Origin of the sequence: Bradyrhizobium sp. Arg237L (assembly GCF_029990105.1) — a bacterium.
In the GTDB taxonomy this organism is placed as follows: domain Bacteria; phylum Pseudomonadota; class Alphaproteobacteria; order Rhizobiales; family Xanthobacteraceae; genus Bradyrhizobium.
In genome coordinates, this window is sequence record NZ_JAQMIL010000001.1 from 57,672 (window position 1) to 114,093 (window position 56,422).

A 56,422-nucleotide genomic window follows, 5' to 3' on the forward strand; every position below is an offset into this window, starting at 1 on the left:
CGGGGAGGGTGGCGGCTTCCTCGAAATTCATGTTCGAGGGCGCGCGGAACAGCCGGCCGTGATCGGCAAGCGTGTATTCCGCAAAGGCGGCGCCGCCGGAGCCCATGATCTTGTCGCCGACCTTGACGCCTTTCGCGTCAGGTCCGAGTTCGGCGACCTCGCCGGCCCATTCCATGCCGAGCACGGTGCCGACGCCTCCTGCGCTGCCATGGGCATGGCCCTTGGTCATGCCGAGGTCGGCGCGGTTGAGGCCGCAGGCATGGACCTTGACCAGCACCTGCGTGCCCTTCGGCGTTGGCTTTGCGACGTCGGTAATCTCAGCGCCATTGGCGCCATAGACATAGGCTTTCATCGGCTCTTCTCTTTGGTTGGGCGCAAGGCCGCTTTATTCGGCAGCCTGGCGCTGCGCCCCCGAAATCATGCCCTCGAGGCGGCTGCGGATGATCGCCTCCGCATCGCGTACGATCCGCGATACCAGTTCGGCGCAGGTCGGGATGTCGTGGATCAGGCCCTGCACCTGGCCAGCCGACCAGATGCCTTCCTCGGCATCGCCGGTGGCATAGACCATCTTGCCGCGGGCGCCGGCGACGAGTTCGCGGACATCCTCGAATTTCGCGCCTTCCTTCTCCATCGCGACTACCTTGGTGGAGACCGCGTTCCTGGCGACACGCGAGGTGTTGCGCATGGTGCGGAAGATCAGCTCGGTCTCGCGCTCGTCATTGGCGACGATGCGTTCCTTGACGAGCTGATGGATCGGGCTCTCCTTGGTGCACATGAAGCGTGTGCCCATGTTGATGCCGTCGGCGCCGAGCGCCAGCGCAGCCGCCAAGCCGCGGCCGTCGCCAAAGCCGCCGGAGGCGATCATCGGGATCTTCACCTTGTCGGCGGCGCAGGGGATCAGGATCAGGCCGGGGGTATCGTCCTCGCCGGGATGGCCGGCGCATTCGAAGCCGTCGATCGAGATCGCGTCCACGCCCATGCGCTCCGCCGACAATGCGTGACGGACGCTGGTGCATTTATGCACGACCTTGACGCCGTGCTTCTTGAACTGGTCGACGTGTTCCTGGGGCTTGTTGCCCGCGGTCTCGACGATCTTGATGCCGCTCTCGATAATGACCTGGCGGTATTCGGCGTAAGGCGGCGGTTTGATCGCAGGCAGGATGGTCAGGTTCACGCCAAACGGCTTGTCCGTCATCTCGCGGCAGCGCGCGATTTCCTTGCGCAGATCATCCGGTGTCGGCTGCGTCAGCGCCGTGATCATGCCGAGCGCCCCGGCATTGGCGACGGCCGCGACGAGTTCCGCGCGTCCGACCCATTGCATGCCGCCCTGCACGATCGGGTGCTCGACGCCGAAAAGCTCGGTGAAGCGTGTCTTGATCATTACTGCCCTCTGTTTCCCCGGCGCGGACGGTCGCGCGTTGTTTATCGAGAATTCATTCGGGCAGCAGGATGCCGTCGCCCCCTGCAAAAGTCCACGGGGGCGGGTGATGGTCAGGGCAACGCCATCATGCAAAAGCGCCGCGTTGTTTCCGCAAGGCGGAACAAGTCGGATCGACCCAAAGTCCCCGAATTAAGGGGTTCACGCCACTGGCTTCAGGTGACGTCGCCTACTGCCTGAATTCGTTCGTGAGCTCGCCGATGCCGTCGATCGCCACCGTCACGGTGTTGACTGGCTCCTTCATGACGCCGATGCCGATCGATGTGCCGCAGGCGATGAGATCGCCGGGCAAGAGCGTCATGTCGTGCGAGATCTTGCTGACGAGCTCCTGCGCGCTGAAGATCATGTCTGATATCGGGTAGTTCTGACGCTCGGCGCCGTTGAGAATGGTGCGCACGACAAGGCTTCCCGGGTCGATCCCTGCGGTGATGACGGGGCCAAACGGGCCGTAGCCGTCAAAGCCCTTGGCGCGGGCCCATTGCGCAAACGTCTTGTCGCGGTTGAGGATGTCGTTGGCGGTGACGTCGTTGACACAGGTGTAGCCGAAGATGAAGTCGTCGGCTTCATCAGGAGAGACGTTGGTGCAGGGCTTTCCGATGACGATGCCGAGCTCGCCCTCATAGGTGGTCTTGCCGTCATAGGAGAGGGGGCGTTCGATCACGGCACCCGGCGCGGTGACGCTGGTGGTCGCTTTCAGCAGATAGAGCGGCTCGGCCGGCTCAGGCTGCTGCAGCTTGGCGGCGAGCGCGTGGAAATTATTCCAGAGCGCGACAATCTTGGTCGGCTCGGAGGGGGCGAGCACCTCGACGTCCTCCAGCACGAGTATTCGTCCGTTCGGCCTGGAGGTGCCGAACATCTCGCCGTCATGTACAGCGATGCCGGATGGCGTCAACACGCCGAAGCCGGTCTCACCCTGGCGGCGGAAGCGAAGCCAATGGGTCACGTTACGCTGCAGCATCACGTGACCGCCGCAACTTTCGCTTCCGGCGATGGAAGCACCGTTCCATCGTAGAGCCCAGCGATCCGGGCGCGCTGGGCAGCGAGCGCCAGCATCGCATCCAGCGACGGCGTCGGAATCCCGGTCAGGCGTCCCATTTCCTGCACCACGGTGACCAGCGGATCGATCTCCATCGGGCGGCTGCGCTCGAGGTCCTGCAACATCGAGGTCTTGTGGGCGCCGACCTTGCGCGCGCCTTCGATGCGGCGTTCGACGTCGACACGGAATTTGACGCCAAAGGTTTCGGCGATCGCCTGCGTCTCCAGCATGATCGCTTTCGACAGCGCGCGGGTCGGCGGATCGGAGCAGATTACGTCCAGGGTCGCATGGGTGAGGGCGCTGATCGGGTTGAAGCAGACATTGCCCCACAGCTTGAGCCAGATCTCGTCGCGGATGCGCTCGAGCACGGGGGCCTGCATGCCCGCCTTAGTGAAGACATCAGACAGACGCTGCACGTCCTCGGTGATCTCGCCGGAGGGCTCGCCGAGCGGAAAGCGGTCGCCATAGACGTGCCGGATGACACCAGGCGCCTCGATCTCGGTGGCGGGATAGACGATGCAGCCGATCGCGCGCTCGGGGCCAAGCTCACGCCACTGCCGGCCGCCGGGATCGATGGTCTCCAGCGTCGAACCCTGATGGGCGCCGCCGTGTTTGTGGAAATACCAATAGGGAATGCCGTTGACGGCGGTGACGATACGCGTGTGCGGGCCAAGCAGCGGCTGCATCCGTTCGAGCACGCCGGTGATCGAATGCGCCTTCAGGCAGATGATGACGAAATCCTGTGCGCCGAGTTCGGCCGGATCGTCGGTGCAGCGGGGATGCACGATGCGCTCTTCATCGCCGATCAAGAGCTTCAGCCCGTTCGCCTTCATGGCGGCGAGATGGGCGCCGCGTGCGACCAAGCTCACCTCCACGCCCGCGCGCGCAAGCTGCACGCCGAGATAGCCGCCGATCGCGCCGGCGCCGTAAATGCAAATCTTCATGGGATGTTTCGCAAAAGAGGCGGGGTTGATGTTTCAGCGCGGGGCCATGCGCCGGTGCCGAGCATGTCTCAGACCGGCGCGCTGACGCTGAGGTGCTTTCAGGCCGGAATGGCTTCCCGCGCGGCCATCACCTGCTCGTCGAATGCGGCTGCGATGTCGCGGATGCTGATGACGCCGATCAGGCTGTAATTGTCGATGACAGGCACGTGGCGAATGTGGTGCTTGTTCATGAGGTGGCGGACATGCTCGAGCGTGTCGCGCGAGCTGCAGGACACGAGTTGCTGCACCGAGATGAAATGCGACACGCGCATGTTGGCGCCCGCCGCGCCATGCTCGGCGATGGCGCGCACCACATCGTGCTCGGTGAACATGCCCACCGCGGTGTTGCCCTCGGTGCGGACGACATCCTTGACCACCAGCGCGCTGATATTTCTCGAACGCATCAGTTGCGCGGCGATCGCCACCGTCTCGTTCATGCGAACCGTTGCAACACGGGCGGCTTTCTTGTGCAGAATATCTCCGACTTGCATGGCAACCTCCTTGGGTTCGTTTACGATTGCAAGTCTGGTATACAAAATGCCAATTGTCAACGCAGCAGAAGCGGATACATGGAGAAAAATGCAGTAAAAACAGTAAGTAGCGCTGACGCTTTCGATCCTGCGGGCGATGGCGTCTGATCGATCTATCTCGTTGTATTTTGTATTCCTTTCATTCCGGGCAAAAAGAAAAGGCGCACCGAAGTGCGCCTTCGCCCGTCACAACGTCTGCGCTCATGCTGTGGTGACGCTCCGCGCGGTTGCCTGTGCCGCCGCTGTCTCGTTGCCCAAGATGAAGGCGCGTCGCATCGGCTTGATCACGAACAGCGCCATCAGCGCCGCCGTCGCGTTGAGAGCTACTCCGATCACGAACACGGCGTGCCAGCCAAAATTCTTGGCGAGGATGCTGGCGAGCGGCACCAGCAGCGAGGCGGTGCCCTTCGCCGTGTACAGCATGCCGTTGTTGGTGGCGGCGTACTTCACACCGAAGGTGTCGCCGCTGGTGGCTGGAAACAGGCTGTAGATCTCGCCGAACACCCCGAAATAGACCGCGGTCGCGAGCACGAACACGACCGGATGGGCGCCGTAGGTCGAGAGCGTCAGCAGCATCAGCGCCGCCGTGCCGAAAGCGATGAACATCGTGTACTCGCGGCCGATATTGTCGGAGATCCAGCCGAACATCGGCCGGCCGAATCCGTCGAAGATGCGATCGAGCGAGATCGCAAATGTCAGCGCCGCCATCTGGATGCCGGCGAGCGAGACCGGCGTCTTGGCGATCTGGAAGTCATCGGCGATCGGCGCGATCTGCGCCGCCGTCATCAGGCCGCCGGCGGCGACCATCACGAACACCAGATACATCACCCAGAAGATCGGGCTGCGCAGCACCTGCGGCGGGGTGAAATCAATCTTGGTCTGCGGCAAGTTGAGCTGCTTCTTCTTCGGAGGCACCGCGACAGACGGCGGGCGGATGAAGAAGGCGAGCACGAACACGATCAAGCCTTGCCCGATGCCAAACTCGAAGAAGGCTGTCTGGTAGCCGCTTGCGGCGATCATGCTTGCGATCGGCACCACGGTGAGCGCGGCCCCCGCGCCGAAGCCGGCGGCGGTCGCGCCCGCAGCAAGTCCTCGGCGGTCCGGAAACCATTTCAGCGCATTGCCGACGCAGGTGCCGTAGACCGCGCCGGCGCCCATGCCGCCGATCACGGCGGCGGTATAAAGCAGCGCCAGCGAATCCGCATAGGAATTGAGGACCCAGGACAGCGCGATCATCACGCCGCCGAACATGATCACCATGCTCGGCCCGTATTTGTCGACGAACCAGGCTTCGACGGGGACGAGCCAGGTCTCGGTCACCACGAAGATCGTGAAGGCGAGCTGGATGCCCGCACGGCCCCAATGATGCTTCGCGTCGATCGGATCGACGAACAGCGTCCAGCCGTATTGCAGGTTGGCGATCATCGCCATGCAGACGATGCCGATGACGAGCTGAAACCAGCGGAAGCCGTTGGACGAAGGTGTTGAGGGTGCGGTGGCGGCGTTGCTTAAAACCATCAAGTCCTCCCGAGCGCGTGCTTGCGGTTGCGGCCTTCTGTCGCGAGTTTGTGACTTATCGTCGCAAGCACCGGGCGGATGTTGGTATACTATATCCCACAATGCAAGCCGAACTTGTGCTGCGGTGCGGTATAGGCCGTGCCGCAGGTCGGCGGTCACGGCGATTTCGGAAAATCGGAAGCGCAGCAAAAAAGCGCCCGGCTGTGGGCCGGGCGCTTCATGCCAACTGCGTTGCGCGATCTACGACGCGCCCGATTTTTCCACCACGACCTTGCGCCACGGTTTCAGCGCCAGGATGGCGAGCAGCGATGCCAGGATGTTGGCGCCCGCGGCGATGAGAAAGACATTGTCCCAATTGCCTGCGGTCTGCTGCATGTAGTTCGCAATCGGCACCAGCAGCGCGGCCGTGCCCTTGGCGGTGTAGAGCAGGCCGGCATTGGTGGTCGCGAATTTCGGGCCGAAGGTGTCGGTGCAGGTGGAGGGGAACAGCGAGTAGATCTCACCCCAGGCGAAGAACACGAAGCCCGACAGGATCACGAACCAGATCGGATCGTGGCCGAACATGTAGAGCGCCCAGATGCCGATGCCCTCCATGCCAAAGGCGATGAACATCGTGTTCTCGCGGCCGATATTGTCGGAGATCCAGCCGAAGAACGGACGCGTCAGGCCGTTGAGGACACGGTCGATGGTGGCGGCGAAGGTCACGGCGGTCATCGTCACGCCGATCAGGGTCACCGGGACACTGTCGATCTTCCAGTCCACAGCGATCGGCTTCAGGTTCGCTGTCACCATCAGGCCGCCGGCGCCGACGATCACGAACATGAAGTACATCAGCCAGAAGATCGGTTGCCGCAGCACTTCCGTCGGCTGATAGTTGCGCCGGCTCTGAACCAGATTGGCGTTCTGCGCGACCATCGGAACCTGTCCGGACTTCGGCGCGAGCAGGAAGAAGGAGAGCAGCACGATGATGATGCCCTGGCCGAGACCGAAATAGAGGAAGGTGGTCTGGAAGCCGGAGTCCTTGATCATCGCCTGGATCGGCGCGACCGTCAGCGCCGAGCCTGCGCCGAAGCCGGCCGCGGTGATGCCGGCCGCCAGACCGCGCTTGTCGGGAAACCATTTCAGCGCGTTGCCGACGCAGGTGCCGTACACGCCGCCGGCGCCGATGCCCGCGATGATCATGCCGAGATAGTAGCCGTTGAGCGAGGTCGCCTGGGCATTGATGGCCCAGCCGATGGCGCAGAGGATGCCGCCGATGAGGACCACGATGCGCGGGCCGTATTTGTCGACGAACCAGCCTTCAATCGGCACCAGCCATGTCTCAAACAAAACGAAAAGGGTGAAGGCCCACTGGATAGAGGCGCGATCCCAACCGAATTTTTTTTGAATGTCGGGGACGAAGAATGTCCAACCGTATTGATAGTTGGCGATCATCACCATCGCCGCGACGCCGATCGCAAGTTGTGTCCAGCGAAAGGTATCGCTGACACGGGCCGCTGGCGGAGCCGTAGCCTGCACCATCTCTGTCATAGGTCCTCCCAAGGCGCGCCCCTGTTATCTTATGTCCCGGACGCGCGGCGGCCATCTTGGTATCTAATATGCCAACATTCAAGCGTCGGTACGAACCGCGCGCAAATGTCGCAGGCGGGCATCGGTACTCGGAATCAACAACTTGGTTCAACCGAACGGGTTCACTTCGAACCCAAGATGATGGTCCACAGCGCGATTTCTATCGATGCTCTGAAGCGACTGGATTCACGCAAGAATCATCGCGGGTGATCTGAAGGTCAGCTTTGGAAAGCGAGCTCGGCGCGCCCGCTTTGGACTGACGGATTCAGGAGGTATGTGAGCGGGTAGGTCGGACGCAAGAAGTGCGATAACACCGATCGCCCAGCCGTTTTGAGCTTTGGTATTTTATATCCCAGCTTCGAAGAAAGCTCCGCCTCAGGCGGCCGCTGTTCGCAGCCGGCTGTAGCCTTCCTGAATCGCGGACCAAAAAAGGGCAACGAGCCCCAGGACCATGATCGTGCTGACCAGCCCATTTGAGAAAAACACCGCGAGCGAACCTTGCGACCCGAGCAGCGATTGCCGGAATGCCTCCTCCGCCTTGTCGCCGAGCACAATGGCCAGCACCAAAGGGGCGAGAGGATAGTTGCACTTCTTGAGCAGATAGCCGAGCACGCCGAAGACCAGCATCAGCATCACGTCGAATGTGCTGTTGTGAACCGAGTAGGCGCCGATCGCGCAGAGCACCAGAATGAGGGGCGCGATGATGCTGAACGGCACGCGAAGTATAGCGGCGAATATGGGTACGCAGGTGAGCACGACGAGCAGGCCCGCGAGATTGCCGAGATACATCGAGGCGATCAGGCCCCAGACGAATTCCTTTTGCTCGACGAACAGCATCGGGCCGGGCTGCAGGCCCCAGATCAAGAGGCCACCGAGAAGAACGGCCGCCGTCGGAGATCCCGGCACTCCGAGCGACAGCATCGGCAGCAGTGCCGAGGTCCCGGCGGCGTGAGCTGCCGTCTCCGGCGCGATCACGCCCTCGATTTCTCCCTTGCCGAAATTCTTGCCGTTCTTCGCGAGCCGCTTGGCGATGCCGTAACTCATGAAGGATGCCGGCGTTGCTCCGGCCGGCGTGACACCCATCCAGCACCCGATCAGGCAAGAGCGCAATGACGTCACCCAGTACGCGGGCAGCTCTTTCCAGGTTTGCAGCACCACGCGCAGATTGATTTTCGCGTTGCCGCCGCGGAAGCTCAATCCTTCCTCCATTGTCAGGAGGATCTCGCCGATGCCGAAAAGACCGATGACGGCGATCAGAAAATCGAACCCGTTGAGCAATTCGGTGATCCCGAACGTCAATCGCAACTGCCCGGTGATTGAATCGAGTCCGACGGCTGCAAGCGCGAAGCCAATCATCATCGCGGCGATGGTCTTGAAGGGCGGCTCCTTGCTCAGGCCGACGAAGCTGCAAAACGCGAGGAAGTACACCGCGAATTTTTCCGCAGGACCAAATCGCAACGCGAAGCTTGCGACCAGCGGGGCCACCAGCGTGATCATGGCGACGGCGAACAGCGCGCCCACGAACGAGGAGGTGAAGGCTGCCGTCAACGCTTCGCCAGGCTTGCCCTGTTGCGCCATCGGATAGCCATCGAACGTCGTTGCCACCGACCAGGGTTCACCCGGTATGTTGAACAGGATCGAGGTGATCGCCCCGCCGAACAACGCGCCCCAGTAGATGCAGGACAGCATGATGATCGCCGATGTCGGCGGCATGCTGAAGGTCAGCGGCAACAGGATCGCAACGCCGTTTGCGCCGCCGAGCCCGGGAAGCACGCCAATGATCACCCCGAGCATGATGCCCACGACCATCAGCATCATGTTGTAGGGCTGCAGGGCTACGGCGAAGCCGTGAAAAAGATTGGCGAGTTCTTCCATTTCGATACGTCCTGCAACAGCGAACCGACCACAATGCGGCTTCTATAGGCCGAGCCATTCCTCGATAGGACCTTTGGGAAGGGGAACGAGGAACCAGCGTTCGAAGACAAGATAGGTGACGATGGGCATGCCGAACGCCACGGCAACGGTCGGGAGCCATCGGTAGCCGCCAAGCCAACGCATGAACCAGCCGATGAAAATGATCGAGGCGACATAGAGCCCGACAAAGGGCATCGAACCGACATAGATCGCGGTGGGCACAACCACGCTCATCACCTGGCGAAGCTGTCCCCACTCCGCGAACAATCGGTCGTCATTGTCGCGCAGCGCGCTCCAGAGATTGATGGCGCTCGCTGCGACGATGGAGATTCCAATGTAGAAGGGAAAGAAGCCCGCACGCGGGCCCTCCGCGCCCCAGGTGATGCCGGCCTTCGAACTGCCGATGATCACGATAATGCCGAAGGCTGCGATCAGCAGTGCCATGCCGGTTTCCACTGCCTTGTGTGCCGGGCCGGCAGCGTCTGATCTACGCGCAGTCATAGGGCCTCCAGGCTGAATCGTGAGCTCGGGACTCGCAATCGAGGGGACACGCTCGTGCGTGCTTGGTTGATATCGCCGGATCAATTCGCCGAGGCGAGGAAACCAGCTTCTTTCATCAATACCTCGTGGCGCTTTTGCTCCGCCTCGACCCACTTGGCGTAGTCGGCCCCGGTCAGGAAAGTGGTGTTGAATGCGCCGCTCTTCATGAAATCCTGCCATTCAGGCGTGGCGCGCACCTTCCTGAACAGTTCGACGTAATATTCGATCTGATCCTTGGTGGCTTTCGGCGGCATGAAGATGCCACGCAACATCAGATACTCCATCTCGAGGCCCTGCGATTTGCAGGTTGGAATATCCTTCCAGCTCTTGCCGTCGGCGATCGGCTCGTCATAGGCCATTGGCTGGGCGTCGAAGACGCAGAGCGGACGGAGCTTGCCCCCGCGCCATTGCGCTACGGCTTCGATCGGATTGTTGACGGTCGAATCGACGTGGTTGCCGACGAGCTGAACGGCGACTTCGCCGCCGCCCTTGTAGGGGATGTAGGTGAACTTGGTGCCGATCGCCTTCTCGACGGCGACCGTGATGATCTGGTCCTCCTGCTTCGAGCCGGTGCCTCCCATTTTGAACGTGCCGGCCGGCGCCTTTTTTACGGCGTCAACATATTCGCCGACCTTGTTGTAGGATTTCTCGGCATTCACCCAGAGCACGAATTCATCGAGCGCCAGCATTGCGACCGGGGTCATATCCTTCCAGTTGAAGGGAATCCCCGTTGCCAGTGGCGTCGTGAAAAGATTCGAGAGTGTAATGATGATCTTGTGGGGATTGCCCGATGACCCCTTCACATCGAGAAAACCTTCACCTCCGGCGCCACCAGCCTTGTTGATGACGACCATCGGCTGCTTCATCAGATTGTGCTTGGTCACGATGCCCTGGATCGTGCGCGCCATCTGATCCGCACCGCCGCCTGTGCCGGCGGGTACGATGAACTCGACCGGACGAACCGGCTCCCAGGCGGCAGAGACTCCGGTACCGCTCGCGCACAACGCTGCGACGGCCGCCAATGCAAGATGCAGAATGGAATGCTTCATCTGGTGTCCTCCCTGTCGAACTTTGAACGCACCGCTCTTTGTCGGCTTGCGATCAGCCCATCCCGATCACGTGCTGCGGGTCATACGGCACCTTTCCGGTGATCGATCACCCGCTGCGATCGTGCGGCCGATTGGAACTGTATGAGGGCTGTTCAGGCGCGGCATCCGCTTCTTTCGAATAATGCTCGGTGGCTGTCGGCTAGCGCTCACGTAAGGTATGCGACATACCAGCTTGCAAACAATCCGCGTGGTGGACCACTTTCCGAGCTACTTTGTCGCAGTTGGGCTGTTACCGGTCATTCGGGAAGAAAAAAGAAAGGCCCCGGAGCAGGGGCCATTCGTTCAAACAAAATGTGAGTCTCGTCGGCGCCACCTCGACGGCATTTGCCGCCGGAATTCGTGTCGCTAAGAGGCCTTAGAGGCCGAAGCGCGGCAGGTCGCCGTTGCGGATGGAGATCTCGGCGCTCTTCATCAGCAGCCGATCGATCGTGGCCATCAAACGTCCCCACAGCGAAGTCGGGGCCGAAATTGCGATGGAAGCAGTTTTGGACATGATGTCCCCTTCTCTGAAGTTGCAGCGGAATGTCCGCTTCGTGATCTGGGGACTATTTATGTATACCAGATGCCAGCGACAACGCATTTGTTTGCATGGCAGCATCCGTTTTTTGCAGTGCAGCATAGATCGGCTATTTGGCACTCCAGAATCAAAAAGGCCGCCGGGAACCGGCGGCCTTTTTTCCAAATTAATGGCCCTGTTACTCAGCCGCCTGCTTCTGCGGCGGAGCGAGCGCGCCGGAGTCGTGGATCTCGGCGACCTGGTGATCGGTGAAGCCGAGCACCTGGCGCAGCACCTCGTCGGTGTGCTCGCCAAGCAGCGGCGAGCGAAGCACTTCGCTCGGGCTGTCCGACAGCTTGATCGGGTTGCCGACCGACAGATACTTGCCGCGGGTGGGGTGATCGACCTCGACCACGGTGCCGGTCGCGCGCAGCGACTGGTCCTCGGCGAGTTCCTTCATCGACAGGATCGGGCCGCAGGGGATGTCGTATTGGTTGAGGATCTCCATCGCCTCGAACTTGGTCTTGGTCGTGGTCCACTGCTCGATGCGCGCGAAGATCTCGTTCAGCCGCGGCAAGCGTGCCGCCGGCTTGGCGTAGTCCGGATGCGTCTTCCAGGTGGGCTCGCCGATCACGTCGCAGATCTTCTCCCAGACCGGCGCCTGCGTGATGAAGTAGATGTAGGCGTTGGGATCGGTCTCCCAGCCCTTGCACTTCAGGATGCGCCCGGGCTGGCCGCCGCCGGAATCATTGCCCGCGCGCGGCACGGCGTCGCCGAACGGAATGCCTTCGCCGAACTGGCTGTATTCCTTGAGCGGGCCATGGGCGAGACGCTGCTGGTCGCGCAGCTTGACGCGGCAGAGGTTGAGCACGCCGTCCTGCATCGCCGCGGTGACTCGCTGGCCCTTGCCGCTCTTGGTGCGGTGGAACAGCGCGGTGACGATGCCGAGGGCAAGATGCAGTCCCGTGCCGCTGTCGCCGATCTGTGCGCCGGTGACGAGCGGCACGTCGTCGCGGAAGCCGGTGGTCGAGGCCGCGCCGCCCGTGCACTGCGCGACGTTCTCATAGACCTTGCAGTCTTCATACGGCCCCGGGCCAAAGCCCTTGATCGAGGCCACGATCATCTGCGGGTTGATCTGTTGGATCTTCTCCCAGGGAAAGCCCATGCGGTCGAGCACGCCGGGGCCGAAATTCTCCACCAGCACGTCGCACTTCTTGATCAGCGCGGTCAGGACTTCCTTGCCCTTCGGGTTCTTGGTGTCGAGCGTGATCGAGCGCTTGTTGTGGTTGAGCATGGTGAAATACAGGCTGTCCACGTTCGGGACGTCCTGCAACTGGCCACGCGTGATGTCACCGACGCCCGGGCGCTCGACCTTGATCACGTCGGCGCCGAACCAGGCCAGGAGCTGGGTGCAGGTCGGCCCCGACTGGACATGGGTGAAATCGAGAATGCGAACGCCCGTAAGCGCCTTAGTCATCTGTCCTCTCCTTGTTACTACCTGTTGCTGTCATGCCCACGAAGGCGGGCATCCAGTAATCACCGTCGATTCAGTCGGGCTCAGTGTTCGCCTCACGATAGCTCGGCGGCTACTGGATCCCCCGCCGGAGCCTGTCATCGGGCGGCCATTCGGCCGACCCGTTGGCGGGGAATGACGCCGTTCAGTTGATCCGTTACTTCTTCTTCAGAACGCTCTGCGGATTGAGATTGCCGATGCGGCCGCTCTCCGAGCCGGCCGCCGGATCGATCACCGCGTTGATCAGGGTCGGCTTGCCGGAGTCCATCGCCGCATTGACGGCACGCTTCAATTCATCCGGCGAGGTCGCGTTGACGCCGACGCCGCCGAACGCCTCGATCATCTTGTCGTAGCGTGCGCCCTTCACGAACACCGTGGTTGCGGGATCGGCGCCGGCCGAGTTGGTGTCGGTGCCGCGATAGATGCCGTCATTGTTGAAGACGACGACGCAGACCGGCAGGTCGTAACGGCAGATGGTCTCGATCTCCATGCCCGAAAAACCAAAGGCGCTGTCGCCTTCGACCGCGAGCACCGGCTTGCCGGTCTCGACGGCGGCTGCGATGGCATAGCCCATGCCGATGCCCATCACGCCCCAGGTGCCGACATCGAGCCGCTTGCGCGGCTGATACATGTCGATGACGCCGCGGGCGAGGTCGAGGGTGTTGGCGCCTTCGTTGACGAAGATGGCGTCCGGCCGCTCCTTGATGATGGTGCGGAGCACGCCGAGCGCGCCGTGATAATCCATCGGCGAGGCATTGCTCATCAGCTTCGGCGCCATCTTGGCGACGTTCTCGTCGCGCTTGGCGTTGACCTTGGTGGTCCAGTCGGCAGGCGGCGCCGGCCAGTTGCCGCCCATGCCCTCGAGCAGCGCGATGACACAGGAGCCGATATCGCCGACCAGGGGAGCCGCGATCTCGACGTTGGAATCCATCTCCTTCGGCTCGATATCGACCTGGATGAATTTCTTCGGTGCATCGCCCCAGGTCTTGCCCTTGCCATGCGAGAGCAGCCAGTTGAGGCGGGCGCCGATCAGCATCACCACGTCGGCGTCCTTCAGAACGGTCGAGCGGGCAGCACCGGCGGATTGCGGATGCGTGTCGGGCAGGAGACCCTTTGCCATGCTCATCTGCAGGAACGGCACGCCGCTCTTTTCGACGAAGCTGCGGATGGCGTCATCGGCCTGCGCATAGGCCGCGCCCTTGCCGAGAATGATGAGGGGACGCTTGGCACCCTTGAGCACGTCGAGTGCGCGCTTCACCGCCGACGGGGCAGGGATCTGCGCCGGCGCCGCATCGATCACCTTCACCAGCGACCTCTGGCCGGCTTCGGCATTCATCACCTGCGAGAACAGTTTTGCCGGCAGATCGAGATAGACGCCGCCGGGACGGCCGGACACGGCGGCGCGGATCGCGCGCGCAAAGCCGATGCCGATATCCTGCGCGTGCAACACGCGGAACGCCGCCTTGCAGAGCGGCTTGGCGATCGCGAGTTGGTCCATCTCCTCATAGTCGCCCTGCTGCAGGTCGACGATCTCGCGCTCCGAGGAACCCGAGACCAGGATCATCGGAAAGCAGTTGGTGGTGGCGTGCGCCAGCGCGGTAAGCCCGTTGAGGAAGCCTGGCGCCGACACCGTCAGGCAGACGCCGGGCTTCTTGGTGAGGAAGCCCGCGATCGCCGCCGCGTAGCCCGCGTTCTGCTCATGCCGGAACGACAACACGCGAATGCCTGCCGCCTGGGCCATGCGGCCGAGATCCGTGATCGGAATGCCCGGCACGCCGTAGACGGTGTCGATACCGTTCAGCTTCAGCGCATCGATGACGAGGTGAAAGCCGTCCGTAAGCTCTTGTTCCGTGCCCGGTGCTTCGGTCTTGGTGGCGGTATTTAGCATGGGCATGGTCTCCCTCTGGCTTTTCTGGTTCGGACGAGTTCGTCGTCTTCTGAGTGACGCTCTAAGTGAAAAGTTCCTGGCCGTGCGCTTCGACGTAAGCGGCAAGGCCAAGCGTGTGGTCGCGCGCGCGCTTTTCCGCAAGCTCGGTGTCGCGCGCCTCCAGCGCCTCGATGATGCCGAGATGCTCGGGTAGCGATGTCGCGGTGCGATCCTTCCGCCCGATCGTGAGCTGCCGGTAGCCGCGGACATGCAAGAGGATGTCGTTGGTCATATCGACCAGGACCTGATTCTCGGACAGCGAGATCAGCGCCTGATGGAAGGCGATGTTGGCCTTGGAATATTCCTCGATGTGATCTTCCGGCCGGCGGTCGCTGCTGAAATCCTTGAAGAAGTCGCGCAGCGCCGTGATGTCTTTCTTGCGCGCGGTGGTCGTGATCAACCGCGCGGCCATGCTCTCGAGTGCGGCCCAGGCGCGGATCATGTCGACGATCTCGGTCTTGGTGCGGCGGACCACGACGATGCCGCGGCGCGGCACGGTTTTGACAAAACCGTCCTGTTCGAGCATGGCGATCGCTTCGCGGATCGGGGTGCGGCTGACGCCGAGGCGCTCGGACAACGCACGCTCATCGAGCATCACCGGCTCGGGCGTCGTATAGATGTCCATCTTGAGAATAGCTTCCTTCAAGGCTTCATAAGCCTTGTTCTTGAAGCTCGTCTCTGGCGCGATCCGGACGATCGCAATATCTGCCTCAGCCATAATAGGCGATGCCTTGGTTTCCTTCGGTGTTGGCACGACTCGTCTCCTCCGTTTGGAAGACGCCTTCTTAGCAGAAGAAATGCCGTCAGGTTTTTGGCATGCCAAATACCAGAATGTCAAGTTGCCATTGTTTTCTGCATCCGGCGAGCGAAGACCGGCTTGACTTTTTGGCTTCTGGCATACCAAATGCCATCAAATTTGTCCTGGGAGGAAGCCGATGTCAAATTCAAAAGAAGCAGTCCGCAAAGTTCTCGATGCGGTCAAAGCGGACAAGCGCACGAGCCTGACGGCGCCGGAGGGCAAATTGGTCTGCGATGCCTACGGGATACCGGTCCCGAAGGAGGACGTCGCCAAGTCGGCGGCCGAGGCGGCGCGGATCGCGTCCGGCATGGGCTTCCCGGTGGTCATGAAGATCGTCTCGCCGGACATTCTCCACAAGACCGAGGCCGGCGGCGTCGTGGTCGGCGTCAAGACCGCCGCTGACGCCGAGAAGACCTACGAGACGATTCTCGCCAACGCCAGGAAGTACAAGGCGGACGCCAAGATCGAGGGCGTGCAGGTCCAGCAGATGCTGGGCGGCGGCACCGAGGTGATCATCGGCTCGATCACCGACGGCTCGTTCGGCAAGCTGGTCGCCTTCGGCCTTGGCGGCGTGCTGGTCGAAGTGCTCAAGGACATCACCTTCCGCCTCGCGCCCGCGACCAAGGAAGACGCCCTGTCGATGCTCGACGGCATCCAGGCGCATGAGATGCTCAAGGGCGTGCGCGGCGGCGATCCCGTCAACCGCGAGGCGCTCGCCGACGTCATCGTCAAGGTCTCGCGGCTGGTCAGCGATTTCCCTGAAATCGTCGAGCTCGACCTCAATCCGGTCTTCGCCACCAAGAAGGACGCGATCGCGGCCGACGTGCGCATCGTCGTCGATTTCGACTACAAGCCGCGCCCGGCGCCGCGCCCGACCGAGGAAATCGTCGCCGCGATGAACCGCATCATGCAGCCGAAGGCGGTCGCCGTGATCGGCGCTTCCGCCGAGGACGGCAAGATCGGCAACTCCGTGATGAAGAACCTCATCAACGGCGGCTACAAGGGCGAGATCTATCCGATCCACCCCAAAGCGCCCGAGATCCTCGGCTACAAGGCCTACAAGAGCGTCAAGGACGTGCCTGGCGTGATCGACGTCGCGGTGTTCGCGATCCCCGCGAAATTCGTCGCCGGTGCGCTCGCCGAATGCGGTGAGAAGAAGATTCCCGGCGCCGTGCTGATCCCGTCCGGCTTCGCCGAAGCCGGCGCGCCGGAACTGCAGGCCGAGATCGTCGAAGTGGGCAAGAAGTACGACATCCGCCTGATGGGGCCGAACATCTACGGCTTCTATTACACGCCGGCCAATCTGTGCGCGACCTTCTGCACCGCCTACGACGTCAAGGGCCATGCGGCATTGTCATCGCAGTCCGGCGGCATCGGCATGGCGATCATCGGCTTCTCGCGTTCGGCGAAGATGGGCGTCTCCGCGATCGTCGGCCTCGGCAACAAGTCCGATATCGACGAGGACGATCTGCTCGCTTTCTTCGAGCAGGACCCGAACACGAATTTGATCGCGCAGCACTGCGAGGACCTAAAGGACGGCCGCGCCTTCGCGGAAGCCGCCAAGCGGGTCTCGAAGAAGAAACCGGTGATCGTGCTGAAGGCCGGACGCACCTCGGCGGGTGCGAAGGCAGCAAGCTCGCACACCGGCGCGCTCGCCGGCAACGACAAGATCTATGAGGACGTGTTCAAGCAGTCCGGCGTGATCCGCGCCCGCAGCTTGAGGCAATTGCTCGAATTCGCCCGCGGCGTGCCGGTGCTGCCGACGCCGAAGGGCGAGAACGTGCTGATCATTACCGGCGCCGGCGGCTCCGGCGTGCTGCTCTCCGACTCCGTCGTCGACAACGGCCTGTCGCTGATGCAGATGCCACCGGACCTGGATGCGGCGTTCCGCAAGTTCATCCCGCCATTCGGCGCTGCCGGCAATCCCGTCGACATCACCGGTGGCGAGCCGCCGATCACCTACGTCAACACGGTGAAGCTCGGCCTGTCCGATGATCGCATCCACGCGCTGATCCTCGGCTACTGGCACACCATCGTGACGCCGCCGATGGTGTTCGCGCGCAACATGGTCGAGGTGAAGAAGGAGATGGAGGCCAAGGGCTTCGTGAAGCCGATGGTGGCCTCGCTCGCCGGCGACGTCCAGGTCGAGGAGGCCGCCGAGTATCTCTATCAGCACGGCATCCCGGCCTATGCCTATTCGACCGAACTGCCGGTCGAGGTGCTGGGGGCCAAGTACAAATGGGCGCGCGGCGCGGGTCTGCTCTAACGAGAAGATCAATGCCGCTTCGACGTCAGTCGGAGCGGCATTTTGATTGAACGCTTCGGGTGAGGGGACTCTCCACAAACTCGGTCTGTGTCTGGGAATGCAGGTCGCGATGAAGAGAGACGTGATCCGGCGCAAGTCCGTCGAGAAGGCCAACGCGGATCCTGAGGCCGATTCGCGCGAGGGCGGCGTGCAGTCGGTCGACCGTGCGCTCTCGATCATCGAGACGCTCGCCGAAGACGACGAAGGCTACCGCTTGAGCGATCTCGCCATCCGCACGGGGCTGTCGACCTCGACCGTGCACCGTCTGCTGGCAACGCTCGAAAGCCGCCGCTTCGTGCAATTCGACCGTACCGAATCGAAATGGCATGTCGGCGCTCGCAGCTTCACGGTCGGCGCCACCTTTGCCAGGCGCCGCAACTTCACCGCACAGGCAGTTCCTTACCTGCGCAAGCTGCGCGACCTCACGCGCGAGACCGCCAACCTCGCCGTGGTCGACGATGAGTTCATCGTCGTGCTGACCCGCATGGAGAGCCGCGAGATCATGCGTTCCCTGACCAAGGTCGGCGGCCGTGTGGCGATGGTGGCGTCCGGCGTCGGCAAGGCGGTGCTGGCGACCTACTCGGATGAGGACGTCAGCGCGATCATCCGCCACCACGGTATGCCGCGCCTGACCGAGAAGACCATCACGCGGCCGAGCGACCTGTTCAGAGAACTTGAACGGGTCCGCCGCCAAGGCTACGCCGTCGACGACGAGGAAGCCTGCATGGGGCTGCGCTGCATCGCCGCCGTCGTCTACAACGATTGCAGCGAGCCGCTGGCGGCGATCTCGGTCTCCGGCATGACCAGTCGCCTGACCGACGATCGCTTGGCCACGCTCGGCCAGACCGTCCGCGAAGTGGCGGCCGAGCTGACGCTTGCGCTCGGTGGCCTCGTGCCCGCTGCGACGGCTGGCTGAGAAGACAACGCCGTCATTGCGGGCGCATCCGCCTGTGTGGAGAGATGGATTGCGTCGCTGACTACAGCTCAGATCGCGGGCGTTATCAGACCAACCCTCATGTCTCTGGCAACGTAGACGCATGTGTCATCGGCGAGCACGCGGCCGTTCGCAACTCCGAGAACCAGTCTGCCGCGCCTCACCTGGCGCATATCAACCTCATAGCGAACGCGTCTGACTTCTGGGGTGATATGGCCTCTGAACTTCACCTCGCCAACACCGATGGCGCGGCCTTTGCCTGGTGAGCCCGACCAGCCGAGCCAGTAACCGATCATCTGCCACATCGCGTCCAAACCCAGACATCCCGGCATCACAGGGTCGTGAGGAAAGTGGCAATTAAAGAACCAGAGGCTCGGCGTAATGTCCAACTCGCCGACGATATGGCCCTTTCCAAATTCGCCGCCGTTCATGCTGATGTCTGTGATGCGGTCCATCATAAGCATGGGCGGTGCTGGCAACTGCGCATTGCCTGGGCCGAAATAGCCACCTTCACCTGACTTGAGCAGATCGTCTTTTGTGTAGGACGATTGCGGAGTGTGAAAGTCGTGTGGGTTGGGCAAGACAACAAGGCCTTTGGTGGTGAGCGGTCGGGGGTATACTCCGACGTCTGTACTCGCGGTCAGGATGTACTTGGATTGAGTTCAATTCAAGTGCGATCAGCGGCGAATGGTCGAAAGCTGTCGCCGCGAGGCCGCTCTCGATGGCAAGTCTGGGCTGGTTGCCGGTTCGCACAACGCCGAAGTCGGCTCCGGTCAAAGGTTGAACCGGTAGTAACGTCCTTTATTGGGCGCAAGGTGGACCATTGGCGAAAGGCCTGGATCGACTAAACTGACGCCTCACGAACCAGGGAACCGGTTGCTTCCCTGACCGCAAGAACAATGCCGGGGAGAAAGCATGGGTCGGAAGATAGCTATCGTCGGAGCTGGTGCGGTCGGCGGGTATGTCGGTGCCCATATGGTGCAGGCCGGCGAGGACGTCACGTTCATCGATCCCTGGCCCGAGCATATTGACCACATGAGGAAGCACGGACTGCGCGTCACCCACGCAAGGGACGTCGCGGAATTCTCGGTTTCCGTGCGCGCGCTGCACATCACGGACGCGCAGCAGCTCGCCAAGGAGAGACCGGTCGACATCGCCTTCGTCTGCATGAAATCTTACGACACCGCCTGGGCCACCATGCTGATCCAGCAGTATCTGGCGCCCGACGGCTATGTGGTGTCGCTGCAGAACTGCATGAACGAAGAGACGATTGCCGGCATCGTCGGCTGGGGCAAGACGCTCGGATGCATTGCCAGCAGCATCACCGTCAATCTGCCTGAACCCGGCCATATTCACCGCGGCGCCGGCAAGGGCGGGGCGGCGCACACCGTATTTCGCACCGGCGAAGTGCACGGTCGCGTCACGGCTCGGGCGGAAGAAATCTGCCGTCTGGTGGGCTACTCGGACAGCGCCAAAGTGACCGGCAATCTGTGGGGCGAGCGCTGGTCGAAACTGGTTGCCAACGTCATGGGCAATGGGCTCTCGGCCTGCACGGGTCTGTCGGGCGGAGACATGTTGCAAAGCGAGCCGATCCGCCGTTTCTCCACCCGGCTCGGCAGCGAAGCGATCCGCGTCGGCCAGGCGCTCGGCTATCAATTGGAGGAGATCCTGCACCTGTCGCCTGAGACGATCGCGCGCGCCGGAGAAGGCGACGAGACGGCGATGCGCGTCTGCGACGAGCAGCGCTTCAAGGACGGCAAACGCACCTCCTCCGAGCAGCGTCCCTCGATGGGCCAGGATGTGCAGAAGGGCCGGCGCACCGAGATCGAATTCCTCAACGGTTTAGTGGTGCGCGAGGGCGAGAAGATCGGCCTGTCCTGCGCAGCCAATGCCGTGCTGACCGACCTCGTCAAGCGCGTGGAGCGGAATGAGCTGAGCCCGGATCCGCGGCACATTACTGAGTTGCGGCTGAACTGAGCCGCGTTGCTCGCCTTGATGCGCAGAACGGGTTGACGTCTGAACTACCGGGTGGGCAGACAAACTCCGTCCACTTGAATCGGACAGGTACGGGCCAACAACGGACTGGCTGCAAGGCAATGTCGCCAAGCGAAAGGTCTCTTATAGAGACACCTAACATTGCGGGCGCTTGTCGAGAGCCGCCACGATGCGCTCTAGATTGGCATTTATCCGCTGCGTTTCGGTGAGCTGCTGCTCACACAGTTGGATTGCCGAAACCCCCGATTTTGTGCGGTTGGTAAAACGCGAAACCACGATCCATGCACCAATGAGCAGCACGAACGGCCACCATGAGAGCAGTGCCGACAGCCAATCACCATTCATATACAGGTTTCCATCCTCTTCGTCAGGATGCCGTTCATCCATTAACAAGTAACCCTCGCTCGTTGATAAATGTAGGAAATCAATGCACGCGGCGCTTGTTGGGGGCACTCAGAACCGGAAGATCACTTTTGGGATTGCCGAGACAACTATAGCTCGGAAGAACTCGCGGTATCGCCATTGCTAACTGGATGTCTGTCAACAGCGGCCGGCATCCGAAACCCTTCACAAAAGCGGCGTCGAGGCACGCGCACAGCGATGTCCGCCCTGGTTCAGACGACCGACATGGTGAAAGCGGGAGCGCGATTCAGCTCGGGGTCTTTTCGGACCTCAGCGCGGTCTTGAAATATCTCCAGTTTACCCCAACGACCGGACATCACTAAGCGCAGGGTGGCTTAGCGAACGCGTAATCCACCCTTGCATCGCGCGACTGTCCGGAGTCCTTTGAGGTGCCGGCTCGTCGTGCTTGGGGCGTCGTAACGGACGCGCGCCGCTTCGTCCTAGAGCGTGATGACTTTTCTTCGAATCGTCATCCCGCTCTAGCTCTTTGTTTGAGCATGATCTTTTTCGGAAAACCGGTCTCCACTTTTCCGGATCATGCTCTAAGCTACCGGACGCGCTCAAAAGTTATGCGGATCCGTGTTCCTTCCGGCCTCTGGAAGTTTTCTGTCATTCGATCGCCGTCCACGATGAGCGTAAGCTCTTTGCGAGTACGTTCACTTCCAATCCAATTTGGAAAGGTCGAAACCTCCACCTTGTTGCCACTGAATTCTCCGTTTTCATCGACCGTGTATGTACCTGCGAACCCGATAGCTCCGGCCATGGCTGCTCGATTTTCTTGATCCGTCCCGTTGCCGCGCGCACTCGACGCGAAGCGCGGAACCGTTGAGTCGCTCAGAACCTCGACGAAATGCATATCCTCGGTAAAGACGAGCATGCCGTTCGGTTTTGGCCCGTACGCCGGGAGGTTCCCTCCATCCGGATCGATCTGCGCGGCGACCATCCGCCATGTGCCCACCACCTTGTTCAGTGGTCGTGCATTCGCCGACACCCCAGCTAGGGCGAAAAGCGCAGCGACGGATACAATCGCAATGGTAGATAGCTTCATGCTCATCTCAATTCTCCTGGCATCATGTTTACAAGCAATCGACCGTCAGCACGGAGCCATCGGTCCGGTTTCTCGAAGATAATCTGTTGTGCTCAGATACAAGCTGATGAGAAATCTTCCCCAATGTGCTCAACAGCAGTTGTCGATGCGCCGCACGTCCGCGGTATGTCGCCCGTTTCTCGATGAGCCTAATCAAGGTGTATGTCGCCCTCGCGGGCGACCCTGCTGAATAGCTCAATGTCGTCTTTCGTGCGCTGCGTGACCTCCTCTGGGCTGCGATATTGTGGAACAAGGCCGATCTCGCTCGTCTGACTGGCTATGCCGGCGTCACGTGAGATTTCCCTTACCGCTTCTTCGAGTCTTTGAACGATCGGTGCTGGCGTTCCGGAGGGCGCATAAAGCGCGTGCCACCAAGTCGTCTCGGCGTCTGGCAATCCCGCCTGTGCCACGGTAGGAAGGTCCGGAAAGCGTGGATCACGATCCTTACCGGTGGTGACAAAAGCGCGGATTTGGCCAGCTTCCACGAAGGACTTCACTTCAGTCTGGGACGTGCAACTCACGAAATTCGCGACGACCGCCTGGATGCCGGGCGCATTACCTCGAAAGGGAATGTGCTGAACCTTGATGCCCGCCGCCTTGGCGAACAACTCGCTACTGAAGTGATTGCCGCCACCTATCCCTGAATTGGCGAATGAGAGCTTCTCGGGATTTCCTCTTGCGAACTCGATCAGTCCCTTTAGTTCGGTGAACGGCATTTGCGAATTGCAAACGATCATCGTGGCGAACCAGAAGATCTGCCCGAGAGGCACAAAATCCCTGAAAGGGTCGTATGGGAGCGATTTGATGAGTGCGGGATAGAGAGCATGAGTGATGGAAGTGCCATACAACAGCGTGTATCCGTCCGGAGCGGCTCGCGCTGCGTCTGCCGCTCCGATGCGCCCTCCAGCGCCCACTTTGTTCTCGATAACCAACGATTGACCGAGCATCGTGGAGAGCTTCTTGGCGAACACGCGCGCGCCCAAGTCTGCGCTGCTCCCGGCGGAGGCCGGTACCACAAGCCGGATAGGCCTCGAAGGATATTCCGCTGCCGCGAGCGGGCTGAGACCGCAAGCGAAAGTTAGGGCAATTACCCCGGCGAGGATTCTATAGCTCGACATTCTTGATCTCCAGTTGTTACGCACATGCTCACCGCCTGGCGGCAGTACGCGACGCTGAGCGCGAGTCGGCTTCGTGCTTCAGTCCGATACGGCGGAGATGACGAGGTCGGAAAGTCGCTGCGAACGCCTTCGTGATTTGTAGAGCTGCGGATACCCGACCACGAGATGGACGAATGTCAGTTGTCTTTCCGGGTCCACCCAAAACAGTTGCCCGCCAAAGCCGGATCCGCCGAAAGTGCTCGGTGAACTCAACGTACCCATGCTGGCAAGGAATACGCCTTCGCCTCGCACGTAAAACGACAGACCGATGTTCGCGGGAAATGGCTCGGTAAAATTGTTCTCGGCGGATGCCTTGTAGAGGCCACTCAGCTTTGTCCCTGTCTGGATCGTCGTCGCCGCCTTTATGATCGCCGGAGAAAGCACGCGCACGCCGTTCAGGGTTCCGCCCAGTCTGAACATCTCCGCGAAGCGATATTGATCGTAAGCCGTAGACACGGCGCCTCCAGCGGGAAATTCAACCGTGGCGCAGATTTCCGCGATGCGCTCGATATCTCGCTGAGGGATCGTCTCTTTGGAGTCGTCGCACATTGTGATAGGTGCGGATCGGTCGGCCAGATCATTCCGGCCGATCAACGTCAGCGCGGTGTCGGTCATGCCGGTCGGGACCAGGATTTCGTCGGCCATGATCTGCGTCAATGATCGATTCCGATCATCGAGCCGTCGCACGACTTCCCCCAGGATCGCATGGGCCGCACCGGCATGATAGTTTACGACACCGTCCGGTGCCAATTCGGGCGGCATCGCGCATATCTTGGCCACGTATGCTTCGTTCCCTTGGCTCCAATCCTCGACGGGATGTTGCATCGGGAGTCCAGCCTGATGGCTCAGGGTATCACGGATCGTCACTCGCTCTTTGCCGTTGCAGGCGAATTCCGGAATCACCTCGGCGATGCGTGTGGTGAGCGTCACCTGTCCGCGATCGATAAAGCGGAAGACGGTGGCGGCCGTGAGCTGTTTGGTTAGCGACATGACGGGGAGTACGTCGTCTGTCTTGATCTTCCGGCCGGCTTTTCGATCCGCAAAACCAATCGCTTCATGCATCACGATTTTTCCGCGGCGTGCGATGAGGATGACCGATCCATCGGACAGGCCGCTTTCGATGTCCGTCTCGATATCTTCCCGGAGGAGCGTCAGCTTTTCCTCGTCCATCCCGACATCCGCGGGCGATGTGTCGATTCTGATCATGGAAGTCCTCGAATTTCGATCTCTGGAGTAGGGCGCCTCAACGTCGATTGGGGAGGGCGGCTGCTCAGCAAGCGAAGGCCCTTGCGGCCGGAGCAAAATAGATTTAGATTCTAATTCTAGATTGGTCAAGGCCGAACTGCCTGCGGTATATTGCTTCATCAAACTGGATCGAACCGGACGGGACGCTGAGTGGCCAAACCAAGAAACGCATCACCAATCGGAGCTGAACAGCCTCAGGGTCTGGCGGCAATTTCGAAGCTCGCGCGCGTCAACGCCCCAAAGCAGGCGCGCAGCGAACAGAGATTGGCCGACATCGTACAGGCGCTGAACGTCCTCTTGGACGGCCGATCGTTCGACGACATTACCATCCCGGAAATCGCAGCGCGGGCCGGGTGCGTGCCAGCCTCGATCTATGCGAGATTCAAGGACAAGCGCAGTATCCTCGTGGCTCTGCACGAATCTTTCCGGAACCAGCAAGTTGCGCAAATCGAAGAGAGCTTGAGTACGGATGCTCACAAGGATTTGTCGCTCGACGACTCGATACGGCTGATCCTGCGAAACCTCACCAGGCACTATTCCCGCAGGCAGCACATGTTGCGATCAACGCTCCTTCTCGACGATCAAGAAATCTACGAAGGGGCTGGAGCACTGATTGCGTTGGTTTCGACCCGCGTATCAGCCATCCTGCGTCAGAAACTGCCGAAACGTCGGATAATGTCCGAAGAGCGGGTCGACTTGGCTGTCCGCTCGGTCGTCGCACTCTTGCAGCAGCGGCTGATCTTTCGTCCGGCCTCGGTTGGCAGGTTCGCTCCATCCGACGATTGTCAAATCGCTTCAGAAATTACCATCGTCTTTCGCAGCATCCTGCAGATCGGCGATTGATCGGACTGTCTATCCTCGCGTGGTTGTTGGACGGGCGTAATTCGAGACCGAGGTGCAAGCTGAGGTCCCCACTCAAATCGACATTTCGCCCCATTGGCGGTTCTTCGCAAAGCGCGCCTTAGACGAACTGATCCCAAATCAAGGTATGGAAACGTGGACAGACAAGTGACGCTCATCACCGGTGCATCTCGGGGTATTGGCAGGCAGGTTGCCGTTGATTGCGCTCGAGAGGGCCACCCTGTGGTAATTAACTTCGCCAGGTCTCATGACGCCGCGGAGGAGGTCGTCGCGTCGATCGTCAACGCAGGGGGGCAGGCTATAGCAGTGCAAGGTGATGTAAGCGTTGAGGCGGACGCTCGCCGACTTATATCAGCGGCCGTCGATCAATTTGGAAGGCTCGACTGTGTCATCAACAACGCCGGGGTTGGCGAGAAGATTCCCCTTGAAAGCCTGACGTCCGATGCATTCGACCAAGTGTTGAAGCTCAATCTACTCTCTGCATTTATGGTCTCGCAGGCGGCCATACCTCACATGATGAAAAATGGTGGCCGGCTGATTTTCATGTCTTCAGGGGCCGCGAGGACGGGGGGAATCATCTCGGCAGCCTACGCAGCATCCAAGGCCGGAATGGAGGGGTTGATGCACTACTACGCGACGTATCTTCGCGAACATAGAATTACGGCAAATGCCATCGCTCCGTCGCTCATTGCCACCGACATGATCAATCGTGCTGCGCATCAGTCGGACAAGAGCCTCCCGCTCGGCCGTTTTGGACGTCCCGACGAAATCTGGCCTGCGGTTAGAATGATCATGGAAACCGAGTATCTTACCGGGCAGACGATCCATATTGACGCCGGGCGATATATGACGTGAGGTAGATAAAATGTCGCATTCGTAGGCACAGTTGTTCAGATGCAGGTCGTTATCGCAAATCTAAGCGGAACTGAGGGCTGCTATTGTGAAGGGCTTCGACCGCCGATCGCGCGGCGCCGTCTTCAAGCGGCCAGCATCCGAAACCCTTCACAAAAGCGGCGTCGAGGCAAGCGCACAGCATCGGCCGCCTGAGACGATCGCGCGCGCCGGGGAAGGCGACGAGACGGCGATGCGCGTCTGCGACGAGCAGCGCTTCAAGGACGGCAATCGCACCTCTTCAGAGCAGCGTCCCTCGATGGGCCAGGATGTGCAGAAGGGCCGCCGCACCGAGATCGAATTCCTCAACGGTTTCGTGGTGCGCGAAGGCGAGAAGATCGGCCTCGCCTGTGCGGCCAATGCCGTGCCGACGGACCTCGTCAAGCGCGTGGAACGGAATGAGCTGAGCCCGGATCCGCGGCACATTACTGAGTTGCGGCTGAACTGAGGTGCGCTCGCAAGAGCGGAGCAGGCCGGCACTGGCGTTGACATTCCCGCCGGTCGCATCCGAATTCGAGGGCTTATCTAGCTGAAAAATAGCGTGAATTAGACGGCGGCAGCAAATTAGTCCGGAGGGGCTTGACCGATAAGAGCATATACCCCTATCGTTACGAGCATATGCCCTCAACGGAAGGATGCTTGTCATGAGTGAAGCTGAGGTTCTTGTGAGCGGTGCTACCGGACGCACCGGCGGTGCTGCCATCGACGAACTGCTCAAGATGGGCAGGCGCGTGCGGGCCTATGTGCGCTCGAACGGTGAACGCGCCGCTGCTCTGCGGGCTCGCGGTGTCGATATCGCGGTCGGTGATTTCACCGACATCGACCGCATCCGTGCGGCCATGGAAGGCGTCCGATCGGCCTATTTCCTTCATCCGATAGCGCCGGGAATCGTCGGCGCTTCAGCCTATTTCGCGCAGGCCGCGAAGGAGGCGGGCGTTACTGCAATCGTCAACATGTCGCAGATCTCGGCGCGCCGAGAGGCGAGAAGCCATGCTGCGCAGGACCACTGGGTGGCCGAGCGGATCTTCGATTGGTCAGGTGTCGCGACGACCCATCTCCGTCCCACCTTCTTCGCCGACTGGCTTGTCTACCCGCATCTCGGCAAGGATATCTGGGCCAGGAAGAAGATCGAATTCCCATTCGGGAACGGCCGTCACGCGCCCATCGCCAGCGACGACCAGGGGCGAGTCATCGCCCACATCCTGGCCAATCCAAAAGGCCACGAGGGCAAGACCTACACGCTTCATGGCCCGGTCGAGATGAACCATGCTGAGATCGCCGCCGCCATGAGCAAGGTCCTTGGCGCCAAGATCGAGTATGCGCCGACATCGATCGAGGAGTTCAAGCAGAACATGGAGCAAGTGCTCAAGTTTCCCCCGTTCCTGGTGCAGCACCTCGTCGAAGTCGCGCAGAACTATCGGGATGGCATCTTCGCGGGCACGAACGACAACGTCGAAAAGATCACCGGGACGCCCGCGCTTTCGGTGCCGGCTTTCATCGAAAAATACCGCCATGTCTTCGTTTGACAAGGCGCTGAAGATTCGGACCATCAACGGAGATCGCGAGGGGGAAAGATGCTGCTGGCCAACCAACCGCTCAGGGTCGACGAGTGCAACTGCAACGCCATGAGGAAGGCGAGCCGGCAGATCACCCGCTTTTACGATGCTCATCTTGAGCCGACTGGCCTGCGCATCACGCAATTTCTAACCCTGGCGGTCCTCAGTCAGGTGGGGAGTGCAGCGATCAATGCCCTTGCCGAGCGCCTCGACATCGAACGGACGGCGATGGGGAAAATGGCCGGCTTTTTGGAGCGCGATGGCCTGATCAAAATCCGGCCGTCACCCACCGACGGTCGAAGCCGACTCATCGAACTCACCGAAAAGGGACGTCGTCTTCACGCTGAAGCGTCCCCTCTCTGGCGCGAAGCCCAGCGGCAATTCGAGCAACTGAACGGTGCGAAAAATGTAACAGAGCTGCGGCGGGGATTGAGAAAGATCGTCGTCGGCAGCCTGGCGACAAGTTCATCCGAAGACTGAATTTCCCACCGCTTCAGACATGCCGGCGTCGCCGGCTGGGGCAAGACGCTCGCTCCAAGGTTCGCCTTCACGCCCTCGCAATAGCAGAACAAATTGATGTTACCGGGGGCGGAGCGGACAAACTTCGTCCCCGTGAATCGGGCTGGCTGCAAAAAGGCAGCACGTGCTCGAATCAAAGGCAGCAAGAAGCCCATCCGGCCGGAACGCACGCTCAACAGCGCAATTTCTTACGCACTTATGCCGTCGAGTTTGGCACGGTGGTTGCTTGAAGTGCATGGTGGACAGGAGACACCATGTCATCGCCCAAAGTGCAACTTCGTTTGAACGGCATCCGTAAGAGCTTTCCCGGAAAGGAAGCTGCGACGCAGGTTCTCGACGGCTTAACCTTCGATATCCATGAGCGTGATTTCGTCAGCATCATTGGCCCGAGTGGCTGTGGCAAGACGACGGTGTTCAATATTATCGCCGGCCTGGTGGATCCCGATGATGGCGTCATGCTCTATCGCGGCCAGGAAGTGGAAAGCTTACGCGGTCGCGTGGGCTATATGATGCAAAAGGATCTGCTTTTCCCTTGGCGCACGGTGCTGGACAACGTTCTGCTCGGCCTTGAGACCAAGGGCGTCGATCCAAAACGGACTCTGGATACCGCGAGGGAATATCTCAGCACGTTCGGTCTTTCCGGCTTTGAGAACTCATATCCCAAGATGCTGTCCGGCGGTATGCGTCAGCGCGTGGCCTTGATCCGCACTCTCGTGCTCGATCCCGACATCCTGCTCCTCGATGAGCCGTTCTCGGCGCTCGATTATCAGACGCGGCTGTATCTCGAGGGCATCCTGATGGAGGCGGTGGAAACCTTTCACAAGACCGTGATCCTCGTGACCCACGACATCGATGAGGCAGTGGCGCTTTCCAAACGTGTGGTCGTGCTCAGTCAACGTCCGGCGCGAGTCAAGGCCGTTCACGACATCGCGCTGAACGAACATTCTCCGATCGCAGCGCGAAGCGATCCACGCTTCTCCGGTTATTTCCACACGCTCTGTGCGGAGCTCGATATCCAGACCAGGAAGAGTGCATGACGGAAACGGCTCAAGTTGTAAAAACCGCGGCGCCCGCTCGCCCACGCGAGAAAAAGCGCCGTAATGTGTTCGATTCCCTTATCGGGCGAAGCGCTCTTCAGATACTCGCTGTTGTCGGTTTCTTCCTGCTTTGGGAAGCGGCGGTGCGATGGGGATGGTTGTCGGGCTTCCTTGTTGGTCAGCCGAGCGGTGTTCTGCGCAACCTCATCGGTTCCATCGCGAACGGCTCCCTTTTTGCTGATACCGGCTACACAATATTCGAGGCGATCCTGGGATTTACCTTCGGTACCGTGATCGGTTCGGTCATCGGCCTTGCGCTGTGGTATTCGGTGTTCGTGGCGCGGCTGGTGGAACCGTTCATCGCGGCCATCAATTCGGTGCCGAAAATCGCGCTGGCGCCAATCATCATCCTGTGGTTCGGCACCGGCTTGCTATCGAAGGTCGCGCTCGCGATCTCGCTCACCTCCATCGTCGCTCTCATCACCGCCTACCAGGCGGCAAAGGACGCGGACAAAGATCTCCAGGCGCTGCTTTTCTCCATGGGCGCATCCAAGCAGCAGATCTTCAAGCGGGTGATCGCGCCCTCGACCTTGCCCGCGATCATCGCCACCTTCCGCATCAATATCGGATTCGCCCTGGTGGGCGCGGTCGTGGGGGAATTCATCTCCTCCCAGCATGGTCTAGGCCACGTCATCTACGTGGCCTCGAGTCTTTACGATCTCAATACGGTGTGGGCCGGCCTGTTCACGCTGATGCTCGTTGGCTTTCTTTTCTACCACTTGGTCGAGGTCATCGAGAACTGGCTGCTTCCGTGGAAGCAACAGCAGGGCGGCACGCAGATCAACGTTTGATCCTCTTTCAGGAGACTTCCAAAAATGAGACGGCGACTTCCGAAACTGAGCACTCTTTCCGTTGCCCTCGCTCTTGCTCTCGGCATAACCGCAGCAGGGCCGGCTTCCGCCGAGATGAAGAAGGCGACCATCTCTCAAGCGTTTCAATCCCTGCTATACTTGCCACTCTATGTCGGCATGAACGAGGGCTTTTTCGAAAAGCAGGGGCTTGATCTCAACAAGGAAAGCGCCGGCTCCGGAAGCGTTGCTCTCTCGGCCGTGATCTCCAAGAGCGCGCAATTCTCGCTTCATGGACCCGAATGGACGGCCATCGCTGCGTCCAAGGGCGCACCGGTGAACACGATCGCCAACGTCGTGAATGGCGCCGCCGTATGGATCGCCGCCACGCCCGACTTCAAGTTCGACAGTGTGAAAGATCTCAAAGGCCAGAAGATCGTAACTGGGCTGATGCCGACCACCAGCACCTCACTGTTCATCAAGCTGTTGAAGGAAAACGGCATGGATGCCAGCAAGGACGTCGAGATGATTCAGGTTCCGCTCGGCACCGAGCCCGGTCCCTTCGTCGCCGGCCAGGCCAAAGTGGCGGTCATGTACGAGCCTGGCCTCGACCAGGTGGTGGCCAAGGGCATGAAGGTGGTGGTCGGCTTCCCGAAACTGTACGGCGCCTATGCCTTCTCTACCATCACCGCGCGCAACGATGTCGATCCGGACCTTGCCCAGCGGCTGACCAATGGCCTCGAAATGGCGGTGCGTTTCATGCACAAGAACGAGGCGCGCACGGTGGCAATCGCGCAGAAGGAATTCCCGAATCTTGAGCCTGCCGTGGTGGAAGCGGCGGTAAAGCGCATGCTTGCCGACAACGTTTACCCCACCAGTGTCGATATCACGCCCGACGCGCTGAAGCTTGCGCTCGAGACGCAGATCGCGCTCGGCAATCTCGCCGCCCAGCCTGACTACAAGACCTTCGTTCCGAGAACCTATATCGAAAAGGCGATATCCACGAACTGACCTTCGCCGATCTTCGTCGCAACGGCTTCGGGCTGACCCCGGAGCCGTTTGCCTTTTGACCTTCCTCACCTTGGTTATGGGCCCTTCCGAACATGAACTTCGCGCAAGACCATTCTGGCCTCCTCGAAATCATCAGCATGATCGCTGGGGGCGCGGCACAAGCGCAGAACCTGATTGCGGCCAGTCACGCGCGCGCCGCGGCTGTCGAACCTGATCTTCGCGCCTTCGCTTATTTGCCGTCCGAACCGCCCATCGCTTCAGCGGGAAATGGGCCACTCGCAGGTGTCGCGGTCGGTGTGAAAGATCTCATAGACACGGCCGATATGCCGACCACCTACGGTTCGCCGGTGTATGCAGATCACCAGCCGAATGAGGATGCCTGGGCCGTCAGCCGCCTGAAAGATCTCTCGGCGACGGTTCTCGGCAAGACCGTCACCACCGAATTCGCATGGCGCGAACCCGGCCCGACCCGCAACCCTTGGAATCCAAGGCACACGCCCGGCGGTTCTTCCTCCGGCTCTGCAGCGGCCGTTGCAAGCGGATCGGTGCAAGCGGCGCTGGGCACGCAGACTCTGGGTTCGATCCTGCGACCTGCCGCCTATTGTGGTGTGGTGGGATTAAAACCCAGCTTCGGCACCATCAGTCTGAAGGGCGTCCAACCGCTCTCGCAATCCCTGGACCATCTCGGCCTGTTCGCCCGCAGCGTGGATGACGCCGCGTATCTGCTGGCGCTGCTGGCGGGTGGCCCCGGTGCTTCTCGGCAGGCGCCGCTTCAGATTTCTCCTGAAGGCGTTGATCCTTTTCCCGGACCGCGGATCGCGTGGCTTCGTCCGGCGGCAACGCCGGCCTTGGACGAAAGCCAAAGCGCGCTGCTCGCGCAAGTCGCCGCTCTCTTCAGAGATGCCGGAGCGATCGTCGAGCCGTTTACGTTGCCTGCGGAGTTCGAGCAACTGCCGGCGCTTTCCGCTACGCTCTGCGGCGCGGAAGGGGCGGCGAATTTCGGTGCTCTCGTCACACGTTTCCCGGACAAGACCAGCGCCCGACTTAAGGCCCTCGTCGAACGCGGCGCGTCGATTTCCGCGACCGAGTATATTTCCGCCGGCGCGAGGCAGCTTGCGCTCCGCGCCGATTTCACCCGCGCGCTCGCAGGCTTCGACGGTGTTCTTACGACCGCAGCAACAGGTGAAGCGCCGGAAGGATTGTCCGATACCGGCGACCCTGGCCTGTGCGTGCCCTGGACAACTCTCGGGGTTCCGGCGATCGCATTGCCTGCCGGCATCGGGCCGCGCGGCCTGCCCATCGGAATCCAGCTTGTCGCGCCATTCGGCGAAGACCTGAAGCTGCTGCGGATCGCCAAATGGTGCGAAACCTCGCTCGCTATCAAGACCGGGCGCCAGCAGAGCGAATAGATGCCGTGGGGGAAAGCGCGATATCTTCCCGCCTGCGCTGATCGCGACCGATTATGTCGCGCCTTGGTTCTGATGGTCACGGATAGAAGCATCACTGAACAGGCTCCAGCCATTGCAGACTATCAGTCGCATCGCCCGAGACGATCGCGCATGCCGGGGAGGGCGACGCGACGGCGCTGCGCGTGTGCGACGAGCAGCGCTTCAAGGACGGCAAGCGCACCTCTTCAGAGCCGCATCCCTCGATGGGCCAAGACGTACAGAAGGGCCGGCGCACCGAGATCGAATTCCTCAATGGTTTCGTGGTGCGCGAGGGCGAAAAGATCGGTCTGCCGCGCACGGCCAATGCTGTGCTGACGGATCTCGTCAAGCGCGTGGAGCGTAATGAGCTGAGCCCGGATCCGCGGCACATCACGGAACTGCGGTTGAACTGAGTCGGTTTGTCCGCCTTGATGCGCTCGCAATAGCAGAGCCGGTTGACGTCTGAACGACCGGGGCGGAGCAGACAAACTCCGTCCGCTTAAATCGGACAGCTACGGGGCCAGAAGCCGACATCGCGGCGTTCCTGTAGCGGTCAATACGGACACCCCCGGGCCCGACGGGCGATTGGAGACGGTCGCGAGATGGCACCTGCAACGAAAAATGCGACGTCGATCCGTCCAATTGCCGAAAATGCATAGTCCGCCGCTGGGGAGCAGCGCTAACGTTTAGGTTCACTCAGGTTGTTGGCGCAGCATCGCTCGGGCTAGGTCGGTGCCATAAATTTCCAGACACTTATTCGTCCGAGGCCCGAGGCAAATCAAAGGAGGACGCAATGAGTAAGCTCTTTTCGGCAGCACTGATCGCTGTGGCCATGTTCGCTAGTCCGGCCATGGCGGCGTGGTACGACAAAAACGGCGCAGTCATCCATCCCTCCCGCGTCGTTCACTGCATCCGGGCTCCAGACACTGGCCAGTTTGCCGGAGGTCCGTGGAATAATCCTCCCTGCGAACCGGCAACCCGGGGCTCAGGCACCAGGGCGGCGTGGCGCGACAGAAACGGTGCTGTCATCCATCCCTCCCGCGTCGTTCACTGCATCCGGGCTCCAGACGTTGGCCAGTTTGCCGGAGGTGCGTGGAGTAATCCTCCCTGCGAACCGGCAACCTGGCGCTGAGGCGTCAGGTAGCACTACGGTACGGCCAGTTACACTCCTGCCACTGCACGCGGCAGGAGTTCATTGGTACGCGGCGATGACCCAGGTGTTCGCAAGCCCGAGCCGTAAAACCATCGTGCAGGGAAAGCCGGAGTGAATCCGGTTGAACCTGTGGTCCTACCCCGTGCTTTCTTTGCACGGGACCCATGGGTGCAATCGGCACCCGGCTTTCCCTGCGCCCTCTGCTCATTGAGAGGGTGAAACGAACGCAAACCTCGGGCACCACATGCCGCGAGAATGCGGACTCGTATCCATCCCTCACTCCACCGTCATGCCCCGCGCAGGCGGGGCATCCAGTACCCGGCGGCCCAGCGGTTCAAGCACCGCCGCCTCTGGAATACTGGATCGTCCGCCGGAGCCTGTCATCGGGCGGCGCTTTTGCGCCGACCCGGTGGCGGACGATGACAGCGGAAGGCTGTTTGACATTTGAATCAGGAACTCTCGGCCGTCATTGCTCCGACTGAAACGATCTGTCTACGCGCGGCTGTCGTATGCTTTCATTCCGTCGGCGATCCAACCGTCTGACCCGGCGCGGTTTTTCACCGTTCATTCCGTATCGTGGGAAACAAAATCAGCGTCGTTGAGATCGTCGGTCGCTCCCGTGATCATCAGGCCGATGCAACATCAGCGAGGCGCGACATGGCGAAGATGCGGGCGGTCGATGCGGCGGTGCGTATTCTGGAGAAGGAAGGGGTAGATTGCGCGTTCGGTGTTCCCGGCGCGGCGATCAATCCGCTCTATTCGGCGCTGAAGAAGCGTGGCTCGATCCGGCATATCCTCGCGCGTCATGTCGAGGGCGCCTCCCACATGGCGGAGGGGTACACCCGCGCCAAGTGCGGCAACATCGGTGTCTGCATCGGCACGTCGGGTCCGGCGGGTACCGATATGATCACCGGGCTCTATTCGGCGATCGCCGATTCCATTCCGATCCTCTGCATCACCGGGCAGGCGCCGCGGGCGCGGCTCTACAAGGAGGATTTCCAGGCCATCGATATCGAGTCGATCGCAAAGCCGGTGACGAAATGGGCGGTCACGGTGCGCGAGCCTGGCCTCGTGCCGCGCGTATTCAGCCAGGCGTTCCACCTGATGCGCTCGGGGCGTCCGGGTCCCGTGCTGATCGACCTGCCGCTCGACGTGCAGCTCGCCGAGATCGAATTCGATGACGAGACCTATGCGCCGCTGCCGGTCTACAAACCAACCGCGACGCGGGCGCAGATCGAGCGCGCGCTCGAAATGCTGAATATGGCCGAGCGGCCGCTGATCGTGGCCGGTGGTGGCGTCATCAACGCCGATGCGTCAGAGCTGCTGGTAAGTTTCGCCGAAACCGTCAACGTGCCCGTGGTACCGACGCTGATGGGCTGGGGCGCGATCCCCGACGACCACGTGCTGATGGCCGGGATGGTCGGGCTGCAGACCAGCCACCGCTACGGCAATGCCACCATGCTGCAATCGGATTTCGTGCTCGGCATCGGCAACCGCTGGGCCAACCGGCACACCGGCTCGATCGAGACCTACACCAAGGGCCGCACTTTCGTGCATGTCGACATCGAGCCGACGCAGATCGGCCGCGTGTTCAATCCGGACCTCGGCATCGTGTCCGACGCCAAGGCGGCGCTTGAACTGTTCGTCAGTGTCGCGAAGGAATGGCGGAAATCCGGAAAGCTCCGCGAGCGACAGGCGTGGCCGGTCTCATGCCAGGATCGCAAGCGCACGATGCTGCGCAGGAGCCATTTCGACGACATGCCGATCAAGCCGCAGCGCGTCTATCAGGAGATGAACCGCGCTTTCGGCCGCGACACTTGCTACGTCACCGTGATCGGACTGTCGCAGATCGCCGGCGCGCAATTCCTGCGCGTCTATCATCCGCGCAATTGGATCAATGCCGGGCAGGCGGGACCCCTGGGTTGGACGCTCCCCGCCGCGCTCGGCGTGCGCGCCGCCGATCCGGATCGCGAAATCGTCGCGCTCTCGGGCGACTATGATTTCCAGTTCCTGATTGAGGAGCTCGCAGTCGGGGCGCAGTTCAAATTGCCGTACATCCATATCGTCGTGAACAATTCCTATCTCGGCCTGATCCGCCAGGCGCAGCGCGGTTTCGACATGGACTACCAGGTGCAATTGTCGTTCGAGAACATCAACGCGCCCGAGATCGGCTCTTACGGCGTCGACCACGTCGCGGTCGCCGAAGGCCTCGGCTGCAAGGCGATCCGCGTCACCGACCCGAACGATGCGCAGGCGGCATTCGCGACCGCGCGCGAATGGATGGCGAAGTATCGGGTACCGGTCGTGGTCGAGTTCATCCTCGAGCGCGTGACCAATATCGCGATGGGTACCGAGATCGACAACGTCGTGGAGTTCGAGGAACTGCTCGACTTGCCGCTGGACGAGGTGCCGCCGCGCGTTGATGCGCGCCAGCCCGGCAAATTGCTGCCCGCCGAGTAAGGAGTTGGATTGTGCCGAAATTTGCTGCCAATCTCACGATGCTGTTCGGGGAATTGCCGTTCCTGGAGCGCTTCGCCGCCGCCAAGGCCGCCGGCTTCAATGGCGTCGAATATCTGTTCCCCTATGACTTCGATAGAGCCGAGCTGCGTGAGCAGCTTGATAGTCACGGCTTGATCCAGGTCCTGCACAATCTCCCCGCCGGCGATTGGGCGGGAGGCGAGCGCGGCATTGCGATCTTTTCCGATCGGGTCGATGAATTCCGGGACGGTGTCTTTCGCGCCATTGATTACGCCAAGGCGCTCGACTGTCGGCAGTTGAATTGCCTGGTCGGTATCGCACCGCGCGACGCAGATCCGCTCGAATTGAACGAGGTGCTGGTCAACAATCTGCGCTTTGCCGCCAACGCGCTCGCCAAGGAGCAAGTCAAGCTCCTGGTCGAGCCGATCAACACGCTCGATATCCCCGGCTTCTTCCTGAACCATACCGAGCAGGCGGCGCAGCTCATCGCCGACGTGGGCTCGAGCAATCTCTTCATCCAATATGACATCTACCACATGCAGGTGATGGAGGGTGACATCGCCCGCACCGTGCAAAAATACCTGGCGCGCATCGAGCATATTCAGCTCGCCGACAATCCCGGCCGCAACGAGCCGGGCACCGGTGAGATCAACTACCCCTTCCTGTTCCGTCATCTCGACGCGATTGGTTATCGCGGCTGGGTCGGATGCGAATACAAGCCGCGGACGACGACCGTTGACGGTCTCGGTTGGCACGCGGCGCTCACGCTCGTCACTTGATTTGCAGGGGAATATCGCAATGGCAAAGATTGGATTCATCGGCCTCGGCACCATGGGACGCCCGATGGCGGGTCACCTTCAAGCGGCTGGTCATCGCCTGTTTCTGCATGACGTCGGGCCGATCCCGCCGGAGCTGGTCTCGGGCGGCGGTGTCGTCTGCAAATCGGGCAGGGAGGTCGCGCAGGAAGCGGAAGCCGTCATCGTCATGGTGCCGGACACGCCGCATGTGGAGGCGGTGTTGTTCGGCCCCGGCGGCGTCGCCGAAGGACTGTCGAAAGGCAAAATCGTCGTCGACATGAGCTCGATCTCGCCGCTTGCGACGAAGGAATTCGCGAAGAAGATCGAGGCGCTTGGCGCAGACTATCTCGATGCGCCGGTGTCCGGTGGCGAGGTCGGCGCCAAGGCGGCGAGCCTGACCATCATGGTGGGCGGGCCAGAGCGTGCGTTCAACACGATGAAGCCGGTGTTCGAGAAGATGGGCAAGAACATCACGCGTGTTGGCGGCAACGGTGACGGACAGACCACCAAGGTCGCCAACCAGATCATCGTTGCGCTGACGATCGAGGCGGTCGGTGAAGCCTTGCTATTTGCTTCGAAAGCCGGTGCCGACCCCGCGCTGGTGCGGCAAGCGCTGATGGGCGGCTTCGCGTCGTCGCGGATTCTGGAAGTGCATGGCGAACGCATGGTGAAGCGCAATTTCGATCCGGGCTTCCGTATCGAATTGCATCAGAAGGATCTCAACCTCGCGCTCGAAGGCGCCCGCGCGCTCGGACTTTCACTGCCGAGCACGGCGATTGCGCAGCAATTGTTCAATTCCTGCGCGGCTCACGGCGGCAAGGCGTGGGACCATTCCGCGATGGTGCGCGCGCTCGAGATGATGGGAAATCACGAGATCGGCGCGGCTTGATACGCAGCGCGGGAACCGCCGAAATCCATATCGATTCTCCGCGTTCACCATCATGGAACCGGAACAACTGTCGAGGAGGATGGTTGAAGGCGCATCGTCAATTTCAATTGGAGAGAATGATGACCAAGCGTCTTGCCATCTCTGTCATTGCCGCGTCGCTGCTCGCGTCGAGCGCAGCCTTCGCGCAGTCCACCACGGTGGAGGGCGCAGAGAATGGGGCCCGCGCGGGCGGACAGGTCCTGGGCCCCGTGGGCGAGATCGTCGGCGGCACCGTCGGTGCGGCGGTCGGCGCTGGGTTGGAAATCCCGAACGCCGTGATCGGCTCGATCCCGCGCGACGAGCCGTCGGTCGTGGTACACGAGCGTGTCGTGGTCGGGGAACCACTGCCGTCCACAGTCGAATTGCGCACCGTGCCGAGCCACACGGAATATCGCTATGCCATCGTCAATGAGCGCCGGGTGATCGTCGAGCCGCGCACCCGCAGGGTGATCAAGATCATCGACTAACGAAGACCTGCGTACGCGTCGATCCTCGCGGGCACGTCGCCTGCGGGATCGTTCTGTGCGTTACAACGGCTGCCGCACGCCGAGGCCAAGCATGAAGCGTTCCCTGATCTGCACGGGATCGCGACGGGTCGCGCCGGTGCCGGGCTTGTCGTCGATGCGCACGCCGATCAATGTCGGGCCCTCAGAGGCGAGCGACTGATCGATCAGGCGCTCGAAATCATCCTCATCGGCGGCCCAGGAGCTGTTGGGAAGACCGCTCGCCACCGCGATGGCGACGAGATCGGAGGCCGCCGCTGCCGGCGTCGGCTGCGCGCCGGTGATCTGGTAGATGCCGTTGTCCATCACGACCATGGTGAGGTTCTTCGGCGCCAGCGTTGCGATCGTCGAGAGCGAGCCGAGCTGCATCAGCAGCGAGCCGTCGCCCTCCAGCGCGAACACGCGCCGTTTGGGCTGCGCCAGCGCCACGCCGAGCGCGATCGGAAACGCTAGTCCCATGCTTCCCAGCATGTAAAAGTTCTGCGGGCGATGGCCGGCGGCCCAGAGGTCGAAATTGGTGTTGCCGATGCCGCCGACCACCGCCTCCTCGTTCTTCAATCTTGCGACGAGACGCGAGGTGAGGTCGAACCGGTTCATCACCTTGGTGTTGCGGGCGGGGGTTTTGCTTGCCGTGTTCATGGGACCGGTCACTTGTCAAAGACCTTGCCGCCCGTAAGGAGCGGCGAGAGGATCAGCGCCACCGGCGCCTGCGTGGCGACGGCCTGCTTGATCGAGCGATCGACGATGAATTCGAACTCGTCGAGCCGGGTCGCCGTGTGATGCTCCATCGCCAGCGAGTCGAGCACGGGCCGCATGGTGCGGCAGACCAGCGCCTGACCGTAATTGAATTCGCCGAGCGTACCGCGCTCGGAGACGAACATGATCACCGGGATCTGGTAGGGGATCGCGAGCGAGGCCAGGACATTCGCAAGCGTCGCGAAGCCGGAGGTCTGCATTAGCACCGCGCCACGCACCCCGCCCATCCAGGCGCCGGAGACGATGCCGACCGCTTCCTCCTCGCGCGCGGTGGGAAAGGTCGTGAAGAAGGGATCGGCGTGCAGGTTCTTGATCAGCGGCGTCAGCACGCGGTCCGGCACATAGGGCACGAGGCTGACCTCGTTGCGCTTGAGCGTCTGCAGCACGATGCCGTGCCAGCTCTTCTCCGCTGCGGTCTTGAGCGAGCTTTCATCCTCCGCGAGCGCCATGTCTGCTCTCCCTAACATCCCGCGACGCTGCGGCCGCTTTCTCGCGGCAAAACTTCACCCGACCGGCGCGATTGTCAACATGTCGCAGTCGCAACGTGACCTGCGGTTTCCGCTGATGCGGATGGCGGTCCGCTATGCGATACAGGCGGCAACGACAATAAGACGAGAGCGGTGGGAGGAATGTCATGGCCAGTTGGTTCTGGCGAGCCGCCATTGCAGCGGTCATGTCCCTTGCGGTCGGCTCGGCATTCGCACAGCCGTTTCCCGCCAAGCCTGTTCATATCCTGGTCCCCTATCCGCCCGGCGGGGGCGTCGACGTGCTCACCCGCACGCTCGCCGACGTGGTGTCGAAACAATGGGGACAATCGATCGTCGTCGAGAACCGGCCCGGCGCGGGCGGCGTGATCGCGTCGCAGGCGATCGCCACCTCGGCGCCGGACGGCTATGAGCTGATTGTGGTGGCGAGCGGCCACGCCACCAATCCCTTTCTCTATCCCAAGCTGCCCTACGACACGTTCAAGGATTTCTCGCCGATTTCCCTGCTGGCGTCGTCGCCCAATGTGCTGCTGGTGCGCGCGGATTCCCCGTTCAAGTCGGCTGCCGAAATCATCGCGGCTGCGAAGGCCAAGCCGGGCAGCCTGTCCTACGGCCATGCCGGCAATGGCACATCGACCCATCTGGCGGGCGAACTCCTGAAGAACCTGGCGAAGATCGACCTTAACGCAATCCCCTACAAAGGCGGCATGCCGGCGATCAACGACCTCCTGGGCGGGCAGATCCCGATGTCGTTCAACAATGGTCCGGAGTCGGTCGGCCAATTGCAGGCCGGCACGGTCCGGGCGCTGGCCGTCACCACGGCGGCGCGGGCGCCGTTCCTGCCTGACGTCCCCAGCCTGTCCGAGGCCGTGCCGGGCTACGACACCGAGGTGTGGTGGGGGCTGCTCGGGCCGGGCGGCATGGTCCCCGATCTCGTGACAAAGCTTTCGCACGACTTCGTGGCCGCACTGAACACGGAGGTGGTAAAGGAACGGCTGACCAAGCTCGGCGCGGTGCCGATCGGGAGCGCGCCGGAAAAGTTCGATGCCAAGATCCATGCCGACTATGAGAAATGGGGGCCAATCATCAAGGCCGCCGGCATGACGGCGGAATAGCGCGATGACCGCTTCAGCCATTCCCGCCTGCCTGCCGCCGCGCGAGGTCAGCCGTCCGAAGGTGCCGGTGCCGCCGGGCGCTTGCGATACCCATGCCCACGTGTTCGGTCCGTCCGATCGCTTTCCCTATGCGGAGGATCGCAGTTACACGCCGCCCGATGCGCCGCTGGAAAAATACCTTGCTATGCTCGATATCATCGGGTTTGCGCGCGGCGTGCTGGTCCAGGGCAGTGCGCATGGCAGCGACAATTCCGCGATGCTGGATGCGCTCCGGCGCATGCCGGATCGCCTGCGCGGCGTCGCGGTAGCCGATGCGCGCGTCGCGCCGGCCACGCTGCGCGAATGGAACGCGCTCGGCGTGCGTGGCTTGCGCTTCAACCATTTCTTCCGCGGCGGCCAGTTGCACTATCGCGGTGGTGTTCCGCTGACGGAAGCCGAGAGACTAGCGCCTGTAATGGCTGAGCTCGGCTGGCATCTTCAACTCTGGATCGACGTCAAGGATTTGCCGCAGGCGATCCCGCTGCTGAAATCGTTCCGCCTGCCTGTTGTGATCGACCATATGGGCCGTACCGATGCCCGCGCCGGCACCGGCACCGAGGGGTTCCAGAGCCTGCTCCGCGCGGTCGCCGACGGCTGGTGCTGGGCTAAACTCTCCGGCGCGCATCGCCTGAGCCAGCAGGCGCCTGACTATCCCGATGCGCGGCCGTTCCACGAGGCCCTGGTAAAGGCGAATCCCGAGCGCCTGGTCTGGGGCGGCGACTGGCCGCATCCGCGGGTCGAGGGCGAGATGCCCGATGCCGGCCACCTGCTCGAATTGTTCCAGCAATGGACACCGGATGAGGCGACGCAGCAGCGCATCCTCATCGCCAATCCCGCAAGACTCTATGGTTTCCCGAACTGAAAGTTGCAGAAGGACATGACCGTCAACAACAAGCGCGTCTTCTACGTCAAATACCTCGCCCACAACATCTATGCGGACATCCTCAAGAGCCGCCCCGACGTGCGGCTCGACCGGCTGGAGAATGAGAGCCCCGACGAGGTCGCAGCACCGATCCTCGAAGCGGCGCATGCCTACCAGATCGGCGCGGCGCGCGACGAACTGGCCAGGCACTTCCATGTCGACCGGGACCTGCTCCGTCGTACGCCGAACCTCCTGATCGTCTCCTCCAACGGCGCGGGTTTCGATCCCGTCGACGTCGACGCCTGCACCGCGGCCGGCGTGCTGGTGGTCAACCAGTCCGGCGGCAACGCCAATTCCGTCGCCGAGCACGCGCTGGGGATGCTGCTCACCCTGTCGAAGCGGATCATCGAATCCGATCGCGTGCTGCGGCGCCAGCGGGACGTCAACCGCAATGCGCTGATCGGCAACGAGGCGCAGGGCAAGACCATCGGCATCATCGGTCTTGGCAATGTCGGCCGCCGGATCGCCGAGCTCTGCAGGGGGCTCCTGCACATGAAGGTGATCGCCTACGATCCCTATTTGTCCGCCGAGGAGATGGCGAAGCGGGGAGGCGAGAAGGTCGAGCTCGACGAGCTCCTGTGCCGTGCCGACTATGTCTCGATCAGTTGCCCGCTGACGAAGGAAAGCCGCGGCATGATCGGCGGGCGCGAATTCGCGCTGATGCAGCCGCACGCGTTCTTCATCACCACGGCGCGCGGCTTCATCCATGACGAGGAGGCGCTAGAGGATGCGCTGCGCAACAAGCGCATCGCCGGCGCCGGCCTGGACGTCTGGGCCAAGGAGCCGCCGCCGCCGGAGCATCCGCTGCTGCAGTTCGACAATGTGCTCGCCAGTCCCCATACGGCCGGCGTCACCCGGGAAGCGCGCGAGAACATGGGCCGGATCGCCGCCGAGCAGGTCCTGGACGCGCTCGACGGCAAGCGGCCGCCGCGGATCATCAATCCCGAGGTCTGGCCGGCCTACGCCAGGCGGTTTGAGCGGGCGTTCGGGTTTGCGCCGAAGTAGGGCCATGCTGATTTTGGTCAAATCTACTGCCGAATGCACAGGCAGCGGAAGACGTGGAACCGCGCCGGATCGGGGTTGCCGGCGTGGCGTTCGCCGGCGCGCGGGATCGCGGCACGATTGGCGGTCATCGGCCCTTGATTTCCCTCAACTCTTTTTTCCAGGATGCTAGTATCCAAATTCCGACGCTACCCGTGTAGCAGGAGGCTCCCATGTCACGATTTGTCGTTAGCTTCATGAAAGACGTACTCGGTGACAATGGTCGCGAACGGGAGGTTTGCCAGAGTTCGCTGGAAATCAATGCCTCGAACGAAGGTCAAGCCGCGGAAATGGCCAAGCAGAAATTCTGCGAGACGCAGGCGCTGTGTGATTGGTCGCTGCACGCTGACCGCATCCGGATCGATTCGGCAGATTATCCCTCATAGTTGTTCGCTCGGTTGAAGTTAGCTCAGGCGCCGCAACGTCGCCGAGGGGCTCTCGCCGAACTTCGCGCGATAAGCACTTGCCATCCGGCTCAGATGGGTGAAGCCGAGATCGAAGGCGATGTCGACGACGCGTTCGTCCGGCCGCGCTGCTTTCAGCCGGGCATTGAGCCGGGCGAGCCGGATGTCCTGCAGCATCGCCGAAATGGTCGTCCCGAAATGGCGACGGAAGCCAAGCTGCAATGCGCGAATGCCGACGCCGGCGGCATCGGCAAGCTGCGCGAGATCGAGCGGCTCATCGACCTGGGCCTCGAGCCAGGCGCGCGCCCGCTTCAGCGGTATTGGCTGCGTCTCGACGCGGCCTTCGAAGATGGCGATCGCCCGGCTCAGGCTATGATGCTGTTCGTTGAGTAGTGCACTGAGCAATCGTTCCCGCCAATCGGCTGCCGCCAGGGGTGACGGGCGCTTCGCCGGACCAAGGCGCTCGGCTCTCTCGACGAGATCGCAGATCCCTGCCTGAAGCGCGCGTCCGAACGGTGTGGTGAGGTCGAGCGATGGATCGAACTCCACCGCTCTCGCCGACGTCCCAGCGAGCGCTGCCGCGCGATGTTCCACGAGCTTGCGTTCGAGCAGCAGGATGAGCTGGGCGCAATCCTCTCGCCACGTCATCTGCGTCGGCACAGTCGGCGACAGCAGCGATGCCGCAGTGTTGGGCGCAGTCGTCACCTCGCGCGCCGCCGTCCGTATCTCCGCGCAACCATGTAGCGGGATCTGCAGCAGGAAAAACCGGTCGAGGCAGCCGGGATCGATCGAGACCGATCCGCCATAGGCGACATAGTTCACCGAGAACCCATCGAAGGCTGCGCAATTGTGCTGAGCGCTGAAGTCGTTCTCGGAATGCCCGATCGGCTTCAGTTCATGCGGGCAAAAAATCCGTCCGATCGCCTCGGCGGCGTCATCGACACTGGCGGTCGAGACGCGGGCGAAATCCGCAAGCCGGGTGTTGGTCAAGGCACCTGCGTTCATCGCAACCGCCGCGGAGTTGCTTGAGGTTTAAAATATCGGGAGCCTAATGCATCTTTCGGCATGGGGAAACGCAGTTTCGGCGCGCAGCCTGCCCGATCGCTATGCTGGCGTTTGCCGCGCGCTTGGGCAGCGACAGCTCCTCCTGCAGCGCAACATATGCTTCGCGGTCGCGGGATTCGTTTATCGGCTAGACAAGCCGTCGCTCCGACGACAGCTTCACAGGCGCGGTGCAGTCCAGACATGGAGGTGGCGGAATGGGTGCGCTCGAGAAAGGCATTACGCGGAGCGGCACGGGTTACGGCGGCAAGACCTGGAATATTCTGGGCCAGGTCTATTTTCCCAAGGCGGTCACCGACTCGACCTTCGCATTCGAAACCAACAGCGATCCCGGCCAGTTCGTGCCGGTGCACATCCATCCGACCCAGGACGAATTCATCCTGGTGCAGGAAGGCACACTCGACCTCAAGCTCGACGGCGTCTGGGTGAAAGCGGAGGCTGGCGATCTCGTGCGCATGCCGCGCGGTATTCCCCACGGTTATTTCAACAAATCGGACAAGCCGGCGCGCGCGCTGTTCTGGGTCTCGCCGATGCAGAAGCTGGAGGCGTTGTTCGACAAACTGCACAATCTGCAGGATCCGGCAGAGGTGGTGCGCATTTCCGCCGAGCACGAGGTGAATTTCCTGCCGCCGGAAGCCAACGACTGACCTTGCCCTGGTAGCGGGCCCAACGTCGGAAGCAGCGGATTGCCGGGAGCGTATCCGGCGATGACGGCGGCGTGTGCGTACAATCCAACGGGTTGGTGATCTTCCGGAGCATCCACATGGTCAAGCAGAAGCATGTTTGCATCATCGGCGCCGGCGTTTCCGGGCTTGCCGCGGCCAAGGCGTTTTCCGAGCGCGGACACAGGGTGACCATCGTCGAGCGCAGCGGCGATCTCGGCGGCGTGTGGGAGCCGGCGCGGTCCTATCCCGAGGTCCAGACCCAGAGCCCGAAGGATCTCTATCGCTACACCGACAAGGCGATGCCGGGCTCCTATCCGGAATGGCCGAAGGGGCCGCAGGTCTACGCTTACTTGCGCGACTACGCGCGCGAGCATGGGCTCGACGATGCCATGCGCTTGAATACCGCCGTGGTGGCAATGGATCGCCGCGCCGACGGCAAGCCGGGCTGGACGCTCACGCTTCGCACCGACGATAGCGTGGGCCACGAGGATTTTGATTTCGTCGCAGTCTGTACCGGCCAGTTCAACGAACCGCAAACCCTCAGCCTGCGCGGCGAGGACGTGTTCAAGTCGCAAGGCGGCAAGATCCTGCATTCGTCGCAATACAACGATGCGACGATCGCCAGGGGGCGCAGAGTGGTGGTGCTCGGCGGCTCGAAATCGGCGACCGACATTGCAGTGAACGCCGTCAACTCGGGCGCTGCCGAAGTCACCATCGTCTATCGCGAGCCGGTGTGGCGCATTCCGTATTTCGTCGGCGGCTTGGTCAACTTCAAGCGCATCCTCTACATCCGCGCCCAGGAAGAGATGTTTCCGGGTTGGGGCATCGGCCCGCTGTCGCGGCTCGCGCATGTGCTGGCTAAGCCGCTGGTGTGGGCGAATTGGCGTGGGTTGGAGAGCCTTCTGAAGGTCCAGCTCAAGCTGAAGCAATGCGACATGGTGCCGAAGCAGCCGATCGAGGACGGCGTCAATTGTTCGGTGCCGATTGCAACGCCCGGCTTCTATCCGATGGTGGCCGATGGCCGCATCAAGGCGATCCGCGGCACCTTCGATCATTATGATGGCGACAGCATCGTGATGAGCGGGGGCGAGCGCGTGCCGGCGGATGTGGCGGTCCTTGCGATCGGCTACAGGCTTGGCGTTCCATTCCTGCCCGAAAGCTACCGTAGCAAGCTGGTCGAGCCCGACGGGCAGTATCGGCTCTATCGCCTGATCGCCAACCCGGATCTGCCGGATATGGGGTTCGTCGGATTCAATTCCAGCTTCTGCACGGTGCTTTGCGCCGAGCTGGCCGCCAACTGGCTGGTGCGTTACGCCGATGGCAAGCTTGCGCGGCAGCCGACTGCCGCCGAGATGAAGGAGAACATCGCGATGATGCTTCACTTCAAACGTGTCGAACGGCCGGCGGCGGGCGTCTATGGTGGGCTTTGCGTTGCGCCCTATCATTACCGCCACTTCGACGAACTGCTGGCGGATATCGGTACGAGCATCCGCCGGCGCAATCCGCTCGCCGAAAAATTCACGCCGCCCGATGCCGATGCCTATGCGCGCTTCCTTGCTTCAGCGCCGGACTATCACGCGGTGGCATAAGGACGGGCCGGCTCCTCGCTCGCCGCTGTCCGACCGGGCACGGCGGCAAGCAGCTCGCGCGTGTAGGGATGCTCGGGGGCTGCGAACAACGCTGCCGCAGGCCTTAGTTCCACGATCTCGCCGCGCTGCATCACCGCGATGCGGTCGCAGATTTGCGCGGCGACGCGCAGATCGTGGGTGATGAACAGCATCGATAATCCGAGCCGCGCCTTGAGGTCTTCAAGCAGATTGAGAACCTGCGCCTGCACCGAGACGTCGAGCGCCGAGACCGCTTCGTCCGCGACCAGGATTTCCGGCTCGAGCGCCAGCGCGCGGGCGATCCCGATGCGCTGGCGCTGGCCGCCGGAAAACTCGTGCGGAAAGCGGTCCATCGCATTGGCGTTGAGGCCGACCATGCCGAGCAGGTCGCGGGCGCGCTGCCGCGCCACATCAGGATCGGTACCATGCGCGATCGGCCCGTCCGCGATGATGTTGCCGACCTTGCGGCGCGGATTGAGCGAGGCAAAGGGATCCTGGAAGATCATCTGGATGCGGCTGCGCTCCTTGCGCAGTTCCTTGCCGCCGATCGCGGTGAAGTCGGTATCGCCGAGGCGGACCGTGCCCTCGTCTGGTTCGATCAGGCGCATGACAAGGCGCGCGACCGAGGACTTGCCCGAACCGGATTCGCCGACGAGGCCGAGCGTCTCGCCCTGCAGGATGTTGAAGTTGACCGCCTTGGCTGCCTGCACGCGCCGCTCCGGCTGGAACCAGCCGCCGCCGGAGACATAGGTCTTGTCGAGGCCGATCACCTCGACCGCCTTGGGACGGTCGACGAGGGGAGCGCGCTGCGGCGGCTCCATCGAGGGCACCGCGGCGAGCAGAGCGCGTGTGTAAGCGTGTTGCGGACGCTGCAGCACGGCATCGGCCGCGCCCTGTTCGACCACCTTGCCGTGCTGAAGCACGACCACGCGATCGGCGATATCGGCGACGACGCCGAAATCATGGGTGATGAACATTACAGCCATGTTGCGGCGACGCTGCAGGTCGCGGATCAGTTTCAAAATCTGCGCCTGCGTGGTGACGTCGAGCGCGGTGGTCGGCTCGTCCGCGACCAGCACCGCCGGCTCGAGCGCGAGCGCCATTGCGATCATCGCGCGCTGACGCTGGCCGCCGGACAATTGGTGCGGATAGGCGCGCACGGTGCGTTCGGGGTCGGGCAGGCCGACCTCGCGCAAGAGATTGAGCGCCTTCTGCCGACGCTCCTTCGGCGTCAGCAGATTGTGCGCCTCAAACATCTCGGCGATCTGGTCGCCGATCCGCATCAACGGATTGAGCGCGGTCATCGGCTCCTGGAACACCATGGCGATGTGGCGGCCGCGCAGGCCGAGCCATTGGTCATCATCCAGTCGCAGCAGATTTTGTCGCTCGAAGAGAATTTCACCGGCCTCGCGGCCGATGGTGTCGGGAAGGAGGCCCATCAACGCGTGGGCGCACATCGACTTGCCGGAACCGGACTCGCCGACCACGCAGAGGATCTTGCCGGGGATGAGATCGAACGACACGCCGTCGACGGCGTAGTCGCGGTCGGCGCCGGGCGGCAGCGCCAGCTTGAGGTCTCTGATGACGACGACGGCTTTACTCTCGGACATTGCTCAGCGCCCATCCTTGTTGAGGCGCGGATTGAGCGCGTCGTTGAGGCCTTCGCCGATCAGGTTCAGCGCCAGCACCGAAACCAGGATGGCGATGCCGGGAAACACCGTGATCCACCAGGCCTGCCGGATCACGGTGCGGCCGGCGCCGACCATGTAGCCCCATGACATCAGGTTCGGATCGCCGAGGCCGAGGAAGGAGAGCGAGGATTCCAGGAGGATTGCGGTCGCCACCATCAGCGAAGCCAGCACGATGACGGGCGAGAGCGCATTGGGCAGGATCTCGCGCCAGATGATCCAGCTATGGGTCTGTCCGGTGACGATCGCCGCCTGGACATATTCGCGGGTGCGCAGCGACAGCACTTCAGCGCGCACCAATCGCGCCACCGGCGGCCAGCTCACGATCGCGATCGCCAGCACGATCGAAACGATCGAGGGCTGCATGATCGCCACCAGCACGATCGCGAGCGCAAAGCTGGGCACGGTCTGGAAGAACTCGGTGAAGCGCATCAGGGCATCGCCGATCCGACCGCCGAAATAGCCGGCGAGCGCGCCAACGGGAATGCCGACGGCAAGCGCAGCGAGCGTCGAGACCAGCCCGACCAACAGCGAGACGCGCGCGCCATAGATGATGCCGGCGAACACGTCGCGGCCGAGCGCGTCGGTGCCGAGCGGCAGGCCTGATATCGTGAACGGCGGCAGGAACGGCCGCTGCACCATGCGCCAGGGCGAATTCGGGAAGATCATCGGCCCGAACAACGCGACCGCGATCGCGATGATAAGAATGATCGAGCCGATCAATCCGCCGGGATTGCGCAGCAATAGCTTCCAGAACCGCTTCATGCCGCAACCTCGATGCGCGGATCGACCGAGCGGTAGATCAGGTCGGTGATGAGGTTGAACGCCAGCACCATCGCCGAGCAGACGACGAAGACGCCGAGCAAGAGGTTATAGTCGCGCTGCAGCAGCGCCTCATACATCAGCCGGCCGATGCCGGGCCAGGCAAACACGGTCTCGGTCAACACAGCGCCGCCGACCAGCGTGCCGGCCTGCAGGCCGGCGAGCGTCACCACCGGCAGCAGCGCGTTGCGCAGGATGTGGCGGCGCTGGATCACCGCGTCGCGGAGGCCCTTGGCGCGCGCGGTCTTGACGAAATCGAGACGCTTCACTTCCAGCATCGAGGCGCGCGTCATGCGGGTGTAGGTCGCCATGAAGAACAGGCCGATCGTGGTGGCCGGCAGGATCAGGTGCGCGGCGACGTCGAGCACATGGGCGAAGCCGGTGTAGTTGGCGCCGACCGTTTCGTAGCCGAAGCTCGGCAGCCAATCCATCGCCACCGAGAACAACAGGATCGCCATCAGCGCGACCCAAAACAAAGGCGTGGCGTAGAAGATCAGCGCCAGCACCGTGATCGCGGTATCGGCCCAACTACCCGCGCGGCGCGCCGCCAATGTTCCGAACAGCACGCCTGATAGCAGCGAGATCGCAAATGCCGTGCCGGTGAGCAGCAGCGTTGCCGGCAGCCGCTCGAGGATCAATTGCGATACCGGCGCCTGCTGGCGGAAGGAGAAACCGAGGTCGAAGGTGGCGATGCCCTTCACATACCGATAGAGCTGCACGGGCAATGGCTGATCGAGCCCGAATTTCTCGCGGAGCTGGGCGACGAAGAGCTGATCGCTGGCGCCGGCTTCTCCGGCCATCACCACCGCGGGATCGCCGGGCGCCAGCCGGATCAGGAAGAAGTTCAAGACGACGATCGCGAGCAGCACGACGATCGCCTTCATAATTCGTTGCGTGAGGAATCCGAGCATCGGAACCTTTCAGCTCGTTCGGGAGACGACACAGCCGCGGATCAAGGAAGCGGTCATCGCTGTCGATTCAACGGGTCTGGCCTGGAGGGGCAAGGTCAAACTCTCGGCAATCGGCGCTTAAGGAATGAACAGCAGCATGGACATCCCTTTCGCAACCGGGCCGCTTTGCGATTCCGGCGGTTCTATGCAAGGGATGTTCCTGTTGCCAATGATGGGAGCCTCCTCGTGAAGGCCGTCTATACCGAACTGCATCGTAGCCATGATCCGCAATTCTTCCTGGTCCGCGGCGTCGTCAAGCGCACCACCGAACAGCCCGAGCGCGCCGACCGTCTGCTGGCAGGGCTGAAGGCGGGCAAGCATCAACTGGTCGAGCCGACCGTGTTCGGGCAGGGGCCGCGGGCGCGGGTGCACAGCGCCGAATATCTCAGCTTCCTCGCGGAAGCCTGGGACGCCTGGTCGGCGCTCGGCGATTCCGGTTCCGAGATGATTGCCAACATCCATCCGGTGCGCAACGCCGCCACCTATCCGACCCATATCGTCGGCCGGCTCGGCTGGCACACGGCCGATACCGCCGCGCCGATCGGGCCGGGCACCTGGGCGGCCGCTTGTGCTGCGACCGACGTCGCAGCGACCGCGGCGCAGATGGTGATGGAGGGCGAGGACGCCGTCTACGCGCTGTGCCGTCCGCCCGGTCATCACGCCTATCGCGATATCGCCGGCGGCTTCTGCTTCCTCAACAACAGCGCGGTTGCGGCCGCGCATCTGCGGCTGAAACATGAGCGCGTCGCGATCCTCGACGTCGATGTCCATCACGGCAATGGCACGCAGGGCATCTTCTACGAGCGGCCTGACGTGCTGACGGTGTCGATCCATGCGGATCCGGCCTCGTTCTATCCGTTCGTCTGGGGCTATGCGCATGAGCGCGGCGCGGGTCCGGGGCTCGGCACCAATCTCAACATCCCGCTGCCGATCGGCACCGGCGACGACGGTTTCCTCACGGCGCTTGCGACGGTGGAGAAGACGATCGAAGCTTTTGCGCCCGGCGCGCTCGTCGTAGCCCTCGGTCTCGATGCCTCCGAGCACGATCCGCTGGCGGGCCTTGCCGTCACAACGGAAGGATTCCGCCGCATCGGCGCCGCCATCGCGCGGATCGGCCTGCCGACGGTGTTCGTGCAGGAAGGCGGCTATCTCTCCGACATCCTCGGCGCTAATCTGACCGCGGTGCTCGGCGGGTTTGAAGCAGCAAGGTGAGGGACTTCGTAGGATGGGTAGAGCGAAGCGAAACCCATCGCGACGGAGCAAGCGGCGCGAATGATGGGTTTCGCTGCGCTCTACCCATCCTACGACGTCGTGCCCGCGAAGCCGGCGGGCGTCTCGCGAAAAGCGCCGTAGGGTGGGCAAAGCGAAGCGTGCCCACCATGAAGCATTCCGCTCGTGATGGTGGGCACCCTTCCGCTGGAGTCCGTTTAAGCGACGGCGCGTGCAGTCGCTTTGCCCACCCTTACGCACCGGCGCGCTTGGCACGTCATTGCGAGCGCAGCGAAGCAATCCATAGCGCCGCAAGCGGAGGCGTGGATTGCTTCGCTGCGCTCGCAATGACGGAGGCTGTCATTCCGGGGCGATGCGTTAGCATCGAGCCCGGAATCCATCTAACCGCAGAGTATGCGGCCCAATGGATTCCGGGTTCGCGCTTCGCGCGCCCCGGAATGACGAGGGGAGAGATCAGCGCTCTTTCTCTGCCGCCTTGATCGCGAGTGACAGGCTCAGCTTGATCTGCGCGACCATGTCGTCGAGCAGTTGTTCGCGCGTGGTTTCGGCGAGCTGGCCGGTGAGCAGGCCTTGCTCGGCGAGCATGACGACGCCGTGCAACGAGGCCCAGATCTGCAGCGCGTGGCGCTCGCGCAAGAGGGCGACCGCCGGCGACTCCAGCGCTTCCAGCAGCAGACCGAACGTCTCCATCGCGGCGCTGTGCAGCTCGCTCTCCTTTGGCGAGCAGGCCATCACGCGCGAGGCGAACATCAGGCGGTAGATGCCGTGGCGGCGCAGGCCGAAGGCGAGGGCGGCTTGCGCGAAGCGTGAGATTTTTGTCCGCTTCGACGGTTCGTCGATCGCATCGCGCAGCGTCGTGTTGAACTGGCGAAAGGCTTCCGCTGTGACGGCCGACAACAGCGCCTCGCGGTCTGCGAAATGCCGATAGGGGGCGGGCTGCGAGACGCGGAGCTTCTTGGCGAGTGCGCTGATGCTGATGGCCTCGGGGCCGCCGAGTTCCGCTTCCTGCAATGCCGCATGCACCAGGGCGTCGCGGAGGTCGCCATGGTGATAGGCATTTTGCGGCTTGCGGGCGAGGCGTGTTCCCATCTTAATGTGATAGGCTATAACTTTTCGCTTGACAGCACAACCGGACCGCGAATGTAATGGCTCCAAATTGAGACGTGGCCGAAGCAAGCCGCGTCCGCCGAGAAGCAGAGGAAACGCCAGTCCGCGCATCGAGCCACGGGCATCGATGCTGCGCGCGGCAGAGGGAAGCGCCCGCATGTCCGCAAAGCTGAAGATCCACGTCGACCAGGACAGGTGCCAGGGACACGCGCGCTGCAAGGCGCTCGCGCCCGAACTATTCGACCTCGACGAATACGGCAATGCCCATGAGCACGGCGAAGGCCGTGTGCCTGAAGGCCTCGAGGACAAGGCCTATCTCGCCCAGACCAACTGCCCGGAATTCGCGATCGAAGTCATCGAGGAGTGAGGCGCGCGGTCGGACCGCCGCCTTCATCCACACTTGATCTGAACGAACACAGCGGAAGGAAACTGCCGATGTCCGATTCCGTCAGCATGATGCCCGAACACCCGCCGGTGACCGACTGGATCCGTGATTTCGACCACACCGATCCGGCCTGGACCGAGAATCCGTTTCCGATCTGGGAGCAGTTGCGCGCAGCCTCGCCGGTGGTTCACACCGACCGCTTCCTCGGCTGCTACATGCCCACCACCTATGAGGCGGTAAAGCAGGTCGCCTACGACACCGAGCATTTTTCCTCCCGCCGCATCATCGTGCGCGACGTGCGGCCGGAGGTCACGCAGCCGGCGCCGCCCATCACCTCCGATCCACCCGAACATAAGCCGGCCAAGCAGTTGCTGCTGCCGCCGTTCACGCCCGACGCGATGAAGAAGCTCGAGCCACGGGTCCGTGCGATCTGCAACGAGCTGATCGACGAGTTCATCGACGACGGAAAATGCGACGCCGCCGAGCGCTACACGAAGCACATTCCAGTGCGCGCCATCGCCCATATGTTGGGTATACCCGAGAAGGATGGCGACCTCTTCATCAAGTGGATCCACGAAATCCTCGAGCTCGGCATCAAGGATCAGGACATCTTGATGCGCGCGCTCCACGAGATGAGTGCGTATTTCGCGGGCCATATCGCCGAACGCAAGGGCAAGCCGACCGACGACCTGATCACGACGCTGATGAACGCGCGCGACAAGGACGGCAAGCCGTTGTCGGACGCCCATGTGCTCGGCTCGCTGCGACTGCTCCTGGTCGCCGGCATCGACACCACCTGGAGCGCGATCGGCTCCTCGCTCTGGCACCTTGCGAAGACGCCCGCGGACCGTGAACGGCTGGTTGCTCAGCCGGAATTGTTGCCGATCGCGATCGAGGAGTTCCTGCGCGCCTATTCCCCGGTGACGATGGCGCGCGAAGTGGTGAAGGAGACCACGGTCAGCGGCTGCCCGGTCAAGCCCGGCAACATGGTGCTGTTGTCCTTCCCCGCTGCCAATCGCGACCCTGCGATGTTCGCGGACGCCGACAAGGTGGTGATCGACCGCAAGGAGAATCGTCACGCCGCCTTCGGCCTCGGCATCCATCGCTGCGTCGGCTCGAACCTCGCGCGCATGGAGATGATGGTCGCGATCGAGGAATGGCTGAAGCGGATTCCCGACTTCCGGCTCGATCCGGCCGGCAAGGTGGCGTGGTCGGAAGGCACCGTCCGCGGCCCGCGCGCACTGCCGTTCCTGTTCGGGGCGGGCTAGTTACAGTGCGTAGCCCGGGTGGAGCGACAGCGTAACCCCGGGGACGCTGGTAGACGTGGATGGAAGTGTCCCGGGTTGCGCTTCGCTTCACCGGGGCTACGGACCTGCGCCGGATCAAACATCCATGTTGCGGAGGCGCTGGCGGTTGCGCAGCACGATCTGGCGGGCGCCGGAGAAGCCGAGCACGCCTTCGTCGTTCAGTTGCGACAGCGCGCGGGAAACCGTCTCCAGTGTCAGTCCCAGATAATCGCCGATGTCGCGGCGGCACATCGGCAGCGCCATCATGCCCATGCCGGCAACCGCAAGGCGGCGATCCATCTCCAGGAGGAAATTGGCGACCCGCTCCATGGCGCTCTTGCGGCCGAGCAGGAGCATGTGCTCTTCGGCATGCTTGAGATCGCCCGCCGTCATGGTCCAGAGCTTGTGGGCGACCTGGACGTCGGTGCTGGCTGCCTGTTCCAGGCTGCGGCGCTTTACCAGGCGCACGGTGGTGTCGATGATGGCTTCCGCTGCCAGCCGGTGCTTGGCGCCGGACTCGAGCCCGAAGACGTCGCCGGGCAGGTGGAACGCGCCGATCTGGCGGCGCCCGTCGGCGAGCAGCTTGTAGGTGCGAACCGCGCCGCGGATCACCTGGTAGACGTATTCGGCCGGCTCGTCCTCGCCGTAGATCTCCTCGTCTTTCCGGTAGGTGAATTCGGTGGCGATCAGGCCGGCATGTCCGGCCAGGCCGCAAAATGGCTCGGCAGGCGCATGGCCGCCCGGCACAGGCCGGTTAATGTTGAGGGAAGCGGCGGCGGGCGACTGGGTGAGCATGAGCCATCTCCTATGCAGCGGATGGCTTTTGGTACGCGGAACAGGCGAACTCGGAAATTTCGCTCCATGCCTTAAGGGCAAGCCCTTAGGTAGAATTACGGAGGTCCCGGTTGCGCGTTCGTAGCCCGGGTGAGCCAACGGGTCGCGCGCACGCGCGCCCGATGACAGGCTCCGCGCAACCCGGGATGTCTGCGCCCGCGTTTGAGAGCGGCCCCGGGTTACGCTGCCGCTCCACCCGGGCTACGGGGCTCCACCCGGGCCACAGGCTACGGGGCGGGCGAGGTCGATCGGTCGGTCTTGATCACGTCCCAGATGCGGGTGGACAGGCTGTCCTCGACATGCGGCTTGTGCAGCACATGGCGGATGCCGGCGGCCGCGGCCTTGGCCGGAATGGTCGCGTCGGGGTAGCCGGTGATCAGAATGATCGGCGTCTTGACGTCGCGCTGGCGCAGAATCCCGGCGAGGTCGATGCCGCTCATGTTCGGCATCTTGTAGTCGATCACGAAACAGTCGGCTCCGCCCATGGTCATGGCGTTCAGCAACGCCTCGGCGCTGCGGAAGGTGCGGACATAGAAGCCGTCGGTTTCCAGGAGGAAACGCAGCGACCCAAGCACGTCGGAATCGTCGTCCACGACGTAGACAAGGGGAGTTCTGGTGGGTGGGGGCATCGCGGCTGTTATCTAGCTTCCGGGCCGGCCATCCGGTCCATCAACCCATATTTATAAGCCTGTCGATGCCGGCCAGCTTGATTCAGCTCAATCCTTGAGCGCCCCGGCCCGCATGGCCAGGCGGACCAGCTCCGAAAGGCTGCTCGCCTGCATCTTGGTCATCACATTGGCCCGGTAAACCTCGATGGTCCGGGGGCTGATATTGTAGTCGCGGGCGATCATCTTGTTGGAAAGCCCGGCCACCAGCCCGTCCATGACCTGCCGCTCGCGCGGGCTGAGCGAGGCGATGCGGGTGGCGACATCCTGGGCCACGGCCTCGTCGCGGGCGCCGGCCTCGGCCTGCCGGAGCGCGACGTCGATCATCGCGATCAGCCGGTCGTCCTCGAACGGCTTCTCCATGAAATCGACCGCGCCGAGTCTCATCGCTTCGACAGCGAGCGGGACATCGCCGTGGCCGGTCATGATGATGACCGGGAAGGCCCCGCGGCTTTCCTTGACGCGCTTCAGCAGCTCGATGCCGTCCATGCCGGGCATGCGGATATCTGACACCACGCAGCCGAACTCGACGGTGGGGAGCGCGTCCAGGAAGGCTTGCGCCGTCTCGAACAGGCGGACTTCGAAGTCAGCCGAATCGAGCAGGAATTGCAGCGAATCCCGCATCGCGTCGTCATCGTCGATGACGTAGACATTTCCCCTACGTGCCATCTGTCAAACTCTCGTTCGGTACCGCCGGCAGCGTGAAACGGAAGGTCGCGCCGCCCGCCTGATTGGATTCGGCCCACATCCGCCCGCCATGCGCCTCGATGATCGAGCGGCTGATCGACAGCCCGACGCCCATGCCGGTTTCCTTTGTCGTGAAGAAGGTCTGGAACAGGTTCTTCTCCACATC

At 62.3% G+C, this 56,422-nt stretch carries 56 protein-coding genes (2 of these 56 only partly in view); 26 read left to right on the plus strand and 30 right to left on the minus strand.

Annotated elements, in window-relative coordinates:
- The 14 genes from OZ411_RS00250 to OZ411_RS00315 form a co-directional block, all read right to left on the minus strand.
- Positions 1-352, minus strand: the 5' end (the start) of a protein-coding gene (locus tag OZ411_RS00250; RefSeq protein WP_282526298.1) for a zinc-binding dehydrogenase. 617 nt of this gene lie to the left of the window's left edge; 352 of the gene's 969 nt are visible here — the first part of the coding sequence; it begins with the start codon at positions 350-352; its stop codon lies beyond the left edge, outside the window.
- A gap of 33 nt (positions 353-385) precedes the next feature.
- Positions 386-1,381, minus strand: a complete 996-nt coding sequence (locus OZ411_RS00255; RefSeq protein WP_282526299.1) for a nitronate monooxygenase family protein — start codon at positions 1,379-1,381, stop codon at positions 386-388.
- A 226-nt stretch (positions 1,382-1,607) separates the two neighbouring features.
- Positions 1,608-2,396: a fumarylacetoacetate hydrolase family protein gene (locus OZ411_RS00260; protein ID WP_282526300.1), complete on the minus strand. Its 789-nt coding sequence runs from the start codon at positions 2,394-2,396 to the stop codon at positions 1,608-1,610.
- A complete protein-coding gene (locus OZ411_RS00265) occupies positions 2,396-3,418 on the minus strand; it encodes a 2-dehydropantoate 2-reductase (protein ID WP_282526301.1) in 1,023 nt (340 codons plus the stop codon). Before OZ411_RS00265 ends, OZ411_RS00260 begins: the two co-directional genes overlap by 1 nt.
- A gap of 98 nt (positions 3,419-3,516) precedes the next feature.
- Positions 3,517-3,948 carry a CBS domain-containing protein gene (locus OZ411_RS00270; protein WP_282526302.1) on the minus strand — a complete coding sequence of 144 codons (432 nt, stop codon included), beginning with the start codon at positions 3,946-3,948 and terminating at the stop codon, positions 3,517-3,519.
- A 240-nt stretch (positions 3,949-4,188) separates the two neighbouring features.
- Positions 4,189-5,505, minus strand: coding sequence for an oxalate/formate MFS antiporter (oxlT, locus tag OZ411_RS00275; protein ID WP_282526303.1), 1,317 nt, complete (start codon positions 5,503-5,505; stop codon positions 4,189-4,191).
- 240 nt (positions 5,506-5,745) lie between these two features.
- The gene (oxlT, locus tag OZ411_RS00280) at positions 5,746-7,035 is read right to left on the minus strand and encodes an oxalate/formate MFS antiporter (protein ID WP_130582993.1); all 1,290 of its coding nucleotides are present in this window, start codon (positions 7,033-7,035) and stop codon (positions 5,746-5,748) included.
- A gap of 414 nt (positions 7,036-7,449) precedes the next feature.
- On the minus strand, positions 7,450-8,949 hold the full coding sequence (locus OZ411_RS00285) for a tripartite tricarboxylate transporter permease (RefSeq protein ID WP_130582994.1): 1,500 nt from the start codon (positions 8,947-8,949) through the stop codon (positions 7,450-7,452).
- A gap of 42 nt (positions 8,950-8,991) precedes the next feature.
- On the minus strand, positions 8,992-9,489 hold the full coding sequence (locus OZ411_RS00290; protein ID WP_282526304.1) for a tripartite tricarboxylate transporter TctB family protein: 498 nt from the start codon (positions 9,487-9,489) through the stop codon (positions 8,992-8,994).
- Between the two features lie 80 nt (positions 9,490-9,569).
- Positions 9,570-10,577 (minus strand): tripartite tricarboxylate transporter substrate-binding protein, encoded by a 1,008-nt coding sequence (locus OZ411_RS00295; protein WP_282526305.1) that lies wholly within the window; start codon positions 10,575-10,577, stop codon positions 9,570-9,572.
- Positions 10,578-10,992: 415 nt separating this feature from the next.
- On the minus strand, positions 10,993-11,130 hold the full coding sequence (locus tag OZ411_RS00300; protein WP_165421361.1) for a hypothetical protein: 138 nt from the start codon (positions 11,128-11,130) through the stop codon (positions 10,993-10,995).
- Positions 11,131-11,332: 202 nt separating this feature from the next.
- Positions 11,333-12,610 (minus strand): formyl-CoA transferase, encoded by a 1,278-nt coding sequence (gene frc / locus OZ411_RS00305; RefSeq protein ID WP_130581660.1) that lies wholly within the window; start codon positions 12,608-12,610, stop codon positions 11,333-11,335.
- Between the two features lie 193 nt (positions 12,611-12,803).
- On the minus strand, positions 12,804-14,534 hold the full coding sequence (gene oxc, locus OZ411_RS00310; protein WP_282526306.1) for an oxalyl-CoA decarboxylase: 1,731 nt from the start codon (positions 14,532-14,534) through the stop codon (positions 12,804-12,806).
- Positions 14,535-14,595: 61 nt separating this feature from the next.
- A complete protein-coding gene (locus OZ411_RS00315; protein ID WP_130581667.1) occupies positions 14,596-15,291 on the minus strand; it encodes a GntR family transcriptional regulator in 696 nt (231 codons plus the stop codon).
- 217 nt (positions 15,292-15,508) lie between these two features.
- Here OZ411_RS00315 and OZ411_RS00320 point away from each other — a divergent pair, with 217 nt between their 5' ends.
- Both OZ411_RS00320 and OZ411_RS00325 read left to right on the plus strand, forming a co-directional pair.
- The gene (locus OZ411_RS00320; protein WP_282526307.1) at positions 15,509-17,638 is read left to right on the plus strand and encodes an acetate--CoA ligase family protein; all 2,130 of its coding nucleotides are present in this window, start codon (positions 15,509-15,511) and stop codon (positions 17,636-17,638) included.
- A gap of 109 nt (positions 17,639-17,747) precedes the next feature.
- Positions 17,748-18,593: an IclR family transcriptional regulator C-terminal domain-containing protein gene (locus OZ411_RS00325; protein WP_282526308.1), complete on the plus strand. Its 846-nt coding sequence runs from the start codon at positions 17,748-17,750 to the stop codon at positions 18,591-18,593.
- 68 nt (positions 18,594-18,661) lie between these two features.
- Here OZ411_RS00325 and fabA read toward each other — a convergent pair whose 3' ends face one another.
- Entirely contained in the window at positions 18,662-19,192 is a 531-nt protein-coding gene (gene fabA, locus OZ411_RS00330) for a bifunctional 3-hydroxydecanoyl-ACP dehydratase/trans-2-decenoyl-ACP isomerase (RefSeq protein ID WP_282526309.1), read from the minus strand.
- Between the two features lie 334 nt (positions 19,193-19,526).
- Here fabA and OZ411_RS00335 point away from each other — a divergent pair, with 334 nt between their 5' ends.
- On the plus strand, positions 19,527-20,588 hold the full coding sequence (locus OZ411_RS00335) for a 2-dehydropantoate 2-reductase (RefSeq protein WP_282526310.1): 1,062 nt from the start codon (positions 19,527-19,529) through the stop codon (positions 20,586-20,588).
- A 153-nt stretch (positions 20,589-20,741) separates the two neighbouring features.
- Here OZ411_RS00335 and OZ411_RS00340 read toward each other — a convergent pair whose 3' ends face one another.
- The 4 genes from OZ411_RS00340 to OZ411_RS00355 form a co-directional block, all read right to left on the minus strand.
- The gene (locus OZ411_RS00340) at positions 20,742-20,993 is read right to left on the minus strand and encodes a hypothetical protein (RefSeq protein ID WP_282526311.1); all 252 of its coding nucleotides are present in this window, start codon (positions 20,991-20,993) and stop codon (positions 20,742-20,744) included.
- A gap of 562 nt (positions 20,994-21,555) precedes the next feature.
- On the minus strand, positions 21,556-22,062 hold the full coding sequence (locus tag OZ411_RS00345) for a lipocalin-like domain-containing protein (RefSeq protein WP_282526312.1): 507 nt from the start codon (positions 22,060-22,062) through the stop codon (positions 21,556-21,558).
- Between the two features lie 182 nt (positions 22,063-22,244).
- On the minus strand, positions 22,245-23,078 hold the full coding sequence (locus OZ411_RS00350) for a tripartite tricarboxylate transporter substrate binding protein (RefSeq protein ID WP_282526313.1): 834 nt from the start codon (positions 23,076-23,078) through the stop codon (positions 22,245-22,247).
- Positions 23,079-23,291: 213 nt separating this feature from the next.
- On the minus strand, positions 23,292-24,458 hold the full coding sequence (locus OZ411_RS00355; RefSeq protein WP_282526314.1) for a serine hydrolase domain-containing protein: 1,167 nt from the start codon (positions 24,456-24,458) through the stop codon (positions 23,292-23,294).
- A 189-nt stretch (positions 24,459-24,647) separates the two neighbouring features.
- Between OZ411_RS00355 and OZ411_RS00360 the strand changes: the two genes are divergently transcribed.
- The 14 genes from OZ411_RS00360 (at position 24,648) to OZ411_RS00425 (ending at position 38,470) form a co-directional block, all read left to right on the plus strand.
- Positions 24,648-25,340, plus strand: a complete 693-nt coding sequence (locus tag OZ411_RS00360) for a TetR/AcrR family transcriptional regulator (protein ID WP_282526315.1) — start codon at positions 24,648-24,650, stop codon at positions 25,338-25,340.
- A gap of 165 nt (positions 25,341-25,505) precedes the next feature.
- Positions 25,506-26,213 carry an SDR family NAD(P)-dependent oxidoreductase gene (locus tag OZ411_RS00365; RefSeq protein WP_282526316.1) on the plus strand — a complete coding sequence of 236 codons (708 nt, stop codon included), beginning with the start codon at positions 25,506-25,508 and terminating at the stop codon, positions 26,211-26,213.
- Between the two features lie 85 nt (positions 26,214-26,298).
- Positions 26,299-26,697: a ketopantoate reductase C-terminal domain-containing protein gene (locus tag OZ411_RS00370; protein ID WP_282526317.1), complete on the plus strand. Its 399-nt coding sequence runs from the start codon at positions 26,299-26,301 to the stop codon at positions 26,695-26,697.
- Positions 26,698-26,893: 196 nt separating this feature from the next.
- Positions 26,894-27,775 (plus strand): NmrA family NAD(P)-binding protein, encoded by an 882-nt coding sequence (locus OZ411_RS00375; protein WP_282526318.1) that lies wholly within the window; start codon positions 26,894-26,896, stop codon positions 27,773-27,775.
- Between the two features lie 48 nt (positions 27,776-27,823).
- On the plus strand, positions 27,824-28,285 hold the full coding sequence (locus OZ411_RS00380) for a MarR family transcriptional regulator (RefSeq protein ID WP_282526319.1): 462 nt from the start codon (positions 27,824-27,826) through the stop codon (positions 28,283-28,285).
- A 293-nt stretch (positions 28,286-28,578) separates the two neighbouring features.
- Positions 28,579-29,361: an ABC transporter ATP-binding protein gene (locus OZ411_RS00385; protein ID WP_282526320.1), complete on the plus strand. Its 783-nt coding sequence runs from the start codon at positions 28,579-28,581 to the stop codon at positions 29,359-29,361.
- Positions 29,358-30,212, plus strand: coding sequence for an ABC transporter permease (locus tag OZ411_RS00390; protein WP_282526321.1), 855 nt, complete (start codon positions 29,358-29,360; stop codon positions 30,210-30,212). Before OZ411_RS00385 ends, OZ411_RS00390 begins: the two co-directional genes overlap by 4 nt.
- A gap of 24 nt (positions 30,213-30,236) precedes the next feature.
- Positions 30,237-31,220: an ABC transporter substrate-binding protein gene (locus OZ411_RS00395; protein WP_282526322.1), complete on the plus strand. Its 984-nt coding sequence runs from the start codon at positions 30,237-30,239 to the stop codon at positions 31,218-31,220.
- Between the two features lie 137 nt (positions 31,221-31,357).
- On the plus strand, positions 31,358-32,629 hold the full coding sequence (locus OZ411_RS00400; RefSeq protein ID WP_282526323.1) for an amidase: 1,272 nt from the start codon (positions 31,358-31,360) through the stop codon (positions 32,627-32,629).
- 182 nt (positions 32,630-32,811) lie between these two features.
- A complete protein-coding gene (locus OZ411_RS00405) occupies positions 32,812-33,060 on the plus strand; it encodes a ketopantoate reductase C-terminal domain-containing protein (protein ID WP_282526324.1) in 249 nt (82 codons plus the stop codon).
- A gap of 1,397 nt (positions 33,061-34,457) precedes the next feature.
- Positions 34,458-36,260 (plus strand): glyoxylate carboligase, encoded by a 1,803-nt coding sequence (gcl, locus tag OZ411_RS00410; RefSeq protein ID WP_282526325.1) that lies wholly within the window; start codon positions 34,458-34,460, stop codon positions 36,258-36,260.
- A gap of 11 nt (positions 36,261-36,271) precedes the next feature.
- Positions 36,272-37,057: a hydroxypyruvate isomerase gene (hyi, locus tag OZ411_RS00415; protein ID WP_282526326.1), complete on the plus strand. Its 786-nt coding sequence runs from the start codon at positions 36,272-36,274 to the stop codon at positions 37,055-37,057.
- Between the two features lie 19 nt (positions 37,058-37,076).
- Positions 37,077-37,964: a 2-hydroxy-3-oxopropionate reductase gene (locus OZ411_RS00420; protein ID WP_282526327.1), complete on the plus strand. Its 888-nt coding sequence runs from the start codon at positions 37,077-37,079 to the stop codon at positions 37,962-37,964.
- 119 nt (positions 37,965-38,083) lie between these two features.
- The gene (locus OZ411_RS00425; RefSeq protein ID WP_130579502.1) at positions 38,084-38,470 is read left to right on the plus strand and encodes a DUF1236 domain-containing protein; all 387 of its coding nucleotides are present in this window, start codon (positions 38,084-38,086) and stop codon (positions 38,468-38,470) included.
- Positions 38,471-38,530: 60 nt separating this feature from the next.
- Here the strand turns inward: OZ411_RS00425 and OZ411_RS00430 are convergent, their stop codons facing one another.
- Positions 38,531-39,145 carry a thiamine pyrophosphate-dependent enzyme gene (locus OZ411_RS00430; protein WP_282526328.1) on the minus strand — a complete coding sequence of 205 codons (615 nt, stop codon included), beginning with the start codon at positions 39,143-39,145 and terminating at the stop codon, positions 38,531-38,533.
- A gap of 8 nt (positions 39,146-39,153) precedes the next feature.
- The gene (locus OZ411_RS00435) at positions 39,154-39,711 is read right to left on the minus strand and encodes a thiamine pyrophosphate-binding protein (protein ID WP_282526329.1); all 558 of its coding nucleotides are present in this window, start codon (positions 39,709-39,711) and stop codon (positions 39,154-39,156) included.
- A gap of 185 nt (positions 39,712-39,896) precedes the next feature.
- Here OZ411_RS00435 and OZ411_RS00440 point away from each other — a divergent pair, with 185 nt between their 5' ends.
- The 4 genes from OZ411_RS00440 (at position 39,897) to OZ411_RS00455 (ending at position 43,250) form a co-directional block, all read left to right on the plus strand.
- Positions 39,897-40,862: a tripartite tricarboxylate transporter substrate binding protein gene (locus OZ411_RS00440; protein WP_282526330.1), complete on the plus strand. Its 966-nt coding sequence runs from the start codon at positions 39,897-39,899 to the stop codon at positions 40,860-40,862.
- 4 nt (positions 40,863-40,866) lie between these two features.
- Positions 40,867-41,763, plus strand: coding sequence for an amidohydrolase family protein (locus OZ411_RS00445; protein ID WP_282526331.1), 897 nt, complete (start codon positions 40,867-40,869; stop codon positions 41,761-41,763).
- Positions 41,764-41,778: 15 nt separating this feature from the next.
- A complete protein-coding gene (locus tag OZ411_RS00450; protein ID WP_282526332.1) occupies positions 41,779-42,828 on the plus strand; it encodes a hydroxyacid dehydrogenase in 1,050 nt (349 codons plus the stop codon).
- Positions 42,829-43,037: 209 nt separating this feature from the next.
- Positions 43,038-43,250, plus strand: a complete 213-nt coding sequence (locus OZ411_RS00455; protein ID WP_282526333.1) for a hypothetical protein — start codon at positions 43,038-43,040, stop codon at positions 43,248-43,250.
- Between the two features lie 18 nt (positions 43,251-43,268).
- Here the strand turns inward: OZ411_RS00455 and OZ411_RS00460 are convergent, their stop codons facing one another.
- Positions 43,269-44,273 (minus strand): AraC family transcriptional regulator, encoded by a 1,005-nt coding sequence (locus OZ411_RS00460; protein ID WP_282526334.1) that lies wholly within the window; start codon positions 44,271-44,273, stop codon positions 43,269-43,271.
- 254 nt (positions 44,274-44,527) lie between these two features.
- Between OZ411_RS00460 and OZ411_RS00465 the strand changes: the two genes are divergently transcribed.
- A complete protein-coding gene (locus OZ411_RS00465; protein WP_027577784.1) occupies positions 44,528-44,977 on the plus strand; it encodes a cupin domain-containing protein in 450 nt (149 codons plus the stop codon).
- Between the two features lie 116 nt (positions 44,978-45,093).
- A complete protein-coding gene (locus tag OZ411_RS00470) occupies positions 45,094-46,584 on the plus strand; it encodes an NAD(P)/FAD-dependent oxidoreductase (protein WP_282526335.1) in 1,491 nt (496 codons plus the stop codon).
- Here OZ411_RS00470 and OZ411_RS00475 read toward each other — a convergent pair.
- The 3 genes from OZ411_RS00475 to OZ411_RS00485 are packed head-to-tail and all read right to left on the minus strand — an operon-like array spanning position 46,569 to position 50,023.
- The gene (locus OZ411_RS00475) at positions 46,569-48,212 is read right to left on the minus strand and encodes an ABC transporter ATP-binding protein (RefSeq protein ID WP_282526336.1); all 1,644 of its coding nucleotides are present in this window, start codon (positions 48,210-48,212) and stop codon (positions 46,569-46,571) included. The genes OZ411_RS00470 and OZ411_RS00475 overlap by 16 nt on opposite strands.
- Before the next feature lie 3 nt (positions 48,213-48,215).
- Positions 48,216-49,055: an ABC transporter permease gene (locus tag OZ411_RS00480; protein WP_282526337.1), complete on the minus strand. Its 840-nt coding sequence runs from the start codon at positions 49,053-49,055 to the stop codon at positions 48,216-48,218.
- On the minus strand, positions 49,052-50,023 hold the full coding sequence (locus OZ411_RS00485) for an ABC transporter permease (RefSeq protein WP_282526338.1): 972 nt from the start codon (positions 50,021-50,023) through the stop codon (positions 49,052-49,054). The genes OZ411_RS00480 and OZ411_RS00485 overlap by 4 nt, the downstream gene beginning before the upstream one ends.
- Before the next feature lie 225 nt (positions 50,024-50,248).
- Here OZ411_RS00485 and OZ411_RS00490 point away from each other — a divergent pair, with 225 nt between their 5' ends.
- Entirely contained in the window at positions 50,249-51,274 is a 1,026-nt protein-coding gene (locus OZ411_RS00490; RefSeq protein WP_282526339.1) for a histone deacetylase family protein, read from the plus strand.
- Between the two features lie 471 nt (positions 51,275-51,745).
- Here the strand turns inward: OZ411_RS00490 and OZ411_RS00495 are convergent, their stop codons facing one another.
- Positions 51,746-52,381, minus strand: coding sequence for a TetR/AcrR family transcriptional regulator (locus tag OZ411_RS00495; protein WP_282526340.1), 636 nt, complete (start codon positions 52,379-52,381; stop codon positions 51,746-51,748).
- 175 nt (positions 52,382-52,556) lie between these two features.
- Here OZ411_RS00495 and OZ411_RS00500 point away from each other — a divergent pair, with 175 nt between their 5' ends.
- Together OZ411_RS00500 and OZ411_RS00505 are read left to right on the plus strand one after the other, a co-directional pair.
- Positions 52,557-52,766, plus strand: a complete 210-nt coding sequence (locus OZ411_RS00500; protein WP_130579516.1) for a ferredoxin — start codon at positions 52,557-52,559, stop codon at positions 52,764-52,766.
- A 68-nt stretch (positions 52,767-52,834) separates the two neighbouring features.
- Positions 52,835-54,052, plus strand: coding sequence for a cytochrome P450 (locus tag OZ411_RS00505; RefSeq protein ID WP_130579517.1), 1,218 nt, complete (start codon positions 52,835-52,837; stop codon positions 54,050-54,052).
- 114 nt (positions 54,053-54,166) lie between these two features.
- On the opposite strand, the gene OZ411_RS00510 is transcribed toward OZ411_RS00505, so the two are convergent.
- From OZ411_RS00510 to fixL, 4 genes are all read right to left on the minus strand, one after another.
- Positions 54,167-54,865 carry a helix-turn-helix domain-containing protein gene (locus tag OZ411_RS00510; RefSeq protein ID WP_282526341.1) on the minus strand — a complete coding sequence of 233 codons (699 nt, stop codon included), beginning with the start codon at positions 54,863-54,865 and terminating at the stop codon, positions 54,167-54,169.
- Between the two features lie 266 nt (positions 54,866-55,131).
- Positions 55,132-55,533, minus strand: a complete 402-nt coding sequence (locus OZ411_RS00515; protein WP_130583983.1) for a response regulator — start codon at positions 55,531-55,533, stop codon at positions 55,132-55,134.
- A gap of 87 nt (positions 55,534-55,620) precedes the next feature.
- Positions 55,621-56,238: a response regulator FixJ gene (gene fixJ, locus OZ411_RS00520; RefSeq protein WP_282526342.1), complete on the minus strand. Its 618-nt coding sequence runs from the start codon at positions 56,236-56,238 to the stop codon at positions 55,621-55,623.
- Positions 56,228-56,422: the end of a sensor protein FixL gene (gene fixL / locus OZ411_RS00525; RefSeq protein ID WP_282526343.1), read on the minus strand. The gene runs 1,335 nt beyond the window's last position; 195 of the gene's 1,530 nt are visible here — the last part of the coding sequence; its start codon lies beyond the right edge, outside the window — the gene reads right to left on this strand; the stop codon is at positions 56,228-56,230. Before fixL ends, fixJ begins: the two co-directional genes overlap by 11 nt.

Bases quoted from the DNA above. Each gene is read 5' to 3' on its own strand.
- OZ411_RS00255 (WP_282526299.1), bottom strand. From the start codon at position 1,381: ATGATCAAGACACGCTTCACCGAGCTTTTCGGCGTCGAGCACCCGATC.
- OZ411_RS00260 (WP_282526300.1), bottom strand. From the start codon at position 2,396: ATGCTGCAGCGTAACGTGACCCATTGGCTTCGCTTCCGCCGCCAGGGT.
- OZ411_RS00265 (WP_282526301.1), bottom strand. From the start codon at position 3,418: ATGAAGATTTGCATTTACGGCGCCGGCGCGATCGGCGGCTATCTCGGC.
- OZ411_RS00270 (WP_282526302.1), bottom strand. From the start codon at position 3,948: ATGCAAGTCGGAGATATTCTGCACAAGAAAGCCGCCCGTGTTGCAACG.
- oxlT (WP_282526303.1), bottom strand. From the start codon at position 5,505: ATGGTTTTAAGCAACGCCGCCACCGCACCCTCAACACCTTCGTCCAAC.
- oxlT (WP_130582993.1), bottom strand. From the start codon at position 7,035: ATGACAGAGATGGTGCAGGCTACGGCTCCGCCAGCGGCCCGTGTCAGC.
- OZ411_RS00285 (WP_130582994.1), bottom strand. From the start codon at position 8,949: ATGGAAGAACTCGCCAATCTTTTTCACGGCTTCGCCGTAGCCCTGCAG.
- OZ411_RS00290 (WP_282526304.1), bottom strand. From the start codon at position 9,489: ATGACTGCGCGTAGATCAGACGCTGCCGGCCCGGCACACAAGGCAGTG.
- OZ411_RS00295 (WP_282526305.1), bottom strand. From the start codon at position 10,577: ATGAAGCATTCCATTCTGCATCTTGCATTGGCGGCCGTCGCAGCGTTG.
- OZ411_RS00300 (WP_165421361.1), bottom strand. From the start codon at position 11,130: ATGTCCAAAACTGCTTCCATCGCAATTTCGGCCCCGACTTCGCTGTGG.
- frc (WP_130581660.1), bottom strand. From the start codon at position 12,610: ATGACTAAGGCGCTTACGGGCGTTCGCATTCTCGATTTCACCCATGTC.
- oxc (WP_282526306.1), bottom strand. From the start codon at position 14,534: ATGCTAAATACCGCCACCAAGACCGAAGCACCGGGCACGGAACAAGAG.
- OZ411_RS00315 (WP_130581667.1), bottom strand. From the start codon at position 15,291: ATGGCTGAGGCAGATATTGCGATCGTCCGGATCGCGCCAGAGACGAGC.
- OZ411_RS00320 (WP_282526307.1), top strand. From the start codon at position 15,509: ATGTCAAATTCAAAAGAAGCAGTCCGCAAAGTTCTCGATGCGGTCAAA.
- OZ411_RS00325 (WP_282526308.1), top strand. From the start codon at position 17,748: ATGAAGAGAGACGTGATCCGGCGCAAGTCCGTCGAGAAGGCCAACGCG.
- OZ411_RS00335 (WP_282526310.1), top strand. From the start codon at position 19,527: ATGGGTCGGAAGATAGCTATCGTCGGAGCTGGTGCGGTCGGCGGGTAT.
- OZ411_RS00340 (WP_282526311.1), bottom strand. From the start codon at position 20,993: ATGGATGAACGGCATCCTGACGAAGAGGATGGAAACCTGTATATGAAT.
- OZ411_RS00345 (WP_282526312.1), bottom strand. From the start codon at position 22,062: ATGAGCATGAAGCTATCTACCATTGCGATTGTATCCGTCGCTGCGCTT.
- OZ411_RS00355 (WP_282526314.1), bottom strand. From the start codon at position 24,458: ATGATCAGAATCGACACATCGCCCGCGGATGTCGGGATGGACGAGGAA.
- OZ411_RS00375 (WP_282526318.1), top strand. From the start codon at position 26,894: ATGAGTGAAGCTGAGGTTCTTGTGAGCGGTGCTACCGGACGCACCGGC.
- OZ411_RS00380 (WP_282526319.1), top strand. From the start codon at position 27,824: ATGCTGCTGGCCAACCAACCGCTCAGGGTCGACGAGTGCAACTGCAAC.
- OZ411_RS00385 (WP_282526320.1), top strand. From the start codon at position 28,579: ATGTCATCGCCCAAAGTGCAACTTCGTTTGAACGGCATCCGTAAGAGC.
- OZ411_RS00390 (WP_282526321.1), top strand. From the start codon at position 29,358: ATGACGGAAACGGCTCAAGTTGTAAAAACCGCGGCGCCCGCTCGCCCA.
- OZ411_RS00395 (WP_282526322.1), top strand. From the start codon at position 30,237: ATGAGACGGCGACTTCCGAAACTGAGCACTCTTTCCGTTGCCCTCGCT.
- OZ411_RS00400 (WP_282526323.1), top strand. From the start codon at position 31,358: ATGATCGCTGGGGGCGCGGCACAAGCGCAGAACCTGATTGCGGCCAGT.
- gcl (WP_282526325.1), top strand. From the start codon at position 34,458: ATGGCGAAGATGCGGGCGGTCGATGCGGCGGTGCGTATTCTGGAGAAG.
- OZ411_RS00420 (WP_282526327.1), top strand. From the start codon at position 37,077: ATGGCAAAGATTGGATTCATCGGCCTCGGCACCATGGGACGCCCGATG.
- OZ411_RS00425 (WP_130579502.1), top strand. From the start codon at position 38,084: ATGACCAAGCGTCTTGCCATCTCTGTCATTGCCGCGTCGCTGCTCGCG.
- OZ411_RS00430 (WP_282526328.1), bottom strand. From the start codon at position 39,145: ATGAACACGGCAAGCAAAACCCCCGCCCGCAACACCAAGGTGATGAAC.
- OZ411_RS00435 (WP_282526329.1), bottom strand. From the start codon at position 39,711: ATGGCGCTCGCGGAGGATGAAAGCTCGCTCAAGACCGCAGCGGAGAAG.
- OZ411_RS00440 (WP_282526330.1), top strand. From the start codon at position 39,897: ATGGCCAGTTGGTTCTGGCGAGCCGCCATTGCAGCGGTCATGTCCCTT.
- OZ411_RS00445 (WP_282526331.1), top strand. From the start codon at position 40,867: ATGACCGCTTCAGCCATTCCCGCCTGCCTGCCGCCGCGCGAGGTCAGC.
- OZ411_RS00450 (WP_282526332.1), top strand. From the start codon at position 41,779: ATGACCGTCAACAACAAGCGCGTCTTCTACGTCAAATACCTCGCCCAC.
- OZ411_RS00455 (WP_282526333.1), top strand. From the start codon at position 43,038: ATGTCACGATTTGTCGTTAGCTTCATGAAAGACGTACTCGGTGACAAT.
- OZ411_RS00460 (WP_282526334.1), bottom strand. From the start codon at position 44,273: ATGAACGCAGGTGCCTTGACCAACACCCGGCTTGCGGATTTCGCCCGC.
- OZ411_RS00465 (WP_027577784.1), top strand. From the start codon at position 44,528: ATGGGTGCGCTCGAGAAAGGCATTACGCGGAGCGGCACGGGTTACGGC.
- OZ411_RS00470 (WP_282526335.1), top strand. From the start codon at position 45,094: ATGGTCAAGCAGAAGCATGTTTGCATCATCGGCGCCGGCGTTTCCGGG.
- OZ411_RS00475 (WP_282526336.1), bottom strand. From the start codon at position 48,212: ATGTCCGAGAGTAAAGCCGTCGTCGTCATCAGAGACCTCAAGCTGGCG.
- OZ411_RS00480 (WP_282526337.1), bottom strand. From the start codon at position 49,055: ATGAAGCGGTTCTGGAAGCTATTGCTGCGCAATCCCGGCGGATTGATC.
- OZ411_RS00485 (WP_282526338.1), bottom strand. From the start codon at position 50,023: ATGCTCGGATTCCTCACGCAACGAATTATGAAGGCGATCGTCGTGCTG.
- OZ411_RS00495 (WP_282526340.1), bottom strand. From the start codon at position 52,381: ATGGGAACACGCCTCGCCCGCAAGCCGCAAAATGCCTATCACCATGGC.
- OZ411_RS00500 (WP_130579516.1), top strand. From the start codon at position 52,557: ATGTCCGCAAAGCTGAAGATCCACGTCGACCAGGACAGGTGCCAGGGA.
- OZ411_RS00505 (WP_130579517.1), top strand. From the start codon at position 52,835: ATGTCCGATTCCGTCAGCATGATGCCCGAACACCCGCCGGTGACCGAC.
- OZ411_RS00510 (WP_282526341.1), bottom strand. From the start codon at position 54,865: ATGCTCACCCAGTCGCCCGCCGCCGCTTCCCTCAACATTAACCGGCCT.
- OZ411_RS00515 (WP_130583983.1), bottom strand. From the start codon at position 55,533: ATGCCCCCACCCACCAGAACTCCCCTTGTCTACGTCGTGGACGACGAT.
- fixJ (WP_282526342.1), bottom strand. From the start codon at position 56,238: ATGGCACGTAGGGGAAATGTCTACGTCATCGACGATGACGACGCGATG.